General features: G+C 38.0%; 49 protein-coding genes, 3 tRNA genes, 1 rRNA gene and 4 pseudogenes (1 of these 57 running past the window's edge). 24 read left to right on the forward strand and 33 right to left on the reverse strand.

Annotation, left to right across the window (positions count from 1 at the left end; genetic code table 11):
• Positions 1–131: 131 nt before the first annotated feature.
• From rrf to mltF, 15 genes and pseudogenes are all read left to right on the forward strand, one after another.
• A 5S ribosomal RNA gene (gene rrf, locus BMX01_RS00005) occupies positions 132–247 on the forward strand.
• A gap of 264 nt (positions 248–511) precedes the next feature.
• A complete protein-coding gene (gene hda / locus BMX01_RS00010) occupies positions 512–1,222 on the forward strand; it encodes a DnaA regulatory inactivator Hda (protein ID WP_064082110.1) in 711 nt (236 codons plus the stop codon).
• Between the two features lie 138 nt (positions 1,223–1,360).
• Positions 1,361–1,993 carry a cytochrome c biogenesis heme-transporting ATPase CcmA gene (gene ccmA, locus BMX01_RS00015; protein ID WP_064082109.1) on the forward strand — a complete coding sequence of 211 codons (633 nt, stop codon included), beginning with the start codon at positions 1,361–1,363 and terminating at the stop codon, positions 1,991–1,993.
• A 61-nt stretch (positions 1,994–2,054) separates the two neighbouring features.
• Entirely contained in the window at positions 2,055–2,717 is a 663-nt protein-coding gene (gene ccmB / locus BMX01_RS00020) for a heme exporter protein CcmB (RefSeq protein WP_064082108.1), read from the forward strand.
• A gap of 62 nt (positions 2,718–2,779) precedes the next feature.
• A complete protein-coding gene (locus tag BMX01_RS00025) occupies positions 2,780–3,517 on the forward strand; it encodes a heme ABC transporter permease (protein ID WP_064082107.1) in 738 nt (245 codons plus the stop codon).
• 22 nt (positions 3,518–3,539) lie between these two features.
• Positions 3,540–3,737 carry a heme exporter protein CcmD gene (ccmD, locus tag BMX01_RS00030; RefSeq protein ID WP_064082106.1) on the forward strand — a complete coding sequence of 66 codons (198 nt, stop codon included), beginning with the start codon at positions 3,540–3,542 and terminating at the stop codon, positions 3,735–3,737.
• Positions 3,738–3,943: 206 nt separating this feature from the next.
• A complete protein-coding gene (ccmE, locus tag BMX01_RS00035; protein ID WP_010944743.1) occupies positions 3,944–4,489 on the forward strand; it encodes a cytochrome c maturation protein CcmE in 546 nt (181 codons plus the stop codon).
• Positions 4,489–6,447 carry a heme lyase CcmF/NrfE family subunit gene (locus BMX01_RS00040; RefSeq protein ID WP_064082105.1) on the forward strand — a complete coding sequence of 653 codons (1,959 nt, stop codon included), beginning with the start codon at positions 4,489–4,491 and terminating at the stop codon, positions 6,445–6,447. Before ccmE ends, BMX01_RS00040 begins: the two co-directional genes overlap by 1 nt.
• 146 nt (positions 6,448–6,593) lie before the next feature.
• The gene (locus tag BMX01_RS00045) at positions 6,594–7,610 is read left to right on the forward strand and encodes a YeeE/YedE family protein (protein WP_064082104.1); all 1,017 of its coding nucleotides are present in this window, start codon (positions 6,594–6,596) and stop codon (positions 7,608–7,610) included.
• A gap of 22 nt (positions 7,611–7,632) precedes the next feature.
• A pseudogene (locus BMX01_RS00050) lies at positions 7,633–9,012 on the forward strand (sulfurtransferase).
• Positions 9,013–9,307: 295 nt separating this feature from the next.
• Positions 9,308–9,401: transfer RNA gene (locus tag BMX01_RS00055), tRNA-Ser, on the forward strand.
• Positions 9,402–9,411: 10 nt separating this feature from the next.
• A tRNA-Arg gene (locus BMX01_RS00060) sits at positions 9,412–9,488 on the forward strand.
• Between the two features lie 67 nt (positions 9,489–9,555).
• Positions 9,556–9,632, forward strand: a tRNA-Arg gene (locus tag BMX01_RS00065).
• A gap of 88 nt (positions 9,633–9,720) precedes the next feature.
• Positions 9,721–11,018: pseudogene (locus BMX01_RS00070) on the forward strand (NAD(P)/FAD-dependent oxidoreductase).
• Positions 11,019–11,146: 128 nt separating this feature from the next.
• Positions 11,147–12,565 (forward strand): membrane-bound lytic murein transglycosylase MltF, encoded by a 1,419-nt coding sequence (mltF, locus tag BMX01_RS00075; RefSeq protein ID WP_064082103.1) that lies wholly within the window; start codon positions 11,147–11,149, stop codon positions 12,563–12,565.
• A 271-nt stretch (positions 12,566–12,836) separates the two neighbouring features.
• Here mltF and dolP read toward each other — a convergent pair whose 3' ends face one another.
• From dolP to BMX01_RS00095, 4 genes are read right to left on the reverse strand one after another with little or no spacing between them, the layout of a single operon-like run.
• Positions 12,837–13,427, reverse strand: a complete 591-nt coding sequence (dolP, locus tag BMX01_RS00080; protein ID WP_064082102.1) for a division/outer membrane stress-associated lipid-binding lipoprotein — start codon at positions 13,425–13,427, stop codon at positions 12,837–12,839.
• An 18-nt stretch (positions 13,428–13,445) separates the two neighbouring features.
• On the reverse strand, positions 13,446–14,027 hold the full coding sequence (locus tag BMX01_RS00085; RefSeq protein ID WP_064082101.1) for a D-sedoheptulose-7-phosphate isomerase: 582 nt from the start codon (positions 14,025–14,027) through the stop codon (positions 13,446–13,448).
• 10 nt (positions 14,028–14,037) lie between these two features.
• A complete protein-coding gene (locus BMX01_RS00090; RefSeq protein ID WP_064082100.1) occupies positions 14,038–14,418 on the reverse strand; it encodes a YraN family protein in 381 nt (126 codons plus the stop codon).
• Positions 14,393–16,144, reverse strand: coding sequence for a penicillin-binding protein activator (locus tag BMX01_RS00095; protein ID WP_064082099.1), 1,752 nt, complete (start codon positions 16,142–16,144; stop codon positions 14,393–14,395). The genes BMX01_RS00090 and BMX01_RS00095 overlap by 26 nt, the downstream gene beginning before the upstream one ends.
• Positions 16,145–16,216: 72 nt before the next feature.
• On the opposite strand from BMX01_RS00095, the gene rsmI reads away from it, so the two are divergent.
• The gene (gene rsmI, locus BMX01_RS00100; RefSeq protein WP_064082098.1) at positions 16,217–17,071 is read left to right on the forward strand and encodes a 16S rRNA (cytidine(1402)-2'-O)-methyltransferase; all 855 of its coding nucleotides are present in this window, start codon (positions 16,217–16,219) and stop codon (positions 17,069–17,071) included.
• 51 nt (positions 17,072–17,122) lie between these two features.
• Here rsmI and BMX01_RS00105 read toward each other — a convergent pair whose 3' ends face one another.
• The 4 genes from BMX01_RS00105 to BMX01_RS00120 form a co-directional block, all read right to left on the reverse strand.
• Entirely contained in the window at positions 17,123–17,929 is an 807-nt protein-coding gene (locus tag BMX01_RS00105; protein ID WP_074647559.1) for an outer membrane beta-barrel protein, read from the reverse strand.
• A gap of 135 nt (positions 17,930–18,064) precedes the next feature.
• A complete protein-coding gene (locus BMX01_RS00110) occupies positions 18,065–18,634 on the reverse strand; it encodes an elongation factor P hydroxylase (protein WP_064082096.1) in 570 nt (189 codons plus the stop codon).
• A 47-nt stretch (positions 18,635–18,681) separates the two neighbouring features.
• A complete protein-coding gene (locus BMX01_RS00115) occupies positions 18,682–20,403 on the reverse strand; it encodes a protein-disulfide reductase DsbD (protein ID WP_064082095.1) in 1,722 nt (573 codons plus the stop codon).
• A gap of 162 nt (positions 20,404–20,565) precedes the next feature.
• Positions 20,566–21,528, reverse strand: a complete 963-nt coding sequence (locus BMX01_RS00120) for a calcium/sodium antiporter (RefSeq protein WP_064082094.1) — start codon at positions 21,526–21,528, stop codon at positions 20,566–20,568.
• A 168-nt stretch (positions 21,529–21,696) separates the two neighbouring features.
• Here BMX01_RS00120 and artP point away from each other — a divergent pair, with 168 nt between their 5' ends.
• From artP to artM, 4 genes are read left to right on the forward strand one after another with little or no spacing between them, the layout of a single operon-like run.
• Positions 21,697–22,440: an arginine ABC transporter ATP-binding protein ArtP gene (gene artP, locus BMX01_RS00125; RefSeq protein WP_064082093.1), complete on the forward strand. Its 744-nt coding sequence runs from the start codon at positions 21,697–21,699 to the stop codon at positions 22,438–22,440.
• Positions 22,441–22,466: 26 nt separating this feature from the next.
• Positions 22,467–23,186 (forward strand): transporter substrate-binding domain-containing protein, encoded by a 720-nt coding sequence (locus BMX01_RS00130; protein WP_064082092.1) that lies wholly within the window; start codon positions 22,467–22,469, stop codon positions 23,184–23,186.
• A 4-nt stretch (positions 23,187–23,190) separates the two neighbouring features.
• Complete coding sequence (gene artQ / locus BMX01_RS00135) at positions 23,191–23,862, forward strand: arginine ABC transporter permease ArtQ (protein ID WP_064082091.1); 672 nt, start codon at positions 23,191–23,193, stop codon at positions 23,860–23,862.
• Entirely contained in the window at positions 23,862–24,545 is a 684-nt protein-coding gene (gene artM / locus BMX01_RS00140) for an arginine ABC transporter permease ArtM (RefSeq protein ID WP_064082090.1), read from the forward strand. The genes artQ and artM overlap by 1 nt, the downstream gene beginning before the upstream one ends.
• Before the next feature lie 51 nt (positions 24,546–24,596).
• On the opposite strand, the gene recN is transcribed toward artM, so the two are convergent.
• The 13 genes from recN to zipA form a co-directional block, all read right to left on the reverse strand.
• On the reverse strand, positions 24,597–26,276 hold the full coding sequence (gene recN / locus BMX01_RS00145; RefSeq protein ID WP_074647562.1) for a DNA repair protein RecN: 1,680 nt from the start codon (positions 26,274–26,276) through the stop codon (positions 24,597–24,599).
• A gap of 155 nt (positions 26,277–26,431) precedes the next feature.
• Positions 26,432–27,352 (reverse strand): UDP-3-O-acyl-N-acetylglucosamine deacetylase, encoded by a 921-nt coding sequence (gene lpxC / locus BMX01_RS00150; protein WP_064082088.1) that lies wholly within the window; start codon positions 27,350–27,352, stop codon positions 26,432–26,434.
• A 30-nt stretch (positions 27,353–27,382) separates the two neighbouring features.
• A complete protein-coding gene (gene ftsZ, locus BMX01_RS00155; RefSeq protein WP_064083344.1) occupies positions 27,383–28,591 on the reverse strand; it encodes a cell division protein FtsZ in 1,209 nt (402 codons plus the stop codon).
• A 37-nt stretch (positions 28,592–28,628) separates the two neighbouring features.
• Positions 28,629–29,909 carry a cell division protein FtsA gene (gene ftsA, locus BMX01_RS00160; RefSeq protein ID WP_064082086.1) on the reverse strand — a complete coding sequence of 427 codons (1,281 nt, stop codon included), beginning with the start codon at positions 29,907–29,909 and terminating at the stop codon, positions 28,629–28,631.
• A gap of 30 nt (positions 29,910–29,939) precedes the next feature.
• Positions 29,940–30,731: a cell division protein FtsQ/DivIB gene (locus tag BMX01_RS00165; RefSeq protein WP_064082085.1), complete on the reverse strand. Its 792-nt coding sequence runs from the start codon at positions 30,729–30,731 to the stop codon at positions 29,940–29,942.
• Positions 30,731–31,642, reverse strand: coding sequence for a D-alanine--D-alanine ligase (locus BMX01_RS00170; RefSeq protein WP_064082084.1), 912 nt, complete (start codon positions 31,640–31,642; stop codon positions 30,731–30,733). The genes BMX01_RS00165 and BMX01_RS00170 overlap by 1 nt, the downstream gene beginning before the upstream one ends.
• Before the next feature lie 19 nt (positions 31,643–31,661).
• Positions 31,662–33,089, reverse strand: a complete 1,428-nt coding sequence (gene murC / locus BMX01_RS00175; RefSeq protein ID WP_064082083.1) for a UDP-N-acetylmuramate--L-alanine ligase — start codon at positions 33,087–33,089, stop codon at positions 31,662–31,664.
• 34 nt (positions 33,090–33,123) lie between these two features.
• Positions 33,124–34,191 carry an undecaprenyldiphospho-muramoylpentapeptide beta-N-acetylglucosaminyltransferase gene (gene murG / locus BMX01_RS00180; protein WP_064083343.1) on the reverse strand — a complete coding sequence of 356 codons (1,068 nt, stop codon included), beginning with the start codon at positions 34,189–34,191 and terminating at the stop codon, positions 33,124–33,126.
• A gap of 304 nt (positions 34,192–34,495) precedes the next feature.
• Positions 34,496–35,143, reverse strand: coding sequence for an adenylate kinase (gene adk / locus BMX01_RS00185; protein ID WP_064082081.1), 648 nt, complete (start codon positions 35,141–35,143; stop codon positions 34,496–34,498).
• 100 nt (positions 35,144–35,243) lie between these two features.
• Complete coding sequence (locus BMX01_RS00190) at positions 35,244–36,527, reverse strand: AmpG family muropeptide MFS transporter (RefSeq protein ID WP_064082080.1); 1,284 nt, start codon at positions 36,525–36,527, stop codon at positions 35,244–35,246.
• A gap of 60 nt (positions 36,528–36,587) precedes the next feature.
• Positions 36,588–37,604, reverse strand: a complete 1,017-nt coding sequence (gene galE / locus BMX01_RS00195; protein WP_074647565.1) for a UDP-glucose 4-epimerase GalE — start codon at positions 37,602–37,604, stop codon at positions 36,588–36,590.
• A 62-nt stretch (positions 37,605–37,666) separates the two neighbouring features.
• Positions 37,667–39,727: an NAD-dependent DNA ligase LigA gene (ligA, locus tag BMX01_RS00200; protein WP_064082078.1), complete on the reverse strand. Its 2,061-nt coding sequence runs from the start codon at positions 39,725–39,727 to the stop codon at positions 37,667–37,669.
• A 72-nt stretch (positions 39,728–39,799) separates the two neighbouring features.
• A complete protein-coding gene (gene zipA, locus BMX01_RS00205; RefSeq protein WP_064082077.1) occupies positions 39,800–40,798 on the reverse strand; it encodes a cell division protein ZipA in 999 nt (332 codons plus the stop codon).
• A 109-nt stretch (positions 40,799–40,907) separates the two neighbouring features.
• On the opposite strand from zipA, the gene cysZ reads away from it, so the two are divergent.
• A complete protein-coding gene (cysZ, locus tag BMX01_RS00210; RefSeq protein WP_064082076.1) occupies positions 40,908–41,795 on the forward strand; it encodes a sulfate transporter CysZ in 888 nt (295 codons plus the stop codon).
• Between the two features lie 72 nt (positions 41,796–41,867).
• On the opposite strand, the gene gnd is transcribed toward cysZ, so the two are convergent.
• The 6 genes and pseudogenes from gnd to nudE form a co-directional block, all read right to left on the reverse strand.
• Entirely contained in the window at positions 41,868–43,322 is a 1,455-nt protein-coding gene (gene gnd / locus BMX01_RS00215; protein WP_064082075.1) for a decarboxylating NADP(+)-dependent phosphogluconate dehydrogenase, read from the reverse strand.
• A 113-nt stretch (positions 43,323–43,435) separates the two neighbouring features.
• A pseudogene (locus BMX01_RS00220) lies at positions 43,436–44,759 on the reverse strand (MFS transporter).
• Between the two features lie 22 nt (positions 44,760–44,781).
• Positions 44,782–45,483, reverse strand: coding sequence for a 6-phosphogluconolactonase (pgl, locus tag BMX01_RS00225; RefSeq protein WP_064082074.1), 702 nt, complete (start codon positions 45,481–45,483; stop codon positions 44,782–44,784).
• A gap of 56 nt (positions 45,484–45,539) precedes the next feature.
• Positions 45,540–47,027, reverse strand: coding sequence for a glucose-6-phosphate dehydrogenase (zwf, locus tag BMX01_RS00230; protein ID WP_064082073.1), 1,488 nt, complete (start codon positions 47,025–47,027; stop codon positions 45,540–45,542).
• A gap of 68 nt (positions 47,028–47,095) precedes the next feature.
• Positions 47,096–47,913 (reverse strand): annotated as a pseudogene (gene cysQ / locus BMX01_RS00235) (3'(2'),5'-bisphosphate nucleotidase CysQ).
• Between the two features lie 13 nt (positions 47,914–47,926).
• On the reverse strand, positions 47,927–48,472 hold the full coding sequence (nudE, locus tag BMX01_RS00240) for an ADP compounds hydrolase NudE (RefSeq protein ID WP_064082072.1): 546 nt from the start codon (positions 48,470–48,472) through the stop codon (positions 47,927–47,929).
• A 120-nt stretch (positions 48,473–48,592) separates the two neighbouring features.
• On the opposite strand from nudE, the gene hslR reads away from it, so the two are divergent.
• Positions 48,593–49,012 carry a ribosome-associated heat shock protein Hsp15 gene (gene hslR, locus BMX01_RS00245; RefSeq protein ID WP_064082071.1) on the forward strand — a complete coding sequence of 140 codons (420 nt, stop codon included), beginning with the start codon at positions 48,593–48,595 and terminating at the stop codon, positions 49,010–49,012.
• A gap of 72 nt (positions 49,013–49,084) precedes the next feature.
• A complete protein-coding gene (gene hslO / locus BMX01_RS00250; protein ID WP_064082070.1) occupies positions 49,085–49,978 on the forward strand; it encodes an Hsp33 family molecular chaperone HslO in 894 nt (297 codons plus the stop codon).
• Positions 49,979–50,043: 65 nt separating this feature from the next.
• Here hslO and sohB read toward each other — a convergent pair whose 3' ends face one another.
• The 3 genes from sohB to asd form a co-directional block, all read right to left on the reverse strand.
• Complete coding sequence (sohB, locus tag BMX01_RS00255; RefSeq protein ID WP_064083009.1) at positions 50,044–51,096, reverse strand: protease SohB; 1,053 nt, start codon at positions 51,094–51,096, stop codon at positions 50,044–50,046.
• Between the two features lie 34 nt (positions 51,097–51,130).
• Entirely contained in the window at positions 51,131–52,303 is a 1,173-nt protein-coding gene (gene lpxB, locus BMX01_RS00260; RefSeq protein WP_064082069.1) for a lipid-A-disaccharide synthase, read from the reverse strand.
• 113 nt (positions 52,304–52,416) lie between these two features.
• Positions 52,417–53,535 (reverse strand): aspartate-semialdehyde dehydrogenase, encoded by a 1,119-nt coding sequence (gene asd, locus BMX01_RS00265; RefSeq protein ID WP_064082068.1) that lies wholly within the window; start codon positions 53,533–53,535, stop codon positions 52,417–52,419.
• Positions 53,536–53,726: 191 nt separating this feature from the next.
• On the opposite strand from asd, the gene sodC reads away from it, so the two are divergent.
• Positions 53,727–54,326, forward strand: coding sequence for a superoxide dismutase family protein (sodC, locus tag BMX01_RS00270; protein ID WP_064082067.1), 600 nt, complete (start codon positions 53,727–53,729; stop codon positions 54,324–54,326).
• A gap of 40 nt (positions 54,327–54,366) precedes the next feature.
• On the opposite strand, the gene recF is transcribed toward sodC, so the two are convergent.
• From recF to dnaA, 3 genes are all read right to left on the reverse strand, one after another.
• Positions 54,367–55,449, reverse strand: a complete 1,083-nt coding sequence (gene recF / locus BMX01_RS00275; protein ID WP_064082066.1) for a DNA replication/repair protein RecF — start codon at positions 55,447–55,449, stop codon at positions 54,367–54,369.
• A 61-nt stretch (positions 55,450–55,510) separates the two neighbouring features.
• The gene (gene dnaN / locus BMX01_RS00280) at positions 55,511–56,614 is read right to left on the reverse strand and encodes a DNA polymerase III subunit beta (protein WP_010944791.1); all 1,104 of its coding nucleotides are present in this window, start codon (positions 56,612–56,614) and stop codon (positions 55,511–55,513) included.
• Positions 56,615–56,631: 17 nt separating this feature from the next.
• Positions 56,632–57,671: the 3' portion of a chromosomal replication initiator protein DnaA gene (dnaA, locus tag BMX01_RS00285; protein ID WP_196757908.1), read on the reverse strand. Its footprint extends 307 nt past the window's final position; only the last 1,040 of its 1,347 coding nucleotides appear in the window; its start codon lies beyond the right edge, outside the window — the gene reads right to left on this strand; it ends in the stop codon at positions 56,632–56,634.

Consider the following 57,671-nt stretch of genomic DNA (forward strand, 5'->3'; position numbering starts at 1 on the left):
GAAATACTCAGACAGCTTGTTTTTAGTTTTATGACACTATAAAAGAACAAAGAAATAACAATCAATAGATAACAATCAGTCAATCAATAAATAAACAGACAAACAAAGACAGAATATCATCACCAGAATATTCTGGCGACAACAGTGCAGTGGTCCCACCTGAATCCATCCCGAACTCAGAAGTGAAACGCTGTTACGCCGATGGTAGTGTGGGGCTTCCCCATGTGAGAGTAGGTCATCGCCAGAGATTAATTACGACCCCGTAGCGACTGCTATGGGGTTTTTTGTTGTTTAAGCGAATAAAAAAAGAACAAACAACAAATAACAAATAAGGTAATTGGGTACGATAGCTAAAAAAGTCGCGGGATAGACATAATTCTAGTTGTTTTTATAGGCGTGCAAAATGTAAACCCATTTTAGCGTACTTATCTTTTTTTCTTCTCAAATTGCCTATTTCTCGCTATGCTGATATGATTTTAGTATTAATTGGTCTATACGGTTTAAGAATTCTTTGCAATTACTATTACCTATTCATCAAATCGATGATGAAACGCTTGATAGTTTTTATTCTGAAAATAGCTTGCTGCTATTAGATTCATTACGTCAAAATTTTATTGATGTTCAACAACCCTTTTTTTATATTTGGGGCGCTAAAAGTTGTGGTAAAAGCCATCTTTTGAAAGCGGTAAGTAATCAATATCTTTTAAGTCAAAAAACGGCTAGTTATATTCCTTTAACTAAATCACATTATTTTTCACCTTTAGTATTAGATAATATTGAGAAAATGGATGTTATTTGTTTAGATGATTTACAAGCAATAGCAAATAATGAGGAATGGGAATTAGCTATTTTTGATTTATTCAATAAAATTCGTGAGCAACAAAGTTTATTTAATCAAGGGCATAAGACATTATTATTGATCAGTGCGGATTGTTCGCCTCATCAGTTAAAGATTAAATTACCTGATTTGAAATCTCGCTTAACTTGGGGGGAGGTCTATCAGTTATATGATTTAACAGATGATCAGAAGATTGTTATTTTGCAACGTAAGGCTTATCAGAAAGGTATAGAGTTATCTGAAGAAGTGGCTAATTTTTTGTTAAAACGCTTGGATCGTGATTTACCTGTGTTATTAGCGGAACTAGATAAATTAGATCGTGCATCCTTACAAGCAAAAAGAAAGTTAACGATGCCGTTTGTAAAAGAAATTCTTGGCTTGTAGCGATTTGATTCCTATCAATATTTACTATAAAAAAGGTAAATTTGCCCGCTTGTTACCTCTAAAGAAGTAGTTGTTTTACTATTTGAAAATCAAGGCTTATGGTAAACTTTGTCAATCAGTTTTTATATATTAATCGTTATGCATTTAAATCAACTTGTTATTTCTCATCTTGCCTGTGAGCGAGGTGAAAACCGTTTATTTGAAGATTGCCATTTTTCTGTCTCTAGTGGGGAGTGGGTTCAAATTGAGGGGCATAATGGTATTGGTAAAACGAGTTTATTACGTATTTTAGCTGGATTGGCATTGCCGGTAGCTGGTGAGGTGCTTTGGAATAATTTATCAATTCATAAGCAACGTGATGAATATTATGCTGAACTCTTTTATTTAGGGCATTATGCGGGGATAAAACCGGAATTATCTGCTTGGGAAAACTTGCGTTTTTACCAGAAAATGCAAGGTCTGTCGTTAGATGATGAGGCATTATGGTTTGCTTTAGATAAGGTTTCTTTAGTTGAAAGGGCTGATTTGCCTTGTTCATATTTATCGGCTGGGCAACAACGGCGGGTAGCATTAGCTAAATTATGGCTGACGCAACAAAAACTTTGGATTTTAGATGAGCCTTTTACGGCTATTGATAATCATGGTGTGGGCGATTTGATTATGCATATTGAGCGACATTGTTCTTTAGGCGGAATAGCTATTTTTACTAGCCATCAAACAGTAGAGAGTAATAAGGTCAGGACGTTATCATTGGATCAATTTAAGCTTTAATGGTTTATTTTAGCTTAAAAATATGCGCTTTTATTTTGTTATTTCAATTTTCAGTTAAAAAATGATTTTCTTCACTATTATTCAACGCGAATTAACGATTGCTTTTCGTAAGCCTGCAGAAATTTTAAATCCATTATGGTTTTTCTTGGTCGTTATTACGTTATTCCCGCTTCTAATGGGGCCGAATCCCGAATTGTTAAGCAAAATTGCTCCGGGTATTGCTTGGGTTGCGGCGTTGTTATCTGCATTATTATCTTTTGAGCGTTTATTTCGCGATGATTATTTAGATGGTTCATTAGAGCAATTAGTATTGTTACCCGTGGGATTACCACAAGTTGCGTTTGCCAAAGTTGTGGCGCATTGGTTGTTAACTGGTTTACCTCTTATTTTATTGTCGCCTGTTGCTGCGATTTTACTATCGTTAGAAATGCATGTTTGGTGGGCGTTAGTGTTAACGTTATTGCTTGGTACACCTATCCTCAGTTGTTTAGGGGCGATTGGTGTAGCATTAACTGTTGGATTGCGCAAAGGCGGTACGTTGTTAAGTTTATTAATTTTGCCGTTATTTTTACCGGTGCTTATTTTTGCGGCGGCGGTGTTGGAAGCCGCTACTTTGAATATGGCATACAGTGGGCAGCTAGCAATTATTGGCGCGATTCTAACCATTACTTTAACGTTTTCGCCTTTTGCTATTGCGAGCGCTTTAAGAATAAGTCTTCAATAATCGTTAATTTAATAGCATGCAATATTTTTTGATTATACATTATCAATCTATGGAGATTACTTATGTGGAAATGGCTTCATCCTTATGCCAAATCTGAGACTCAGTATTACTTTTTGGGTAGAGTTCAGCCATTTTTAGTTTGGCTAAGCTTTTTATTGTTAGCAGTTGCTTTTATATGGGGATTGGCATTTGCGCCGAAAGATTATCAGCAAGGTGATAGTTATCGTATAATTTTTATTCATGTTCCTGCGGCTATTTTTTCAATGTCAGTATATGCTTCGATGGCGGTCGCGGCGTTGGTGGCGTTAGTATGGCAAATTAGGCAGGCTAATTTAGCGATGATTTCAATGGCCCCCATTGGTTTAGTCTTTGCTTTTATTTCATTAGTTACGGGTGCTATTTGGGGTAAACCTATGTGGGGGACTTGGTGGGTGTGGGATGCGCGGTTAACGTCTGCATTAGTCCTTTTCTTTTTATATCTGGGGGTGATGGCACTTTATTCTGCTTTTCAAGATAAGCAAATGGGGGCGAAAGCAGCAGGTGTTTTATCGGTAGTGGGGGTGATTAATTTGCCTATTATCCATTTCTCAGTGGAGTGGTGGAACACTTTGCATCAAGGTGCAACTATTACTAAATTAGACAAGCCGTCAATGGCGACTGAAATGCTTATTCCTTTATTGTTATCTATTTTGGGATGCTTATTTTTAACTATTTGGCTGAGTGTTTGGCGTTATCGTATTGCATTATTAGGCGATGAATGTAAACGTCCTTGGGTAAAAGCATTAGTTGATAGTAAATAAGCGGTTTAGTTAGGAGAAAAATATGCAATTTCAATTTGAATCAATCGCAGATTTCTTTGCGATGGGAAATTATTACTTTTATGTGTGGTTATCTTATGGATTAGCTTTTTTGGCGGTTGGGGGGCTAATTTGGTTGTCTTACCGAGAACAAAAAACAGTATTACGTATTGTGAAAAAAACATTACAACGAGAAACGCAATTAAAGCAAAAATCGCAATAAAATAGTCAGTAAGCGGTCAGGTTTAAGCAACATTTTGTACTAATCTGATCGCTTACTTCTTTATAGGTAGAACTTTTGAGCAAAAGTAAGAACCTTTGCTATAAATTAAACTAATAGGCGAATGTTTTTGCTTTTTTTGTTATTCTACTAGCCATTATTTACTTAATTTTTTTGTGTGATTTACACAATTTTAGAAGGTGATTACTATGAACCCAAGACGTAAATCTCGATTGAAAGTGGTCGTTTTAATTATGTTTAGTGTGGCTGTTGCTGCGGGCCTAACGCTTTATGCGTTAAGTCAAAATATAGATTTATTTTATACGCCCTCTGAGATTGTGAAGGGAAAAAATAATGATCCTCAGTTAAAACCAGCAGTTGGGCAACGTATTCGAGTTGGTGGTATGGTAGTTGAGGGATCGGTTAAACGTGATGATAAAACATTAAAAGTTGAGTTTAATTTAAATGATATAGGCCCGGCTATTACGGTGGAATATGAAGGTATTTTGCCAGATTTATTCCGTGAAGGTCAGGGGATTGTGGCACAAGGTGTGTTAGTTGAGCCAACACGCTTGAAAGCCTCTGAAGTGTTGGCAAAACACGATGAAAATTATATGCCACCAGAATTAGGCGATAAAATGAAGCAACAACATAATGCAGTGGGGGTTGCTGAGGGTGATTTAAAAGGAGAATCAATTCGTGACAAAGCTGAGTTAGATCGGACTTTTAACACGCTACAAGGAGAAAGTAAATAATGATTGCAGAATTAGGCAATTATAGCCTTGCCCTTGCGCTAGGCTTGTCAATTTTCTTGTCAATTTTACCGCTTGTAGGTGCGCAGAGACAGCAAACTACACTGATTGGATTAGCAAGGCCACTAACTTGGGCGATGTTTTTAGCGCTCTCTTTATCATTTTTTGCGTTGTTTTATTTGTTTGCAGTGAATGATTTTAGTGTTCAGTATGTTGTGAATAATTCAAATTCAATGTTGCCTTTGCAGTATCGTTTATCGGCTGTTTGGGGATCGCATGAAGGGTCGATGCTATTGTGGGTATGGTTACTTTCGTTGTGGTCTGTTGCGGTGGCTGCGTTAACACGTCAAATGCCTGAAGATGCGGTAGCAAGAGTATTAAGTGTGATGGGCTTGATTAGCATTGGTTTCTTAATTTTTATTATTTTTAGTTCAAACCCATTTAATCGAACATTCCCTAATTTTCCTGCGGATGGCCGTGAATTAAATCCTATGTTACAAGATATTGGGTTGATTTTTCATCCACCTTTGTTATATATGGGCTATGTTGGTTTTTCGGTTGCGTTTGCATTTGCAATTGCTTCATTAATGACTGGTCGATTAGATACTGCTTGGGCAAGGTGGTCGCGACCTTGGACAATCGCCGCGTGGGTCTTTTTAACATTGGGTATCGTGCTAGGTTCTTGGTGGGCTTATTATGAATTAGGCTGGGGGGGCTGGTGGTTTTGGGATCCTGTTGAAAATGCATCTTTAATGCCGTGGTTGGCGGGCACCGCGTTAATGCATTCTTTAGCGGTAACGGAAAAACGCAGTGCTTTCAAAGCGTGGACGGTCTTATTAGCCATTTTAGCTTTTTCGCTCTGTTTATTAGGCACCTTCTTAGTTCGTTCAGGCATTTTGGTTTCAGTGCATGCGTTTGCTTCGGATCCAACACGTGGTCTATATATTTTGGCTTATTTAGTGTTGGTGATTGGTGGATCTTTGCTCCTTTATGCATTTCAAGGTTCGAAAATTAGAAGTTTGGATAATTATGAACGTTATTCACGAGAATCAATGTTATTGATTAATAATATTGTATTAATGGCATTTTTATCCGTGGTCTTTTTAGGTACTATTTTGCCTTTAATTCATAAGCAGATTGGTTTAGGCACGATTTCAATTGGTGCGCCGTTTTTTGATCAGATGTTTTTGATTTTAATGGTGCCATTTGCATTTATTTTAGGTATTGGGCCTTTAGTCAAATGGCGTAGAGATCAGGTTTCAGCTATTAGGCTACCGGTGATTATTTCATTTGTACTGATGTTGATTCTTGGTGTGGTATTGCCTTATTGGTTCATAGATCGAATAACGATAACCTTGATCCTTGGTGTCATGATGGCGGTTATTATCGTGTTATTGAGCCTGTATGAGTTGTATCAACGTGCTACACATCGACACAGCTTTTTCGTTGGTATATTTAAGCTTTCCCGTTCGCATTGGGGAATGGTTTTGGCGCATTTAGGTGTGGCAATGTTAGTCTTTGGCATTACGTTTAGCCAAAATTTCAGTATTGAAAAAAATGTACGGATGAAGGTTGGCGATACTGTTCAAATTAAAGATTATGATTTTACCTTTAAAGGGATAAAAATTACTGACGGTGCTAACTATCAAGGCGGTACTGCTGAAATTGAAGTTCGTCATAATGGTAAATTTGAAGCAACTTTGAATGCGGAAAAACGTTTCTATAATGTCAGTAAAATGGGAATGACTGAATCTGCGATTGATTGGGGTTTTAGTCGAGATTTATATGCGGCGTTAGGTGAAAAATTGGAAGATAACTCTTGGGGCGTGCGTTTATATTATAAACCATTTATTCGTTGGATTTGGTTAGGTGGTTTATTTATGGCACTAGGCGGGGTATTGTGTATGCTAGATAGACGTTATCGTTTAACATTAGTTAATAAGTCCACTGAGGATCATTAAATTAGTTTTATCATGAATAATATTATAGCGGTGACTTTTTAAGCAATTTTAGTACATTTTTCTTAAAAATAGCCGCTTTTTATTATGTTTAAAATATGGTGTAATAGCATCTCTTTTCAAAACACATTCGTATTAAGGTTTAATCGATGTATTCTGGTCTATTTATTGGTCTCTTGTTTGGGATCTTACTGCAACGTGGGCAATTCTGTTTTGTCGCGGGTTTCCGCAATTTATTTAAGCAAGCTGATCTTCGTTTTTTAACGGCATTATTGCTTGCCATTTCTATTCAAGCTATTGGTTTCTTTAGTTTAGCTAAATTTGGTTTAATCACTATTCCAACTACTTCATTACCTCTTCTTGCTACACTAAGCGGTGGTTTTCTGTTTGGTTTTGGTATGCAATTGGCTAATGCTTGTGTAAGTGGTGCCTGTCTTCGTGCGAGTGAAGGCGTTTTTGGTGGTTGGATTGTTTTATGTTGTTTTGCATTGACGATGGCTGCGGCAGAAACAGGCAGTCTTAAACATTGGCTTTATCCATTGTTAACGGAGACGACAGAGATCGATAATATTTATAACACTTTAGCTATTTCTCCTTGGTTATTAGTTGGCTTATTGCTGGTAGTAACCACTATTCTTCTTTATTACCAAATAAAAACTCCCCGCTATCGACCGGTGGATCCAGTATCAAAAGCGATTATTTTTCCGAAATTTTTTGCTCAGCATTGGCAAATTTATCTAGTGGCAATATTGCTTGGTATATTAAGTGTACTAGCTTGGTGGTTAAGCGCTAAGACGGGGCGTGATGCCGGCTTGAGTATTGCTGTGCCTGTAGCGAATTTGGTGCAATACCTAGTTACCGGGCAACAGCGCTATCTAAATTGGGGATCTTTATCTGTATTAGGTATGTTAATAGGGGCATTTATTTCAGCGAAATTAAGTGGTGAGTTTCGGGTCGTTATGCCACCGGTACAAGTTATTTTGCCACGTATAGTTGGTGGAATGTGTATGGGCGTGGGGGCCGCTTTAGCGGGCGGTTGTACGGTAACAAATGCATTAGTCGCGACAGCTTACTTTTCTTGGCAGGCTTGGCTTGCCACATTAATGATGGTAATCGGTTGTTGGGTTGCGACATATTTTGTTAACAATACACAATGTCGGCTTTAATATACATATAAAGGATAGAATGATGAAAATTAACACAAGTTTATTAGTGATTGCTATGAGTATGGTTTTAACCGCCTGTGATAATGTTGCAGTTAAGCCAATTGAAATAACAGAATTAGTGAATAATTTAGATAATCCCAACTACCTAGTTATTGATACGCGTCATGATAGTTTTTATAACGGTTTTAAAGAACAGAATGCCCAACGAGGAGGCACATATTAAAGGTGCGATTCAATTTACAGCAACGTGGCTAGATAATATTGCTGTGGATAAATTTGAATCTTTTGCCGCAGGTAAAGGCATCACTAAAGAAAAAAATTAGTATTTTATGATACTGATCCAGATAATTTAGAACGCGTTTCAACAGAGTTTGCCGCTAAGGGTTATCGGGTAAGCATTTTTAAAGATTTCATTGACTATGCGAATCATACGGATTATCCGCTTGACTCTTTTCCAAATTTTAAGTACAGCGTTTCGCCACAATGGTTGAACGCAGTAATACAAGGTGAACAGCCAGAAACTTATCAGAATAATCAATTTATGGTGTTTGAAGTTTCATGGGGCAGTTTGGAAAACGCAAAGAGTTATACACAACACATTGTCGGCGCTTATCACTTTAATACGGATTGGATCGAAAATGCACCCGTTTGGAATTTGTCTGATGCTAACGTGATTGAACAGCATCTATTGCAAAATGGCATTACTAAAGATAAAACGATAATTCTTTATTCTGATAATCAATTGGCAGCCTATCGAGTGTTTTGGGCATTGAAATGGGCTGGTGTAGAAGATGTACGCGTATTGAATGGCAATTTAGCGAGTTGGATTGATGCAAACTTTGCTACCGAAATAAAAGTTAATTTACCACAACCTGCCACAAGTTTTGGCGCAACGATTCCAGTGAATCCGCAGATTGATATTATTACGCCTCAACAAGTGATGGAGCGACAGCAACAAGGTTTGAAATTAATTAGTAATCGAGCTTGGAATGAATATATAGGTAAAGTGAGTGGTTATGATTATATTCACGGCAAGGGAGAGCCTCAAAATGCTATTTGGGGCTATGCGGGTACTGATTCAAGCAATATGGCGGATTACTACGATCCCGATAATACCTTACGCAATCCAAATGAAATGTTTAATTTATGGAAAAAGCAAGGGATCCAACAAGGTGATCAATTAGCCTTTTATTGTGGTACCGGCTGGCGAGCTGGCGTATCGTGGTTTATTACCCAATTAGCGGGTTGGCAGAATACTTTTATTTATGATGGTGGTTGGAATGCTTGGCAAATGGATTCAAAATTTCCGGTGCAAAAAGGCGCGCCACAAAAAATGAGTAAACCAGATGCCCATAATGATTTTGGTAAAATAATCAAAAAAGGACAATCATGTAAAAACTAACAGCAAGATAAGCGGTCTATTTACCCTAATTTTTATCAAAAATACGGTCAATGAATTGGCATTATTGATTGGAATTAGACCGCTTAATTAGTGGGTTAAAATAACGTTTTATCTCCATGTTGATAAAGTCTTAAATATTGCGTAACCCTATGAAATGGTTATGATTTCTCATTAAATAAACAAAAAAGAATAATTTTGTTTGCAAACTAAGCAAGCGCTTTGATTTTTCAAATTTTTAAGAAAAAGCGTTTGACATATTTTAAAAATCTAGTAATATACGCCGCACACAGTGAGTGGTGAGATGGCCGAGCAGGCTGAAGGCGCTCCCCTGCTAAGGGAGTATAGGGTTAAAAGCTCTATCGAGGGTTCGAATCCCTCTCTCACCGCCATTTTATTTATGCACCCGTAGCTCAGCTGGATAGAGTACTCGGCTACGAACCGAGCGGTCAGAGGTTCGAATCCTCTCGGGTGCGCCATTTTAGTTTATACTCTATATAACTTAAATGGCTTTAATAGATTAAATAAACTCACCATTCAATATACGCACCCGTAGCTCAGCTGGATAGAGTACTCGGCTACGAACCGAGCGGTCAGAGGTTCGAATCCTCTAAGGTGCGCCATTCTATAGTTAATAACTTCTTTCTATTTCATTAAATTATATCCTTAAATTCTAATACTGTCGTATTAGGCTTTACCATAGGTATTTTTATGCTTACGTTTGCATACCAAGAACATTTAAAATCATATTATTTTGATTCTCGTAATTTGATATTACAGTTTCCAACAATCACTGCTAATCAATCTGCCGATGTTTGTATTATAGGCGCAGGTTTTTTAGGGCTTTCTACTGCGTTAGAATTGGCAGAACAAGGCAAAAAAGTAATTGTGTTAGAAGGTGCACGTGTTGGATTTGGTGCTTCTGGACGTTCTGGTGGGCAAGCGATCAATGGTTTTGAAGAAGGAATTGATGAATATATTGCTCAAGTTGGTTTAGAAAAAGCGCAAAAATTATGGCAAATGTCTTTAGAAGCGATTGATATTATTGATCAGCGTGTTAATCAGCATGCTATTCAATGTGATTGGCGAAAAGGTTATGCTACTTTAGCGTTAAATGAACGCCGAATGAATGATTTGCTGATGATGGAAAATGCAAGCCGTGAGATATTTGACTATAGTTATATGCAAATATGGGATAAACAGCAATTGAAACAACACCTTGGCAGTGATATTTATGTTGGTGGATTATTTGATAGCCATTCAGGCCATTTACATCCGTTGAACTACTGTTTAGGGTTAGCAAAAGCTTGTGTTGAAGCGGGCGTAACGATCTATGAGCATTCTCCCGCAACAGAAGTTATGGTAAAGAGTGATACACAAGCGGTCGTTTTTGCTGAAAAAATGCAGATTTCTTGTCAACATGTAGTGCTAGCAACTAATGCTTATATTGATGCGCTTTCAAAAAAAATCACTTTTGGTATTGAGAAGAAAATTTTACCCGTGGAAAGTTTTATTATTGCTACAGAGCCACTTGATCAAAGTATGGCAGACAGTTTAATTAATAATGGTATGTCTGTTTGTGATAATAATTTATTATTGGATTATTATCGTTTATCAGCAGATAATCGCTTATTATTTGGCAGTGATTCTAGTAGTAATGTTGATATGGTTGCACAGATACGCGCGGAAATGTTGGCAGTATTTCCTCAATTAGCTGAGGCAAAAATTGATTATGGTTGGGCTGGTCCGATTGATATGACGCTGAATTCAACCCCTCATTTTGGCCGTGCTAAAAAAATGTTTATTTCGCGCAGGGATTTTCTGGGCATGGTGTTGCTTTAACAGGGCTCGCAGGGCGGATCATTGCTGAGGCGATTGGTGGTAATGATGAACGATTGGCTATTTTTGAAAGCTTAAAAGTGCCGAGTATTTATGGTGATAAATGGGTGAAACAGTTGGCATTAAAAATAGGTGTGCCATATTATCGTTTTCTTGATAAATATCGCTAAATTGCAAGACGTAAGTAGTTACTTACGTCTTTTGTTTTTTAGAGAGAAAATCGTATTACACTTATTTCGCAAAGTGTTAAATTCCACTAGACTTGTTGTTATGGTGAGAAAGACTGAGGAGGATTAGATTGAAAGGGTTACTGGCTAGGTTAATTATAGGTATCGCGTTGTTATTATGGGCTTGGGATATGATTTTTCCTTGGCAACGTTTAATGCGTGCGGAACAAAACCATTATAGCCAAGTATTGCAACGGCAAACTCTAAAGGTCGGTACTATTAATCATCCATTGTCTTACTTTGTGGGAGCAAATGGTAAATCAGGCATTGAATATGAGCTAGCAAAATCATTTGCAGATTATCTTGGTCTTAATTTAATGATTAAAACCTTTGATAATAGTGAGCAACTCTTTACAGCACTAGCGGATAATAAAATTGATATTGCTGCTGCAGGTCTATTATACCAGCCTGAACAAGCACAACAATTTCAGATTGGGGCAAGTTATTATTCAGCTTCTTGGCAAGTAGTATATAAAAAAGGCACGACTCGACCTTATAAATTAGCTGAACTGCAAAGTGATATTGTGGTGCCTTGTGGCTCTGCAGTCATTCCTATTTTACAACATTTAAAAACCAAAAATCCGATGTTGCGTTGGCATACTACCGATCAATTCACTCAAGAAGAACTGTTATTACAGGTGGCCGAAGGCAAAATCCCTTATACCGTGGCAGTGTCAGTAGATATTTCATCTGCGCAACATATTAGCCCGAATATTGCGGTTGGTTTTGATTTAACCGATGAAATGCCTGTAGTGTGGTATTTACCAAAAAGCTCTTATAGTGAATTACAAGCTTCAGTGCTTGACTTTATGCATAATGCGAATGATAGAGGGTTAATTTCCAAGATTGAAGAAAAGTATTTTAATCACTTAATACGTTTTGATTATGTTGCGGTACAAAGTTATTTAAATGCGATTAAAACGATTTTACCTAAATATCGCCCATTGTTTGAAAAGTATAAAGGCGAGCTAGACTGGCAAATGTTGGCGGCGATTGCTTATCAAGAATCGCATTGGGATCCAAATGCGACGTCGCCAACAGGTGTACGCGGTATTATGATGTTAACACGGGCAACGGCTGAACGAATGAAAATAACCGATCGGACGAATGCAGAGCAAAGTATTCGTGCGGGATCAGAATATTTACATTTATTAATCAATCAATTACCTGACACGATTGCCAAAGAAGATAAAATTTGGTTTGGATTAGCGGCGTATAATATGGGATGGGGGCATTTACTTGATGTGCGCCGGCTAACCAAACAGCTAGGCGGTGATCCAGATAATTGGTTAGATGTGAAGAAAAATTTACCGCTATTAGCAGAAAAACGGCATTATAGTGGTCTAAAATACGGTTACGCACGAGGCTTTGAGGCTTTCCAGTATGTTGAAAATATCCGACGTTATTATAATAGCATTGTCAATCACCAACGTATTGAAAAGCAAAAGTCTGAACAACGGTTAGATAATCAATCAACAGAAATGTATTAACCGGTTATTATAGAGACAACAACATAAGTGTTATTGCTTATAGTTAGATAGAGGAAGAATTTTATGAGAAATCGCAGAATTAAATTTAAACCCAAAACGCATCGAAATAATAAAAATCATCGTCTATTACACATTATAAAAAGAAGGCAGGCTATTGCTAAGCGTCGTAATGCGGCGTTTATTTTGTTACAAAATAATTGATAAGTGGGCTAACATTGCATATTTAAAAAAGTTGTCTAGCAAGACAGCTTTTTTTGGTAGAGAGATGAAGTTATTGTACATAACTGATTACTTTAATCACTTTTTTGACACCTTTCACATTACGCGCAATATTTGCTACGGCATTTGCTTGAGCTTGGCTTAATTTACCCATTAGGAAAACCTCACCATTTTCAGTAATCACTTTGACGTCCGTTGATTTAACTTTGGATTCAAGCAATAGTTTGGATTTAATGGTAGAGGTGATCCAACTATCCACTGAAATTTGGCTAAGACCAATTTTTTTACCACGGCGAATTTCATTATAAACGTCGCTGACATCTTCTACTCCCGCCGTGATATTTTTCGCATTCTCTATCACATCGGCATCAGGTGCTTGCCCAATCAGTAACACTTTACCATTATAAGAGACTACATTAATGCGTGCTTCTTGTCGTAATTGTGCGTCTTTATTTAGGTTAAAAGCCACCCGCTCTTCTAAAATTTCATCATCAATTTGTCTACCTGTTGAACGTGGATCAGTGGCTACTTTAGTGGCAACCGCTGCAGAGCTAATTAAAGCGGTCGCAATACAGCCTTGTAATGATAAAATGGTCACAGTAAACAGACCGGCTAAACTCATTTTTTTGACTAAAGTGAGCATAATGATATCCTTGTTAAGTTAAGAGAAAAGTAAATGGTCAACTAATTCACATAATACATTTACACAAAATAAATGGCCTTCAATCACGCGCAATTCATTGCTAGATGGCATTGAGATTTCTAAATCTTGCTCGTGGTCAAGTAACCCTTGAATATGGTCATTACGGCTACTGGTAAAGGCAAGAATATTTAATCCTTCATTTTTGGCAGCATTAATAGCATTTAACACCGCTTCTTCATTGCCATTTGGTGAGAAAACGATAAAGAGATCGCCCTCTTTAGCCACAGCTTGTAATTGTTTACGGTAAATATGTGTTAGTTCATTGTCTTGTGCAACCACACCGGCTAACACACTGTCAAATTGTAGTAATAATGCAGCAAAGCTAGGGCGTGCGAGTTCATATTTATGCAACAGATGGCTGACTAGTAATTGTGCATTTGTATATGAGCGACCAGTGCCACATACAATAATTTTATTACCTTGTAATAGGCACGCTACAATCTGATTGGCGGCATCACTGAGCGAAGAGGGTAATAATTCAGCGGCAGCAATCTGAATTTGAATGCTTTCAGTAAAGCGATCTTGGATTTTTTCTAGCATTAAATGATGATTATCCTAAAAAATTTTGGATCCATAATGGTGGCTGTTCCGCTTCAAAGGCCACCACATCAAAACGGCAATTAGCCGTATCTAAACTTTGATTATATTCAGTTAGCAACCACATATTTGCGGCATCTAGCCATTTTTGTTGTTTGCGGTAATCTATGCTTTCTAATGCGGAACCAAACCGATTATTTTTGCGTTGACGCACCTCAACAAAAACGATGGTATCGCCTTGTTGCATAACCAAATCCAGCTCACCACATTTAAAATTTTGATTTGCTTGAATAAATTTAAGACCTTGTTGTTCTAAAAACAAGCGCGCTTTTTGTTCAAAGCAGGCACCTTGCGAACGGTTGGTTCGGTTAGTTAGTCGTTTCCACAGCGCCATTATGATATTGCAACCAAGTCATATTACGTTCAATATTACAATTTGGACCGGCATTTAAATTACCGGTTAAGCCAGAAATGCTGTAACCAGGAATTTGGTGGAACTCATTGAATTTATTCGCTAATGCCCAAGTATCTGATCCCATTGCATATAAACGCATCATTGAGAAATCACTATCAGCTAAGCTATAGGCTTTTTGGTATTCATTCGAGTTATGATCCGCTAACAATGGAATTTCGCTGAATTTAACTCCTTCCATTGCAGTGCGGAATTCAATACCGTTATTGGGTGAATTACTGCGAGAAGCGGTATAAATTGCTAATTGTCCCGCTATTGTAGAATTATCCAAACCTTGTTTAATTTCTAGTAATTGTTCGGCATTGCCTAGAGCATATAAAGCGGTCTCTTGCAGATTATTCGCAGAATTTTGAATAGTAGTGATGACATCAAGCGGTTGATTATAATAACGGATATCCGCGTCAGTATTAGTTAATTGTCGCCAACGTTGTGCAAAGGCTTCGGCCGAACGTTGGCCAAATTCGTCTCTAGCCGCTACTACAATGGCTTTGTTATAACCATCACGTGATAAACGATCAGCACCCGATCTAGCTTCCGCTTCTGGTGATAGACCGTAATAGCATACGCCAACAATCGGTTGAACCTCTTGTGTAGCATTTAGCGCTAATACATTAATATCTCTAATTTGATCGCTAGCTAACATTTGGTTTACACGTGATTTCAACAATGGACCAATAATCATTTGAGCCCCTTGTTGTTTTGCTTGCATTAAAATGTTTTCTATTGAGTTGCTGTCGGTATCAAACACTTGCACAATAGTAGGATCTTGTTCTTTGGCATCGTCAAATCCTTTTTTGATAATTTCACCCAATATTTTGGCATCACCACTTAATGGCAATAATAGCGCTACGTTATTTAATAGCGTTTGTTGAAAATTAAACACTCGTTGTAATTCTGTTGGCATAACGGCTAGTGCACTATGATTTGGATAGAGTCGTTTCCAATAGTTAATATTTTGTGGCATCTGAGCCGGTGTCGAAACACTTTGATTATAAATTTCAATCAATGCTAACCAACCCGCCAATTCCATCTCACCAGCACCGGCTTGGGCAGAGGATAACATTCCACGATTAGCATTACGTAATAATGACCAAATTTTGTCATTATTTTCTTGGCGTAATTTATTGTCGACCAATTGAGTCGCAATTAATGATCGAATTCTGACCGCCTCAATCGTATTTTTGCTATTTTCAGCAATTTTGGCTTGAGTCTGATAAAAACGTAATAGTTGTGAATGGCTTAAATTAGCGGCCGAAATATGTTGTAATGTGACCTCTGCTTGGTAGTTGTTGCCTTTTAAAGCCGCTAATTGTGCCGTGACAAGTTGATATTCAAGTTGTTGTAATGGATTTTGTTCCATTATATTCAACCTCGTGGTTAAATCGTTTAACGTATTTTGTGCTTCAACCACTTTATTTTCATCAATTAACTTGCGAACGGCTAATAATTGATACGTTATTTTATCTTGTGAATTTAACGTTTGTTCTGCTTTATTGATGTAGAATTCTGAACTAGCATAAGCCTCTTGCTTAATTAAATGCGTGACGGAGTTTTCGAATAAACTAGTACTGTTACAAGCGGAAAGCAATAAGGCAATTGCTGTAGGTACAAAGAAAGTTTTGAGTTTCTGTTTTAAAATAGTCGCCATTGTATTGCTCCTAATAGAATATAATGGTCTGCATAATAGTAAAATCTTACTTATCAAATGAGTGAAAAGCAAATGAAAAAAGCACAAAATGGCATATTACATATTGTTGCCACGCCAATTGGCAATTTAGCAGATATTACACAGCGCGCATTAGATACTTTTGCCCAAGTTGATTTAATTGCTGCCGAAGATACACGGCATAGCGGTTTATTATTAAGCCATTATGGTATTAAAAAGCCATTTTTTGCTTTACACGATCATAATGAACAGCAAAAAGCGGCAATACTAATTGAGAAATTGCAACAAGGCATCAATATTGCGTTAATTTCTGATGCGGGTACACCGTTAATTAGTGATCCCGGTTTTCATTTAGTTCGCCATTGTCGGCAAATCGGCATAAAAGTTGTGCCTGTGCCAGGCGCTTGTGCGGCAGTTACTGCATTATGTGCCGCCGGTATTGCATCTGACCGCTTTTGTTTTGAAGGATTTTTACCAGTGAAAAGCAAAGCACGGATTGATAAGTTATCATCGTTAGTGAATGAAGAGCGAACCTTGATTTTCTACGAATCGACCCACCGTATTTTGGCTACTTTAATGGATATGCAAACCGTATTCGGTCAGGATCGTTATGTTGTAATGGCTCGAGAAATGACTAAAACGTGGGAAAGTATTTATGGCGATCGGCTTGCGGATTTAATTAGTTGGTTAAATCAAGATAAGCATCGGCTTAAAGGTGAAATTGTGTTAGTCGTGGGAGGGAAACTAAAAGTAGCCGAAGAAAGCTTTTCAGCACAAGCGATTAGCGTATTGAATTTACTCTGTGCTGAATTGCCTCTAAAAAAAGCCGCGGCCATTGTAGCAGAAGCCTTTGGTTATAAGAAAAATGCACTTTATCAATACGGACTAGCAAATATAGTAGAAAAATAATCAATAAAAAGCGGGCTTATTGAGCCCGCTTAAGTTAATTAAACTTCAATACTAGAATCTAAAACCAACAGAAAGACGAATTGCATCATTTTTGTATGATGTTTTTTTCTGCTGTAATGTTGGTAATAATTCTAAAGTTTGAGTGAGAAGAGATAGCTTGTTGAGATTGTATGCAATTTTGGCATCAGTACGATAATAACCGACTTCAGCTAATAAATTCTTATATTGTGCACCCAATGCAATACCATAATAGAGCCCGTGGTTTAATTTGGTTTTTACAAGTGCATCAAAACGCTCTTTTCCATTGGGAGATTGGATGTCTTTGCCAATTAATGTGCTTAAGAAATGATATGCGGTATCTTTTGATTTATTGAAAGCGAAGCCTACATCACCTTTGAGATAAAGTTGAACGCCGTGGATTAACGGGAAATTCTGTTTTAAGGTGACATAAAGCGGAATAGAAGAATAACGGTTCACTTTGTATTCTTCTTTTACTATAACTTTATCTATCTTATGTATATCTGCACCATTAGACTGATCTCTGTTCAAAACCTCCCAAGCATTACGCAAAAACTCTTGTTGTCCAACGTAATTTTGACCTTTACGATTAACATAGCCAATACCTAATCCCACTTCTGTTGTATCAGTTAAGCTATAAGTGGGTTCTAAAAATAAGTTAAGAGAAGGCTTGCCGCGATTTGTTGGCAGCGCACTTTTAGCTAAATGACTGATTTTAAATGCTTCGAAACGAGAGCTTATATCTGTTCCCACTTTAGTATAGAGATTGATATCACCAACACTTGCTGTGGCTAAAACAGGCATAGCCGAGAGTGCTAATACAAGAGATCCAATTTTCATTAAGTTTTCCTTACTTTTTGTCAAAAAATTAATGCTATTGTAAGCAATTTTTGCTTTCTTGACAATGCTGTTGTGTTTTTGTCAGTTTTTAAGTAAGTATTATGTAAATAAATGTTGATTTTAGGCTGTTTTGATTTAAATTTTTGTTATTTCAAAATGCGCTAAGTTAATTTGAGCTGTCGTGCCATAGAATCCGCCTAATGCTTGGCGGAGCTTTTCTGCTCGTTTGGGTAAGTAACCACGATTAGCATATATTTTCACTTGCTGATAAACTGCTTTTTTAAAGGCACTATTATCGCCAGCGTTGCCAGATAAATTATCGGCACTGGCAAAATAGCGAAAACCTGCGGCAGTGGCTAATATCCATTCAATGGCTTGTGGTTTAACTTCAACGGCTTCAAATTCTCGTTGTTGTTCAGCTGATCTGCCGTCAGGCTCATACCAATAGCCAAAATCTTCTAATTGCCGGCGAGCGGTTCCTGCTACCAGCCAATGCGCAATTTCGTGTAAAGCACTGCTGTAATAGCCATGCGCAAATAAAATAACATGATATGGACGATCGGATGGGGCGTTATTTTCTGCGCGATAGGCCGGTAAATAGATCGGATAATCGCCGCCTTTGGCTAAACGGGTGTTGTATTCTTGGCTAAAGCAATCGTTAAAAATTCGGATAATATCTTCGATTTTATGCAGTTCTTCTGTCATTTATTATTCCGTGTTGTATATACATAAAAAAGTGGTATTCCAATTTATTATAAGCCATTTAACCAAGCCAAAAACTGATTGGCGGTTAGAAAGCCGGTAATCCTTGCGTTGGTCATTTCGTGGCCATTTTCATCAAAAAATAAAATGGTGGGTAAGCCTAAAACATTGAAACGTTTCATTAAAGCGGTATTTTCTGCGGAGTTTTTGGTCATATCAATTTGTAATACTGCCATAGTGGCTAATTGTTGTTGTACTTGTGGGTCAGTAAAAGTGTATTTTTCAAACTCTTTACAAGCAACACACCAATCGGCATATAAATCTAGCATGACTTTTTTACCTTGATAAGCGGTCAGTTTTTGCTCTAATTCGGTCAAAGAGGTAATTTTTTCCATTGCTAAGTGCGGTGTAGTTGGTTGAGCCGTGTTAGAGGTGGTTTGCCAAACGAGATTTGCCCAAGGATAAGCAGTTAATCCAAAAGCGATAAATAATAAGATTCTGACCGCTTGTTTGAGTATGGTTGAATAGTTTAGGCTACTAATTAACCAACCTAAAAATGCTAGCGCTAGCGTTGACCATAAAAAGGGTTCGTAATGGCTTGGTAAAATGCGACTGATTAAAAAGATGGGTAGTGCGAGCATAACAAAACCAAAGGCGGTTTTGACTTTGAATAGCCATTCGCCTGATTTTGGTAGAGTTTGGTTACCAAATACGGTAATTAAAATGAGTGGTAGCCCCATTCCTAATGCGAGCAAATAAAGTGCTAAACCGCCGATAAGTAAATTGCCACTTTGTGCAACATAAAGTAGTGCTCCAGACAGTGGCGCGGAAGTACAAGGCGAAGCAACTAAGCTAGCAATAATACCCATGATAAAGACATTGCCAACTGCACCACCTTGTTGTTGTTGGCTTAACGCGTTTAACTTTTGTTGCCAAGTATTTGGTAAGCGAATTTCAAATAGGCCAAACATAGAAGCCGCTAAAAGAGTAAATAAAACCGCTAAGCTAATTAATACGGCTGGACTTTGTAATGCCACTTGAAAAGGTAAACCAATGGCTACAACAGTCAAACCAAGTAAGGTATAGGTTAATGCCATTCCTTGTACATAAGTAAAACTGAGTAACAATGCCCTGCTAGTATTAGGCCGATTTTTATGGCCGATGACGATTGCAGAAAGTAAGGGTAGCATTGGTAACACGCAAGGGGTAAAGGCTAAGCCAATGCCTAGCAAAAGAAATCCAAAAATTGACAAATAATTGTTGGATAAATTTTCCGCTAATTCCGTTTGCGGTGCATTTGGCGTGGCGATAGTAGAAGGTAAAGCGGCTGAATTAGCACTATTATTGACCTGTAAAGATGGATTAAGAGGGATAACCCTTGTTTCTGGTGGATAGCAAAAACCTTTGGTACAACCTTGATAACGTATTTTAAGACTTGGGTTTTCTTTTAGATCAGTCAATTTAACCGGTAATTTTAGTTGATCACGAAAAATAGCCACTTCTCCAAAAAATTCATCTTGATATTTCTCAGCCGTCGGAAAAGTAACGTCATCAAGCGTCGCATTTTGTGCACTAAGCTGAATTTCTTTTTGGTATAAATAATAACCATCAGCAATTTGCCAATGCAGTTGTAGTTGGCCATCTTGTTGGCTGGAGCTGAAGATAAATGCTTCAGCAGCAGTTAAATATTGTGGTTTGTTGTTAAATAAGCCTGCTTGTACATTGCACACTAACAGTAAGCTACTCAACAATAGAAAAAAACGTTTTAACATAGATCACTCAATCAAGGAAAAAGAGTTCGAATTGTAATACAAACTGCTAGTCGCAAGCAAAAAAGGATTGATCGTTGATGTGTGTTTTAGCGTATTAAACAGTAATAATGTGTTAATTGCGGCAAATCTTTATGGAAAAATTGCCGCTTATGTTGAGGAGTTTTAAATTGCAGTGTTAAGTAAATAAAGGGTATAGGCCAAATAACAGCTAAAGAGAATAGCCCCTTCTAAGCGGGTGATTTTGCCCGGTTTTTTGTTTAGGCTAAGAGAAAATAAAAACAGCAATAATGTTAAGGCTAACATCACTAACATATCACGAGAAAAGACAGCGTCTTCAACTTGCATTGGCTCAACCGCACCGGCAGTACCAACGACCGCAAGCGTGTTGAATAAGTTTGAGCCCACAATATTACCTAATGCCAAGTCAGATTGACCTTTGCGAGCAGCAATAATCGAAGAGGCTAATTCAGGTAGTGAAGTACCTACGGCAATAATCGTTAATCCAATAACTAAATCGCTTACTTGAAACTGATGAGCGATTTCTACCGCTCCCCAAACCAATAAACGTGAACTCGCCATTAGTGTTAGTAAGCCAACAACGATCCAAAACAGTGATTTTTTCAGTGGCATATTTTCTGTCTCTAATGGCGCGATTGTGGCTAAACGGTCTTGTTTATTGACCACACCTATCCAAATCGTCCAACCAATATAAAATACAAAAATAATCAATAAAATGATCGCTTCTAGTTGGGTAACTTTTGCATCAATTAAGAAATAAGCAGAAATAAGTGTAATAGCAATGAGAATCGGCAATTCTTTTTTGATAACTTCAGACGCCACAATAATGGGTTTAATGAGCACTGTAATGCCTAAAATTAAGGCGATATTAGTGATATTTGAGCCGTAAGCATTGCCTAATGCAATGCCAGATACACCATTTAATGCCGAAGAAGCGGAAACAATCATTTCTGGCGAAGATGTTCCTAAACCAACAATTAAAATACCAATCAAAAGAGGCGACATTCCAAAATGACGTGCAGAAGAGGCAGCGCCTTCAACAAATTTATCAGCACTCCAAACAAGTAATATTAAGCCAATCAAGATCGCAAGTGAAGCAGAGAGCATAGTTTTTCCTGTCAAATTTAAAGCGCTATAGTATAGGCTAAATTTTAATAAACGCTAATGATTGATTATTTATGCAACATTTTTTACAGATTTTATCAAAAAATAACTTGCATAATTATGCATTAAAATTTAATATAAATTCATTTTAAAAATAGGGAATTTATTCAAATGGCTATTCGTATTCAGCATGTTAATTTTTTTTATGGTATTAACCAAGCGCTATTTGATATTAATGTAGAAATTGAAAAAGGGGATACCGCGGTGCTGTTAGGGCCTTCTGGCGCAGGTAAAAGCACCTTAATACGAACACTTAATCTAATGGAATTACCCGCTTCCGGCAAATTAGAAATTGCACAACATAAATTCAATTTATCGGCTAAAACAGATGCCAAGGAAATTGCATTATTACGCAAAGAAGTGGGTATGGTGTTTCAGCAATATCATTTATGGCCACATTTGACAGTTATGCAAAATTTGATTGAAGCGCCAATCAAGGTATTAGGGCTTTCTAAGCAAGAAGCGATCACGCGAGCAAAACAGCATTTGCTTCGTTTACGGTTAAATGAATTTGCCGATCGTTTTCCATTACAGCTTTCGGGAGGGCAACAACAGCGTGTGGCAATTGCACGTGCGTTAATCATGCAACCAAAAGTATTGTTATTTGATGAACCAACCGCGGCATTAGATCCTGAAATTACGACTCAAGTCGTGGATATTATTAAAGAATTACAAAATACCGGCATTACTCAAGTGGTCGTTACCCATGAAGTAGGTGTGGCGAGAAAGATAGCAACTAAAGTGGTTTATATGGAGAAAGGTAGCGTTATTGAACAAGGCGATGCAACTTGTTTTGAACAACCAAAAACAGTTCAATTTGCTCATTATCTTTCCCATTCGTGTAGCAGTATATAAATTTAACGATGATAAAGGACCGTATTATGAAAAAATTATTATTAGCTTCTGTGTTAAGTGTCAGTACATTGTCATTAACCGCAAAAGAATTAACGTTTGCGATGGAGCCAACGTATCCGCCTTTTGAAGTAACCAATCAACAAGGCAAAATTTTGGGATTTGATGTTGATATTGCGAATGCAATTTGCCATGAAATTCAAGCTACATGTCATTTTAAAGGGCAAGCATTTGATGCTTTGATTCAAGCGGTCAAACAAAAGCGGATTGATGCAGCCATTTCTGCGATTGATATTACAAATGCACGAATGAAGCAAGTCGCATTTACTCATACATATTATGATAGTTCAGCTAGTTTTATTGCTATAAAAGGAAAGGCGGATTTAGCCAAGGCTAAAAATATAGGTGTGCAGAATGGCACTACTTTTCAGCAGTATGTCGTGGCGGAAGCTAAGCAATATGTAGCTAAATCTTATAATTCTTTGCAAGATGCGGTGTTAGATTTAAAAAATGGTCGAATTGATATGATTTTTGGGGATAGTGCAGTGTTAGCAGATATGTTATCAAAAGATCAAGATCTTAATTTTGTTGGCGATAAAGTGACTAATGAAAAATATTTTGGTAATGGTGTCGCTATTGCGGTTAATAAAGCCAATATGACATTAGTCGATGAATTAAATCGAGGTTTAGCCACAATTAAAGCGAATGGCACTTACCAAAAAATCTATGACAAATGGATGACTAAATAAGCTTATGTTTACAGAATATTTTCCGCTTCTTTATAGTGCTACTTTGGTAACATTAGGTTTAGCGGTCTGTTCACTGCTAGTTGGTTTATGTTTATCGATTTTGTTTGTTGCATTAGAAATGAATAAACAAGCATTTATTCGCCAACCGACTACGGTGTTTCTTACATTATTACGCGGGCTACCTGAAATTTTAGTGGTATTACTTATTTTCTTTGGTTCGACAGAATTAGTGGAAAAAATAACCGGTGAGTATGTCGAATTTAGTGCATTTGGCTGTGGGGTGTTGGCATTGTCACTTATTTTTGCGGCCTATGCTTCACAATCATTACGTGGTGCTATTCAAGCGGTGCTGAATGGTCAATGGCAAAGTGGTGCCGCTTTAGGGCTGAGTCGTGGCTATACTTTTTGGCATATTGTGATGCCACAAGTTTGGCGCCACGCGTTACCGGGGTTAAGTAACCAATGGCTAGTTTTGCTAAAAGATACCGCATTGATCTCTTTAATTGGTGTAAATGATTTAATGCGTCAGACGGATTTAATTAATACCAATGAACATCAGCCTTTTACTTGGTATGGTTTTTCAGCCTTAATTTATTTAGCTATCACGCTGATAAGTCAAGTGATCATCGCTAAATTAGCACAGCATTTTACGCGTTTTGAGAGAGGGGAAAATTGATGTTTCAAGATTATTTTTTGATCATTGCACAAGGTATTCCAACGAGTCTTATGCTGACAGCAGCCGCCTTAATGACCGCTTTTATTTTAGCGGTGTTTTTTACTTTTTTGCTTGCAATGGGAAATCAGTGGCTGAAAATGCTTATAAATAGTTATTTAATGCTTTTCACTGGCACGCCGTTATTAATCCAGTTTTTTTTAATTTATTATGGGCCTGGTCAGTTTAAATGGATCACTGAAAGTGTGGCTTGGCAATTTTTATCAGATGCTTGGTTCTGTGCGGTATTGGCATTAGCGCTAAATAGTGCTGCGTATTCTACACAGCTATTTTATGGAGCGCTAAAAGCGGTGCCAAAAGGGCAATGGCAAGCTTGTTCAGCTTTAGGGTTAAGTCGTTTAGATACCTTGAAAATTATGATTCCATATGCATTACGCCGAGCATTACCTTCGTATAGTAATGAAATTATCTTGGTTTTTAAAGGCACCTCATTAGCTTCCACGATCACCTTATTAGATATAATGGGTTATGCTCGCCAGCTGTATGGGATAGAGTATGATGCTTTAGCTATTTATGGTATAGCGGGACTAATTTATTTAATAATTACCGGTATTATGACGTTTATTTTACGTAAAGTTGAAACTAGGGTCTTGGCTTTTGAAACGTTTTCGACCGCAAAATCGTAGTCTATGAATTTGGTGAATCTTCAAACTAACCAAGCGCTTGGTTATTTTTTGTTATGGCAATGTAGCTAAATCTAGCATTTCTTGGGCATTGGCTAATGCTGTATCGGTAATCTGACTACTACCTAATAGCCTTGCCAAAGATTGCACACGTTCGGCTTGGGTTAATAGCGTCATCTTAGTTTCAGTTTGATTATTTTCTACCACTTTTTGCACATTAAAATGGTGATTGCCATAACTTGCCACTTGCGGTAAGTGGGTTACACATAATACTTGGCATTTTTGGCCTAGTTGGCGTAATAATTTACCCACAGTTGTTGCAGTCGGCCCACTAATGCCTACATCGACTTCATCGAAAATAATAGTTGGGGTAGAGAGTTTATTAGCGGTTAATACTTGCACTGCTAGTGAAATACGTGACAGTTCACCACCAGATGCAATTTTTGCAAGTGGTTGAGGCGGTTGGCCTAAATTACTTTGTAAATTAAACGTGACAAAATCTGCACCATTTGCTGAGAGTTTTTGTGGATCGTGTTGGATATTAATAAAGAATTGACCATTTTCCATGGAAAGATGTTTTAATTGCTTGGTAACTTGTTCCGCTAGCTTTTCGGCGGATGCTAACCGTTGTTGATAAATGGTATCTGCTAATGTTAGGCATTGTTGGTAAGCATTTTCTTCCGCTAAAATAAGTCGCGCTTCATTTTCTTCAACATTGATTAGTTTTTTGAGTTCTGTTTGCAACGTGTTATGCTGTCGCCATAAGTTTTCTGGCGTGACGTAATGTTTTCTAGCTAATTGAATCGTTTTACTAATACGTTCATCTAAGATACTTAAACGCTCTGGATCTTGCTCGATCTTATTTGCCAATACGCTTACCTCTGAATTGGCTTCTTGTACTTGAATGAGGGCCTCATTCAACATCATTAAAGCGGATTGATATTGTGTATCCATTTCAACTAAATTTTCTAAGTGACGAACCGCTTTATATAACATTTGTTCTACATTGGGTTCATTTTCATTCAATAACGCGGTGACCGTTTGCGATAAATTTGTTAGCTGTTCTGCATTTGATAAACGGTTATGTGTTTCTTCCATTTCTTCAAATTCGCCTTGTTTAATGGCAAATTCATTTAATTCATCCACTTGATATTGGAGCAATTGCTTACGTGATTCATTTTCTTGGCATTGTTGATGAAATGTGTTCACTTGTTTATGCAATTTTTTCCAAGCAAGATATTGTGTACTCATTTGATTTAGCAATGAATGCAAACCAGTATAATTATCTAATACTTCTAATTGGTATTCATTTTTCAGTAATAATTGCGGGGCATGTTGTCCATTTAAATGGATTAAATATTGCCCTAATTCTCTTAATTGGGAGATCGGCAATGGTCGGTTATTAACGAATGCTTTTGAGCGGCCTTCTTGATTAATCATTCGCCTTAAAATACATTCTTGCGGATTATCGTCATCAAGTAATTCGTGTTGCTTCAGCCATAAATAAGCAGGGCTAGCAGGTTGCATTGAGAAAGTCGCAATAATATCAGCCTTATTGGCACCATTACGAATCATACTGCTTTCCGAGCGATAACCTAAACATAAACTTAACGCATCAATAGCAATAGACTTGCCCGCTCCGGTTTCTCCTGTAATTACAGACATTCCTTCATTTAAGTCGAGGGTAAGGTGATGGACTATCGCAAAATTATTTATAGTGAGTTGGTTAAGCATAAAAAATACCTGTAACAATATATTCTGTATAGATATATAGTACTACTGTTTTTTTAAACAGTAAAGACATTTGCTAAAATATTTATTATTTAGACCGCTTGGATATAAAAAATCCTCATTGATTGCTCAATGAGGATCTGTATGTTTAGATTCGATTAAATAAATACTTGTTCACCAATCTGGTAACCTTGAGGTGCTTGTTGCGTACCATTAAATGTTACAAATTCCCAAGCATTTTTATTCGCTAATACAGCACGTAATAATTTATTATTCAAGCCATGACCAGATTTATAAGCGGTAAATTCACCGAGAATATTATAACCACACATAAATAGATCACCAATTGAATCAAGCATTTTATGTTTTACCAACTCATCTTTATAGCGTAAACCTTCTTCATTTAAGATTCGATATTCATCTAATACAATCGCATTATCTAGGCTACCACCTAATGCTAGCCCCATAGATTGCAAATATTCAACATCTTTCATAAATGTAAATGTTCTAGCACGGCTAATATTATGGATAAAATTTTCAGCAGATAATTCCATATTGAAATGGCGGACATCTTTGCTGATCATTGGGTGATTAAACTCAATGGTAAAATCTAATTTTAAGCCATTATTGTAAGGTTTTAATTCTGCCCATTTATCACCATCTTCTATTCGAACGGTTTGCTTAATGCGGATAAATTTTTTCGGTGATTCTTGTTCTTCAATACCCGCATCTAATAAGAGATAAATAAATGGACTTGAACTACCATCCATAATAGGAACTTCTGGGGCATTGACTTCAATAATTAAATTATCAAGGCCTAATGCTGAAACAGCTGCATTTAAATGTTCTACTGTTGAAATGCGTACTCCATTATCGTTGATCATACAAGTACATAAAGTCGTATCCCCGACTAAGTTCGCATCTGCAGTAAAATAGACCGCTGGCGTTAAATCTGTGCGAGCGTAAATAATGCCGGTATTAGCAGGAGCAGGCCGTAAGGTTAACTTGACTTTTTGACCACTATGTAAGCCGATACCTGTAACAGTAGTTGCTTGTTTTAGTGTTCTTTGTTTAATCATAATTTGTCCTTATTTCCGCTTGAATAGCTGTTATTGCCCATTTCGCATAAAACCTGGAATACAATTTGGTGACCAAACTTGAGAAGAATCAACTTGTTGCGGTTTGGATGCTGTTTGTTGTGAATGACCAAATTGCGTTGGTTGTTGAGTATAATTTTGTTGATGTGGCTGTGTGAATGCAGGTTGTGTTGGTTGTGCTTGATATTTTTGTTGTGTTTGCGGTTGTGCTGATGGTTGCACAATAGATGTTCTTGGTAATGTGAGCTCTTCTGGTTGGCCAATACCTGTTGCAACTAAAGTCACACGTAATTTTCCTTCAGCCTCAGGATAAATAGATGTACCGAACACGATAGTAGCATCTGCAGCTGCAAAACTGTGGATATAGTCCATAATGATATCAACTTCATTTAATTCAAGATTATCGTCAGAAGAGATACTCACTAAAATACCTTTAGCGCCTGATAAATCGACATCTTCTAATAATGGACTCGCAACAGCATCGTGTACTGCTCGTTCTGCGCGATCTTCACCTTCGGCAATACCTGTTCCCATCATTGCACGACCCATTTCAGACATAACAGTTTTAACATCAGCGAAGTCTACGTTGACTAAGCCGGGAGACGTAATCATATCAGTGATGCCTAAAACCGCATTACGTAAAATATCGTTGGCAGCATTGAACGCATCAATCATTTTAGTATTTTTGGGTAATACTTTTAATAATTTGTCATTAGGAATGATAATTAATGAATCGACGTGTTTTGAAAGTTCTTGAATGCCTTGTTCTGCGTAGTTCATTCGTTTATTGCCTTCAAAACGGAAAGGTTTTGTGACAATCGCAACGGTTAATGAACCTTGTGATTTAGCAATATCTGCGATAACGGGTGCGGCACCTGTTCCTGTGCCACCGCCCATGCCCGCGGAAATAAAGACCATATCTGCACCAGCAAGCATATTTGAAAGTGCTTCGCGATCTTCTTCAGCCGCTTGACGACCTACATTTGGATTTGCGCCTGCTCCTAGCCCTTTGGTAATGTTTGCACCAATTTGGATAGTTTGACGTACTGAACTAGTACGTAATACTTGTGCATCTGTATTGACAGAGAAAAATTCAACACCACCAACACCTTCGTTAAGGTGAGAATCAACCATATGGTTAAGTGCGTTACCGCCGCCACCGCCAACGCCGACCACTTTGATGACGGCATCTTGCGTAACTTCATAAACAGGTTCAAACATTTTCTATCTCCCTTCGTACCAGCTTTTGCTCGTACCATTAAAAACTTGATTTTGTCCAATTGACAACTTTTTTGACACTGTTGCTTAATATGTCAAGTAAAGAATCTACTTTTTCTCCAATTTCACCATTATTACTTTCTTTTTGAGAATTGTAGTGGCTGTACTGTAAAAGCCCTAGGGCTGTTGCATATAGTGGTTTATTTACATAATCCGTTAATCCAGAAATATTTAACGGTGATCCTACTCTTACTTGAGAGCCGAAGATATTTTTTGCACATTCTACAATATCTTCGATTTGTGAGCCACCACCTGTAAGGACAAAACCTGCAATTAATTCTTGTTTTATGCCTTTTTGGAATAATTCGTCCCGTAATTTGATTAATTGATCTTGTACTAAAGTAAGTAAATCGTTATAACATTTTGATGTAACAGTTGCAACGTCTGCTTTAGTGAAGGTTCTTGGCATGCGTCCACCGAGCCCTGCAATTTCTATTTTTTGGTCAGGGCTGTGGTTAGGTGAGCTGACTGCGTTGCCATACTTGGTTTTTATCGCTTCTGCTTCTGATCTTGAAGTGGTAAAAACATTAGCAATATAATCAGTAACGTTATTTCCGGCATATGGAATCACTTTACTAAAACGTAAGGCATTATCCGTATAAACTAAGATATCCATTGTACCACCACCAATATCAATTAAGCATACGCCTAGTTCTTTTTCATCTTCAGTTAATACGGAATAACTTGATGCTAAGCCAGAAAAAACGACGGTGTCTACTTTTAGCTTAGCTCTTTCTGCGGCGTTTTTAAGATTACGTAACCAATCTTGGTGACATGCAATAATATGTGCTTGTGCTCGTAAGCGCATTCCAGATAATCCGATAGGATTTTTTGTAGCAGGTAATTGGTCAACATTATATTCTTGAGGAATAATGTGCAAGTTTTCTAAACCATTTGGTAATTTAATCGAATGTGCAATATGTATAGCCGCATCAATATCTTCCTTGCGGACGACTGTTCCTGATAATGGTACAACGCCAGATTCATTTAAAGCGGTAATATGTTCACCTGAAATAGCTAAGGTTACGCCCATAATCTGACAATTAGATACAGATTCAGCTTGTTCAATTGCACGTTGAATAGAATTGACTGCCGCATCTAAATCAATAACGCCACCACGATCGACGCCCTTAGAAGGGCAATTACTTGCGCCGAGTACATTGATTACACCATCAGGTAGAACCTCACCCACAACAACGGCTATTTTTGACGTGCCGATATCTAAACCGACGATAATTTTGGATTCTGCTATTTTTGTCATATCTTTTAGTTATTTATGCTTACAAAAAAGTTATTTGTTAATCGGAATAAATCCCACTGCGGCACCATGTTCATAGCGCAGATCGACGTAAGCTAATTTTTGTCCTTCAGGGATATCAATTTCAGGGAAAATGGTTACAAAGCGGTCGATTTTGGGAGACCATTTACCTCGACCTAGTCGCAATTCAATATTATTTGATAATTTAATTGTCCAAGAACCCCGCTTATCAACCATTACTGAATATAAGTCAAGATTTCGTGCTTTTAAGTCCGCTTTAATTTTATTCCATGCATCAAGTACTATTTTTCCTTCTGTATCAGGCCCATATAGGATAGGCAAGTCATTTTTATCTATCCGTCCTTTAGGAACACTAAATACTATGCCTTGATCAGATAATAACTGACTATTATTCCATAACGCAACAGGATTATGTTCTAATAAAGTAATACTGAGACGATCAGGATATAGCTTATGAACAATCGTATCTTTTACCCAAGGCATTTCTAGCAATTTTTGTTTTATTAGTTGGATATCTTGACCAAAGTATCCTTTCAAAGCCGGTTCAATTGATAATTTTTCTCGAATATCTGCATTGTGAGTAAAACGAGTTTTATGTGTGAGTGCAAAACTCCGAATCGGTGTTTTATCTAAACTTTCTAGCCAACTTTGCCAAGGAGTATAAATGAAAAACCCACTTATCATTAATAGTAGCATAATCAATGGGTTAATGAATACTAATCTATTAAATGAAGCGGTTGATTTTGTATATGATGGCTTAAAACGTACCGAAGATGTCGTTTTCTTGCGTGAGCTTGATACCATTAGATGCTTAACTCCAATACTCGTTCAACTAGTTTTTCAAATGAAATACCCATTGTAGCAGCAGATTTAGGAAAAATGCTATGGCTAGTCATTCCAGGATTAGTGTTGACTTCTACTAAACGAAAATTTTGGTTTTGATCTTCCATCACGTCAACTCGACTCCAACCACGACAACCAACAACATCATAAGCGGCTTTGACTATTTTGGCGACTTCTGCTTGCCGTTCATTAGTTAATGCGGGCACAATATATTGGGTTTTGTCGGAAAGGTATTTAGCGTGATAATCGTAAAATTCACCATCAGGAATGATTTGCACCGCAGGTAAAACTTCGCCATCTAAAACAGGGACTGAATATTCAGCACCGGTCAAAAATTCTTCTACTAATACGATAGTATCAAATTCCAGTGCTGCGGTAATCGCGGGCAGTAATTCTTCTTTTGTTTTGACTTTGAAAACGCCAACACTTGAACCTTCACTTGATGGTTTGACAAAAACAGGTAAACCTAATTTTGCAATAATTTGATTAATATCGAACGCTTGTCCTCGTTGCACTACTACCATATCTGCTGTGGGTAAACCAACAGCATTCCATAATAATTTGGTACGGAATTTATCTAATGTGATAGCTGAAGCCATTACACCACAACCAGTGTATGGAATCCCCATTTGTTCTAAAGCGCCTTGTAATACACCATTTTCACCTATTCCGCCATGTAGGATGTTGAAGACTCGCTGAATGCCTTTTTCCTTTAATTTCTCGATAGCGATATCTTTTGTATCAATACCTTCTACATTGTAACCTAGGCTTTTTAATGCTTCTGTGACTGCTGCACCTGAGTGTAGAGACACTTCACGTTCTTGTGAAGTACCGCCATATAACACCGCAATTTTTTCGTTCTTAATATTCATGTATGATGAGTTCCTTTGATTATGCTTGCCAATCTTCAGCCAATTTGCGGGTAAGTTTACTGATGTTACCGGCACCTTGTGCTAGGATTAAATCATTATCTTGAATAATTTGATCTAAAACTTCACCTAACTGGCTTGTATCCGAAACTAAAATAGGATCGACTTTACCTAAATTTCGAATAGAACGGCATAATGCTTTGCTATCTGCTTTAACAATTGCGGTTTCACCTGCTGCATATACATCTAGCATAATTAAGACATCTACTTTGGATAGCACATTAACAAAATCGTCAAATAAATCACGTGTACGTGAATAGCGGTGAGGTTGGAAAATCATCACAATTCGTTTGCCTTTCCAACCTTGTCGAGCCGCTTTAATAGTGACTGCGATTTCTGTAGGGTGATGGCCATAATCATCTATCAGCATCACAGTTCCATTTGGTCGTTTAAATGTTCCTAGCGGATCAAAACGACGTCCTGCTCCTTGGAAATCGGCTAATGCTGCTAAAATAGCTTCATTTGCGATACCCTCTTCTTTAGCGACGGCTAATGCCGCGGTTGCATTTAAGGCATTATGATGGCCCGGTACATTTAATACTACATCCAAGCGCTCATTATTTGGGCAGATAACGGTGTAGTGACCTTTAAAACCGGTTTGTTGATAGTTTTCAATACGATAATCAGCATTAGCATTAAAACCGTAGCTAATCACTTGGCGACCAACTTGATGTGCAATTTCCATAACCACATCATCGTCAGCACACATCACGGCTAATCCATAGAACGGCAAATTACGTAAAAATTTTACGTAAATGGTTTTCATTTGTTCAAAATCGCCACCATAAGTATCCATATGATCCGGTTCAATATTCGTCACAACGGATAACATTGGTTGTAGATGTAAAAAGGAAGCATCACTTTCATCTGCTTCTGCAATGAGATAACGGCTTGCACCTAAATGTGCATTTTTACCCGCTGATTTAACTAAGCCGCCGTTAACAAATGTTGGATCTAAACCGGTTTCAGTATAAATCATGGATAACATTGCAGTAGTGGTCGTTTTACCGTGTGTACCAGCCACTGCGATACTATGACGAAAACGCATAATTTCAGCTAACATTTGCGCGCGTTGGATAACCGGAATACGAGCAGATTTTGCAGCGGTGATTTCAGGGTTATTTTCCTCAATAGCGCTAGACACGACTACCACGCTAGCGCCGGCAATATTCTCAGCTTGATGGCCAATAAAGATCTTTGCGCCAGCGTCAGCCAAATGTTTAGTGACAATACTTTCGACAATATCCGATCCTGAAATTTGATAGCCTTCATTTAATAACACTTCGGCAATGCCACTCATACCCGCACCGCCGATGCCAACAAAGTGAATTTGCTTAACACGGCGCATCTCTGGAACTAATTTTTTAATATTATCTTGATAGCTTTTCATTTCTTATTTTTCTATGTTTTGCTGAAAGGATATATTATTTGCTGACTTCTATAATAACTTCCGCAACTCGTTGAGCCGCTTTGGGCGTTGCTTTGGTATGTGCTTTAATCGCCATTTCAGTTAGTTTTTGGCGATCCTTTATTAAAGGCTGTAATATATTTAATAAATTTTGAGCAGTAAAATCAGGTTGTTCAACAATAATAGCTGCGCCTACATTGGCTAAATAGGTTGCATTTAAATATTGTTGGCGATCTTTATGCTGGTAAGGTACAAAAATAGCCGGAAGCCCCGCAGCGGCTATTTCACAAACAGTTAATGCACCGGAACGGCAGATAACTAAATCAGCCCAATTATATGCTTCTGCCATATCATCAATAAATTCGGTTACGCTCACATTATCGGCTTGTTTATACACATCTGAAATGGTTCGTAAATTCCCTTTGCCGGCTTGATGGCGGATAAAAATAGCATTGCCGAGTGCTTTTGCGACTTCTGGTATTGTTTGATTGATAATCCTAGCACCTTGGCTGCCGCCCATAACTAAAATATTAAGCGGGTAAGGTTCAGCTGTGGCACGTGCTTTAAAACGTTGTGCCGGATCTAATAATTCAGATAAGTCTTTTCTAACGGGGTTACCAACGGTTTCTGCTTTAGCAAAAGCTGTTGGGAATGCTTGTAAGACACGTTTTGCAATTTTGGCTAGCCATACATTTGTTAAGCCCGCGATTGCATTCTGTTCGTGTAAAACGATGGGCACATTGCATAGCCTTGCTGCAATTCCACCTGATCCGGAAACATAGCCTCCCATACCTAATACAGCATCAGGGCGGTATTTTTTTATAATCTTAAGTGCTTGTAATACCGCTTTTAGAATACTAAAAGGGGCTTTGATTAATGCTAGAACACCTTTGCCCTTGAGCCCTGAAATTTGGATAAATTCAATGGGGATATTGTATTGGGGTACAAGCTCTGCTTCCATTCGAGCTTTGGTACCTAACCAACAGATTTGCCAGCCTTGTTTTTGTAGTTCTTGTGCAACGGCGATTGCAGGGAATACATGGCCTCCAGTACCGCCTGCCATAATTAAAAGTTTTTTGCTCATTTATGATCTCATGTTATGGCTAAGGATCAAAGAGTTCTTTTTACAAGATCCATACTTTGATTTTCAATCGAAAATTTTGCTTATTCTACAGTAAATTAATAGTTTACGGAAAAATAAAGCGGTCGTTTTTTGCAATGTTTTGCAAAATTTGTTGAATTTTCTGTCATAGATCAAGCAAGTTAGGTGGTAGTGACGTGTAATGGAAATCTTTTTTAGCAAAAATATTGAGTAAGTTTCTAATCAGAAGGGAGATTGAGCTTGATATATTTAACAGCTCAATCTACTTTATAGATAAAAACGGGGTTTATTGGTTGAAAATATTAGCTAATTCAGCGCTGACTTGCTCAACCGGTTTAGTGCCATCTAAACGCTCATAGCGCGTATTGCCTTTTTCGGCTTCAGTAATATAGTAAGCAATAAGCGGTTTTGTTTGTTGATGATATACGGCTAAACGTTCTAATACCGTTTCAGCTTTATCGTCAGCACGGGTGATTAATTCTTCGCCAGTAATATCATCTTGACCTGCTACTTTAGGTGGATTGTATATGATATGGTATGTTCGCCCTGAAGGTTGATGAACACGGCGGCCACTCATCCGTTCTACAATGACTTCATCAGCAACATCAAATTCTAGAACTAAATCAATTTTTACACCGGCATCTTTTAATGCATCGGCTTGTGGAATAGTACGTGGGAAACCATCTAATAAAAAGCCATGGGCGCAATCTGGTTGAGCGATACGATCTTTTACTAATGCAACCGTTAAATCATCAGGCACTAATTTTCCTTGATCCATTAATGCTTTTGCTTGTTTACCTAATTCTGTTCCTTCTTTAATTGCTGCACAGAACATATCACCCGTTGAAATTTGTGGGATACCAAATTTATGCATAATGAATTGTGCTTGTGTGCCTTTACCTGCGCCGGGTGCACCTAATAGGATAACTTTCATGGAAAAACCTCTTTAAAAATGAAAATAAAATAAGGGGATAACCTTACCGATTACCGCCCTAAATTGCAAATTTTTTGTACGTATGTCAGTTAAGGTGTTTTTATTTGCTGATAGAACTTGTTTCATTCCAAGCTGCCACTTTAAATAACATTAACATACCAGGGATAGCAACAAAAAAACAAATCCAAAAGAATTGGTAATAACCGAATGCTTCTACTAAATGGCCTGTATAAGCGCCTAGAAATTTACTTGGCAAAGCAGCAAGGCTAGTAAAAATCGCCAATTGCGTCGCGGTATAAGTGGGATTGGTTTCCTTTGCAATAAATGCTACAAAAGCCGCCGTGCCTAACCCGACTCCTAAATATTCTCCTGCCATCACAAGTGCAAGTTTCAATAGTTCTGTAGTGCCGATCGAAGCGGTTGGGAATGCGCCAAAACTTGCCAAATAAGCAAAGCCTAAAATCGTGATCATTTGCACAAACCCAAATAGCCAAAGTGCTCGATTAATACCTAGTCTTAGCATTGCGATACCACCAAGAATACCGCCAGTTATGCTACACCATAATGATGTTGTTTTTACTACGGCTGCGATATGTGATTTTGTGAAGCCCATATCTAAAATAAACTTGGTTTGTAATGAAGTTGCTAATGAATCACCTAATTTATATAAGAAAATAAATAGAATTAGCCCCAATGCACCGGCTACTCCTTTGCGTTGGAAAAATTCTTTAAATGGATTCATAAAGGCCATATAAAAAGGTTGACTGCGATCAATCGGCGTATGTTTTGGCTCCGTGGTGACGAGCGTGATAATTAAACACGGCAACATAAAAGTAGCCGTAATTAAGAAAACGGTATCCCATGCATAATGATCAGCAAGGAAAAGTGATAAACCACCCGGTATTAAACCGGCGACTCTGTAAGCATTGACGTGAATGGAATTACCTAAGCCAAGTTCATTGTCGGATAAAATTTCTCGGCGGAAAGCGTCAACCACAATATCTTGTGTTGCAGAAAGAAAGGCTAAAATAATCGCTAGTATAGTAATTAATTGAATATCTGCCACCGGATCGAAAAAGCCAAGGCTAGCTAAAATGATGAATAAACCTATTTGAGCAAGGAAAATCCAGCTACGGCGACGTCCTAAAAAAGGTGGAGCATAGCGATCTAATAAAGCAGCCCATAGAAATTTCCAAGTATATGGTAATGATGTGAGGGTAAACGCCGCGATGGTTTTGATATCTAAGTGAGCAGATGTGAGCCAAGCGGGCATTAATTGAATTAGCACAAATAATGGTAAGCCAGAACAGAAGCCGGTATAAATACAAAGCAACATATTTTTAGTCAGTAATTGTTGCCAAATTGATGGTTTAGATGCGGTCATATTTCCTCTTTATTGTGAAAAAGATGGTGAAAATAGATTATTTATCCTGATTTTTAATGCTTAATCATGATAACCGTTTGGATTATTTTTTTGCCAGTGCCACGTGTCTTTCATCATTTGTTCAAGATTACGTTCCGTTTTCCAACTGAGCATTTGCCGGGCTTTACGTGGTTCAGAATAACAAACGGCAATATCGCCAGGGCGGCGATCAACCACTTGATAAGGTATTTGAAGATGGTTAGCCGTTTCAAACGCCTTGACCATATCTAATACAGAATAACCGGTGCCCGTGCCAAGGTTATACACGTGAAAGCCACTTTCTAAATGATGTTTGTCTAATGCTTTTAAATGGCCAATCGCGACATCAACAACGTGAATATAATCGCGAATACCGGTGCCATCTGCTGTATCGTAATCGTTGCCAAATATGGATAATTGCGGTAGTTTGCCAATGGCAACTTGACTAATATAAGGCAATAAATTATTTGGAATGCCATTTGGATCTTCACCAATCAAACCGCTTGGATGTGCGCCTATCGGGTTAAAATAGCGTAACACAACCGCACTGAATTGTGGATTTGCTTTTACGGTATCTTCTAAAATACGTTCCACCATATATTTTGATGTGCCGTAAGGATTAGTGGTTTGCCCCACGGGGCAAGATTCAACAATAGGGATTGTTTTGGGATCGCCATAAACGGTTGCAGAAGAACTAAATACAATGGTATTAATACCCGCGGTTAACATTTCTTCAAGTAAAATAATCGAACCGGTTACATTATTTTGGTAATAGCGTAATGGCTCAGACACGCTTTCGCCAACGGCTTTCAAACCCGCAAAATGAATGACCGCATCAATTTGATGTTCGGCAAAAATCTTGCGTAAAATAGCTCGATCGAGGATATCGCCTAAGTAAAATTTAGCGTGTTTGCCAGTAATGGTGTGTATGCGTTCAAGGGCAATTTGATTGGAATTAGACAGATTATCTAATATAACAATTTCCTTATTTGCATTTAATAATTCTACTACGGTATGGGTGCCAATATAACCTGCCCCGCCTGTTACTAAAATAGCCATATGTGTTCCTCTTTTAGGCAGATGTTAGCGAAATCAACCGCTTGTATTCTATGCGTTTTTATCTAGTCGTATTCAAGTTGCTTAATTAAATCTGAAAATTCTCGTTCGTCTAAGATACGAATGCCAAGTTGTTCTGCTTTAGTCAACTTAGTGCCCGCTTTTTCACCGGCAATCAAAAAATCAGTTTTGGTTGATACTGCACTAGATACTTTGCATCCTAACTGTTGTAGCAATTTTTTGGCTTGATCACGACTAAATTGTGTGAGTGTACCCGTTAATACTACATTTTTATCTTTCAGTGGATTATCGGCAATTTCAAGTTGTACAATATTATCCCAATGTACGCCTTGTGCAATTAATTCTTCGACTACTGCAACATTATGTTGTTCTTGCCAAAAACAAACTAGGTGATTAGCCACTACTTCACCGACATCTTGCACTTCTTTTAACTGTTCAACGTTAGCGGTTCGGATATTTTCCAAGCTCCCAAAATGATTAGCTAAGTTTAGCGCGGTTGTTTTGCCCACGTCGCGAATACCTAATGAAAATAAAAATCGAGCAAGGGTGGTATGCTTCGCTTTTTCGATACTGTTTAATGCATTTTGAGCAGATTTTTCTCCCATCCGTTCCAAACGCATTAGGCTGAGTGGATCGAGTTTGAATAGATCGGCGGGAGTATGGATGAGTTCACGTGCCATTAATTGCTCAATTAATTTTTCACCTACGCCATCAATATTCATTGCTTTACGTGATACAAAATGTTTAAGTGCTTCTTTGCGTTGTGCTGGGCAAAATAATCCGCCTGTACAACGTGCAACGGCTTCGCCAGCTATTCGAATAACGGCAGAATGACAGACTGGACACGCGGTTGGAAAAACGATTTTTTTTGCATTAGCCGGGCGACGATCAGCCACAATACCAATAATTTGTGGAATAACATCGCCTGCACGGCGAATGATCACGGTATCGCCAATCGCTACGCCTAAACGTTCAATTTCATCGCCGTTATGTAAGGTAGCATTACTGACGGTCACGCCTGCTACAAGAGTTGGCTCAAGCTTTGCTACCGGGGTAATGGCACCTGTTCTACCCACTTGGAATTCTACATCTTTTAAAATGGTCATTTCTTCTTGTGCTGGAAATTTATAGGCAATTGCCCAGCGAGGGGAACGAGAAATAAAACCAAGTGTTTCTTGAATAGTAATATCGTTCACTTTTAAGACAGTACCGTCAATATCATAACCGAGATTTGCTCTTTTAGCTTGAATATCAGCATAGAACGCCAATAATTGAGGATAACCTCGTGCAAGCCGAATCTCAGCATTGACCGGTATGCCAATCGATTTTAACCATTCTAGCCGTGCATAATGGCTAGTAGGTAATCGTTGATCGTTAGACTCATATACGCCAATGCCATAGGCATTCAACATCAATGGTCGTTGACGAGTAATCTGTGGATCAAGTTGGCGTAATGAGCCTGCTGCTGCATTTCGCGGATTGGCGAAGCTTTTTTCGCCTTTGGCTAAGGCGCGTTGATTTAACGCATTAAAGCCTTTTAGTGGCATAAATATTTCCCCGCGTATTTCTAAACGATGGGGCGGATTAGCCATTTTAAGTTTTAATGGAATATTGCGAATGGTGCGAACATTAGCGGTAATATCTTCACCGGTTGTGCCATCACCACGTGTGGCGGCTAGTTGTAATACGCCATCAATATATAAAATACTGACCGCTAAGCCATCTAATTTGGGTTCACAACAGAAAGTGAGCTGATTGGCATCTAGAGAGAGATAATTTTCTATACGGCGTAGAAAACTGTCTAAATCAGTTTCAGAAAAAGCATTATCTAGTGAGAGCATCGGCACTTCGTGCGTGACTTGTGCAAACCCTGCTAAGGGTTTTGCTCCTACCCGTTGTGTGGGGGAATCCGGCGTGATTAATTGAGGATATTGTTGCTCAATATTTTTTAATTGGTTGATCAAGCGGTCATATTCTGCATCTGGCACGAGTGGATTGTCTAAAACGTGGTAGTGATATTCATATTCACGTAATTGATCACGTAGTGCTTCAAGCTGTGTTGGAGTAATGTTATTGCTAAGCTCAAATTGTGAAAATAGTGGCATAGTTGAGTTCTCTATGAAAAAGACAGCTTATTGAAGCGGTCCTTTAAGCGCAAAAATAGGCTAAATAGTAGACTAGCTTACACGAGCGAAATAGGCTTGGTGATCTGTTTCATTAAATAGTTCACGTTGTTCATTTAAAATAAAGCCACCTAATGCTTCAGCTAGATTTTCGGTCGCTTTAAGCATTAGTTTTAGGTTAACTAAATCACTACCTTCTGACGGTAAATGCATAAATAAAACTAATCCCACTGTTGCATAGCTATCAAGGTTATTTAAATCAAAAATACCCGGTTGCATCATATTGGCTACACTAAAGATTACAGGAGTATCATTATTCCCTAAATGTTGATGGCGATGATAGATTTGATATTCACCAAATTGGAAGCCAAGTGCTTCAAGGCTTTGCACTACATAATGGCCATCAAATTGTTGCCCTTCTGGCGCAACGACATACAGGGTAATAATATTATTTTGCGTAATAACCGTGGAATCAGGTTGGGCAACTTCTTCTATAGGCGTTTGTATAGAATTTTTGGCTAGCTCAATGCGCACAGAAGCATCGGAATAAATATCTAATTCTCTTTCTGACGCTTGGCGTTCTAATTCTTCTAATGATTGTTCTAACACAGAAGTGGTTTCGGGTTGAATTGGCTCGACGGTTGGAATAGTAAGCGGCTCAATCGGTGGAGTGGTTTGTAGAAAAGTAGGTTGTGCAGGTTGATTATGATAAATAGGCGTATTGAGTGGCGTTTGTGTATATTCTGCCGTTTCTTGAACCGGTAAATTAATTTTAATTTCACGCAGTGAATTTTCCACTTCTTGTTGGATTTGTACCGAATGGCCTGTTTCTGATTCATTTTCAGTCGGAACTGGATTTTGTCCATATTGGAGTGGATCTAACGTAGCTGGCACATCGGTCACGATATTTTTAATTGGCGTAGCTGGCTGGCGAGTAGTAAAGGTATTAGAAAAAATACGTGATTTTTCACGGCGAGCCGAGTAAATGCTAAAGCCTGCAAGTAAGACGATGAGTAATCCACCTAAAATTAAGAAAATAATATGCAGTTCCATAAGGTCCTCTTAGATAACCGACAACATTTAAATTTGATTATTTGCGAAAATTAGGTGTCTAGCTTAACATATTTATTAAAGAATTTTGAGCAAAAAAGGTAGATTATCTATGTCAATTGAATTTTATAAATCACATAATCAGTTAGGATTAGGTTTTCACTATTTTATTTATGGTTGGAAACTGATCTTACAGCGGCAGTTATTACCATTTGTAATTATTCCTGTGGCAATTAATAGTGTCTTAATGATCGCGTTGTTTTGGTTTTTTTTGAATAACATCGTGGCTTGGACAGATCAATTAGTTAGCTTTATGCCAAGTTGGCTTGGTTGGTTAACTTTTGTATTAGTACCGATGGCAGTATTATCACTGCTTATGGTCTTTTATTTCACGTTTACTACGATAACTAATTTTATTTCTGCGCCTTTCAATGCATTATTAGCTGAAAAAGTAGAGCTACAACTAACGGGCGAAGCACTTAGTGAAATGAGTGCAATGGCTTTATTAAAAGATGTTCCGCGCATGTTAAAACGTGAATGGCAGAAAATGATGTATAGTTTGCCTCGTTTATTGGCTTTGTTTTTATTGAGTTTTGTGCCGGTGTTAGGGCAAACAATTGTGCCTGTTTTGGCTTTTTTATTTGGTATATGGATGTTGGCCATTCAGTATTGTGATTATCCATTTGATAACCATAAAATCAGTTTTAAACGTATGCGTAATGCATTGGCACAACATAAAATGATCAATTTTACCTTTGGCGGTTTAGTTAGCCTTTTTATTGCCTTACCTATTTTAAATTTGGTTGTGATGCCTGTTGCTGTTTGTGGTGCTACCGCATTATGGGTTGAACAATATCGTCAATTTTTTTTGGGGAAAAGGCGCAGTGAATTTGCCAATGCAGATTATACTTGCCAGCCATTAACAACGACTAAACTTGAACAAAAAACGGCAAAAGTGAATGGGGATAAGTCAGATAAAACGTTGCTAAACGAGCAATAGCGGATAAATTTGGTTTATTTTATGCAAGTAAAAGCCTCTCAATTGAGAGGCTTTCTTATGCATTAATATTGACTAAACATCATAAGTCGTTGAAGCTGTATTACCGCCACGGCCTGTCCAATTTGTATGGAAGAATGAACAACGTGGTTTATCCGTTCGCTCATAAGTATGCGCGCCAAAGTAGTCACGTTGTGCTTGTAATAAATTAGCAGGCAGATGCTCTGAGCTGTAACCATCTAAGAATGTGATTGCAGCGGTCATACATGGCATTGGAATACCTATTTCAATGGATTTAGCCACTACTTTACGCCAATCTGCCATTGCGGATTGTAAAATATTTTGGAAATAAGGATCTGAACCTAAGAACACTAAACCTGGGCTCGCTTCATAGGCATCACGGATATTACCTAAAAAGGCAGAACGAATAATACAACCTTCACGCCATAATAACGCAGTGGCACCATAGTTAATATTCCATTCAAAGTTTTCTGATGCTTCACGAATCAGCATAAAACCTTGTGCATAAGAAATAATTTTCGAAGCTAACAATGCTTTTCGGACTGCTTCAATCCATTCTTTTTTATCGCCTGATATAGGAGTAATGGTTTTGTTGAATAATTGTGATACGGCAACACGTTGATCCTTAAAGGCAGAAATACAACGCGCAAAGACCGCTTCAGTAATTAACGTCAATGGAATACCAAAGTCTAATGCATTGATGCCCGTCCATTTACCTGTTCCTTTTTGACCGGCTGTATCTAAAATTTTCTCAACGAGTGGCTCACCATCTGCATCTTTATATGCAAGAATATCTGCGGTGATATCGATTAAGTAGCTATCTAACTCGGTATTTTTCCAATCTGCAAAGATCGCGTGCATTTCTTCATAGTTTAAACCTAAGCCATCTTTTAAGAATTGATAAGCTTCACAAATTAATTGCATATCGCCATATTCTATACCGTTGTGCACCATCTTAACAAAATGACCCGCACCTTCTTTACCAACCCAATCACAACAAGGTTCATCTTTATCTGTTTTGGCGGAGATTGCTTGTAAAATAGGTTTGACGAATGGCCAAGCTTCTTCATTACCGCCCGGCATAATAGACGGACCGTGGCGGGCACCTTCTTCACCGCCTGACACGCCTGTCCCTATAAAACGAATGCCTTTTTCGGCTAACGTTATAGTACGGCGGTTGGTATCAGGGTAGTTAGAGTTACCACCATCAATAATAATATCGCCTGCTTCTAAATGTGGTAGTAAAGCATCGATAAATTGATCAACGACTTCGCCTGCACGTACCATTAACATTATTTTGCGTGGTTTTTCTAATTTAGCGGCTAAATCTTCTAAAGAATAAGCGCCAATTATGTTGGTATCTTTTGCTTCGCCCGCTAAAAATTCATCTACTTTTGATGTAGTACGATTATATGCAACAACTTTGAAGCCGTTGTCATTCATATTTAAAATTAAGTTTTGTCCCATTACGGCTAAGCCAATAACGCCGATATCACCTTTGATTGACATTGTTTTCTCCTGTTGGTTAATAGCTTTAAGCGGTTTAATTTGTATTATTTTGCGCAAATTTCATCGCTTATTTAGCATTCGCATATTATGCAGAATGCGGTGGTTCCGATCAATTAAGCCACTGCATCGATATGTGGTTTTTTAAATACTAGAATAAAAGTGGCAACTAACATAATCGCCGCAACGCAAAGATATAAATCTTGTTTTGCTAAACCGCCATCTAATAAAATACCGGCAATAGTTGGTGCTAAAATAGAGCCAATACGTCCAGCGCTTATTGCACAGCCTACTCCTGTGCTACGAATATTAGCAGCATAAGTCATGGGCGTGATAGCATATAAACCACTAACACAGCCATTGACGAATACGCCAACAATAATACCGATGATCATTGCGATTGATAAATGATTTGCATAATATGTGAAAAGAATAATAGCAATAGCAGATAGTACACTAAATAACATTAAGACGCTTTTAGCCGCCGAACGGCTAGCAATTAAACCGTATAATAATGATCCAAAAGCACCGCCTAAAGAAATCATAAGTCCAATATTAACGCTTGCTTGCATAGACATACCCGCTTCTTTTAATAGTGCTGGTGTCCAAGAATTGATAAAATAAAAGCTGAACATAATTGCAAAAAAAGCACTCCATAATACTAATGTTGCGCGTAAATATTGCTTGCTAAATAATAAAGAAATCGGCAATTTAGCGGGCGGATTATTGTTTTTATCGGTTAATTGCCATACACCAACCAAACCTAATTTATTAGTGATTTGATTTAAACGATGTAATGCATTAGCCGGTTGTTTTGCGGTTAAATAGCCGATCGATTCAGGCAAATAAAAGAATAACATTAATCCACTTAACACGGCTAGAATTGCACCAATAGCATAAATAGACTGCCAACCATATTCTATTTGTAACGTTGCCGCTAAAATACCGCCACTCATTGCACCAATACCAAAGCCTGCTGAACAAATACTAATCGCTAATACGCCATTTAGCGGAGGAATACTCACTTGTCATCACATTGGTGCCGACTAAAATCTCCCCCACACCTAAGCCAGTAATAACTCGTGAAAAACCAAGCATTTCATAACTCTGTGAAATGGCAGAAATCGCCATTCCGATCGCTGAAAATGTTACAGCAATTAATAGCATCAAGCGATAACCTATTTTGTCTGCCAAAGGGGCTAACACTAATGAACCCATTGTCATTCCCATCAGCCCAACACTGACAAGCACCCCAAACTCAGTTTTGGTTAATGCAAAATCTTGTGAAATCGCACTGGCAGTGAAAGCAATTGCCAGTACATCAAAACCATCTAAGAAATTCATAATGGTGGCCATTAGTACAATTGCCCATTGATATTTGCTCATTGGGCTAATATCAATGGTATGCCTTAAGTTTTTGCGCAATTTTTCATCTTTCATACTAGGTTTATTTAAATGCAAATTAACGGAATAATTCAGCCGCTTTTTGATCTAAGTACCACTCGGTTATCCCGTTTTTTGCGCGGATATGCGCCGCAGGATAAGCTAATTGTGTTGCCGGTAAGTCATGGATCTCTTTCAATATAGTGGCTTTGGATTGACCAGTAACTAAATAAGTAATACGCGCCGCTTGTTCAATTAGCTTGGCTGTTTTTGAAATACGTAATTGTCCGGTTACGGGGTGTTTTGCGATAATTGCAAGATGCTGATCAGCAAACTCTGTTTGATAGGGGAATAGCGAAGCGGTATGGCCATCATTTCCCATACCTAAGATGATCCAATCAAAAGTTAAATTAGGCAGGCATTCATTTAATTCTTGACTAAATCTTGCCAGTTCAGTTTCAGGAGGTTGTTCACCTCGAATACGATGAATATTGGTTGGTGGAATTTGAATATGATCAAATAGTAATTTTTGTACTTCGCCATAATTACTCTCAGGATCGGTTGCCGGCACCATTCGATCATCACCCCACCAAAAATGCAAGTTTTGCCAGTTAATTTGGTTGATATAAGGTATTTGAGCCAAGGTTTTGAAGAGTAACTTTGGTGTGCTGCCGCCCGATAATGAAATATGTACAGGGCGATTTAATTGACTATATAAAATAAACTCTTGCGCTATTTTTTCAACGGCACATTGTGCCGTTGGGAAAATAAGGTAATGCATAATATTCCTTAATTAGACAGAAAATAGTGATTATTGCAGCTATCTTCTTGTGTTAACTATATTTTTTTCTTCATCATTCCAGACGGTTTACGCCATACTTTGCCATTGCGTGCAATCAGTTTATCGGCTTCTTTAGGCCCCCAACTGCCAGCTTCATATTCATACACTCTGCCACGTTCTGCCTTATAGTCTAGAATCGGCTGTACGAAATGCCAACAGGCATGTACGGCATCGGTTCGGGCAAATAGTGTCGCATCTCCTTTTAATGCATCTAATAGTAACCGTTCATAAGCGGTTAATAAACTTGAAGCAGAGCTTAAATCAGAATAGCGAAAATCCATAGAGACTTCCTTCGCCTCAAAACCAGCACCGGGTTTTTTCAAACCAAATCGCATAGAAATACCTTCATCAGGTTGTACCCGAATAATTAATTTATTTTCAGGCGCATTTTGGCTAAAGACTGGATGTGGAGTCGTTTTGAAGTGGATTACGATTTCAGTTACCCGAGTAGGCAAACGCTTACCTGTTCGCACATAAAATGGCACGCCTGCCCAACGCCAGTTATCAATTTCGCATTTTACGGCTAAATAAGTTTCTGTATTTGAATCGTTGGGAACGCCATTTTCTTCAGTATAACCCGGTACAACTAAGTCATCAATTTCACCGGTGGTATATTGACCAAGTACCACATTATTTTTGACGTCTTCAGTGCTTAATGGACGTAAGCTATATAAGACTTTTGCTACTTCGTTACGCATTGAGTTGGCATTAATAATGGCCGGTGGCTCCATGGCAACCATTGCTAATACTTGTAGTAAATGGTTTTGGAACATATCACGCATTGCACCGGAGCCATCATAATAACCACCACGATCTTCAACACCTAATGATTCTGCACCGGTAATTTCTACATATTCAATAAAATTACGATTCCAAAGTGGTTCAAATAAACCGTTTGAGAAACGGAGTACTAATAAATTTTGCACGGTTTCTTTACCAAGATAATGATCGATTCGGTAAATTTGATGTTCTTCGAAATAGTGATGTATTTTCTCATCGAGTTGTTTGGCTGTTTTAATATCGTAACCAAATGGTTTTTCGATGATAATCCGTTTCCAACCATATTCTTCAGTGGTTAAGCCGTGAGCCGCCAAGCATTCAGGGATAATGCCGTATAAACTAGGCGGTGTTGAAAGGTAATATAAAGTGTTACCACAGCTACCGTATTTATTGTGTAATTCATCTAAACAAGGTAACAGTTTGGCATAATCGTCCGGATCAGCGGTGTTGATTGCTTGATAATATAAGTGATTGCAAAAATCATCTAAAAACTGCCCACTTGCTTGTTCATATTTGATTAATGCTTCACGCATTTTTTGTCTAAAAGAATCGTGAGTTAAGTCTGAGCGTGAAACACCTAAAACAGAAAAATGTTCGCCTAACCGACCTACTTTAAAAAGATTATATAGTGCTGGGATAAGTTTACGGAATGTTAAATCCCCTGATGCACCAAAAATTACGATACAACTATTTTCTATATTCATTTTGATTCTCGATTGGAATGAAAATTTTAACTAATATGCAACATTTTAATAGCGGTTGCATATAGATGTCACTCATTGAATTGAAAGATTTTTTGCCAGTCAGCCTGTTTGTCTGCCACCATTACAAAATGCAGGTTAATAAAATGTTGTCGCTGATTATAGCTGAGCGGTTGAAAATTAAGATCAAAAATCTTGCCACCGATTTCATTTAATAGCACTTCAGCGGCGGCAGTATCCCATTCACCAGTATCGCCTAATCTAATGTAACAGTCGGCTTTGCCTTCTGCGACTAAACCGGCTTTTAAGCTACTCGAGCCATATTGAAAAATATCTGCTTGTAAAGGTTGTTGTAGGCATTGGGCTACTGTTGTCCTATTGGTTGCTCCCATTGCGATGCGTAAGCGCTCATTATTGGCCATAATTTTGTGAGGAGTAAGCGGGCGAATTATGCCATTTTCTTGCAAAAAAGCACCGCTTGTTCGCATTGCAAAATAAGTTTTAGCTAATATGGGCGCATAAATAATGCCGATTACAGGCTGATTATGTTGTACTAAGCTAATCGCAATGGAAAATTGATCGGTTCGATTCGATTGATAAATTGTTGGGTACCATCAAGTGGGTCAATAATCCAATATTCTTGCCAATTTGCCCGTTCTGTTAATGGAATGACACAATTTTCTTCCGATAACACAGGAATCGTGGGCGTTAATTGTTGAAGTTGCTGGATAATAAATTGACTGAGAAAAAGATCCGCTTCCGTTACAGGTGTGTTATTTGCTTTAATTTTTATTTCAACGGAATGTGCATAAAACCGTTTAAGGTGTTCACCTGCCTGATGAGCAATATCTTTTACTGCATTCAGTAGAGAAGAATTGAGTATAAGCATAATGTATTCGTTTTTATTGATTTAAAAATTCACGCAACATAAATAATGCGGCTAAATTACGGGCTTCAGCAAAATTAGAATCTGCTAATAGCGTATCAATTTCAGTTAAAGGATAGCGTACGATACTAAGTGGTTCAGGCTCATCTCCGATTAATTTTGATTCGTATAAGTCTTGCGCAACGAATACGTGCATTAAGCTAAACATATGGCTAGGCCCGCTATAAAGTGAACGGAGAAAATCAAGCCGATTGGCGGCTAAACCTATTTCTTCTTGCAATTCACGATTTGCACTTTCGATCGGTTGTTCATTTGCGTCAACGATCCCCTTAGGAAAACTCAATTCATAGCGTTCGCTTGCTACTGCATATTCTTTAATAAAAATTAATTGATTATCTTGAATAGGAATGACTAATATAGAAGCTCGGCGATTAGGGGTTAAACGCTCATAAACACGCTCTTCACCATTTGAGAAGCGTAAATCGACAGATTGAACCTCAAAAATGCGTGTTTTTGCAATAGTTTTAACGTCAAGAATGTGTGGTAATGTTGGTTTAGACATAGAAATTTTCTGTATGACAACAAGATAGCATATTTTATGCTAAAATTTGTTCAAATTATGATGAATATTAGCTGAAAGTGTGACAAATGCAACGTTAACTATTATAAAATGAGTGAAAAGATGAAGGACAATACAGCACAAACATTGGCAGACACTATTCGGCTAGATAAATGGCTTTGGGCTGCGCGCTTTTATAAAACACGTTCGCTTGCGAAAAGTATGATTGATGGCGGTAAAGTGCATTATAATGGCCAGCGGGCAAAAACCAGTAAGATAGTGCAAGTCGGTGCACGGATCAAATTACGTCAAGCTGATGAAGAAAAAGAGGTTGTCGTGTTGGCACTGAGTGATCAGCGACGATCGGCTTTAGAAGCACAAGCGTTATATCAAGAAACAGACAAGAGTATACAACAACGACAAGCACTTGCGATCGCTCGCCGTGCTAATGCATTATCAATGCCACACCCAGACCGCCGGCCTAATAAGAAAGAACGGCGCGCATTAGTTAAATTTAAACAAGATATTTTAGTAAGCGAATAGACATAAGCGGTCAAATTAACCTAAAAAGTGATAAATAAGCCCGCTGTTCGCGATTTATGATTAGGAACAATTATGCAACATATCCAAGATAACGATAAATTATACCGCTATTTATTCCAACATAGAGCAGTACGAGGTGAATGGGTCAGGCTGAATGAAACATTTAGTCAAACATTAAATACCCATCAATATCCTAAAGCTGTACAACATTTATTGGGTGAAATGCTGGTCGCAACCAGTTTATTGACCGCTATTATGAAATTTGAAGGGAATATTACCGTTCAAATTCAAGGTGATGGACCATTGAAACTAGCGGTAGTAAATGGCAACGAAAAACAACAGTTACGTGCTTTAGCCCGTGTTCAAGCAGAGATTGACGACCAAGCTAGCTTAGCTGAAATGGTAGGGAATGGTGTACTCGTGATCTCAATTATACCGACGGAAGGCGAACGTTATCAAGGTGTAATCCAATTAGATAAACCAACCATTCGTGAATGTTTAGAAGATTATTTTATTCGTTCTGAACAACTACAAACACATCTAATTATTCGAGTGGGCGAATATGCTGGCCAAGCGGTTGCGGCGGGTATGCTATTACAAATAATGCCCGATGGTACAGGTACTCCCGCAGATTTTGAACATCTGATGACACTAGCAGAAACGGTGAAAGACGAAGAATTATTTGGCTTAACCGCAGAAGCATTGCTCTATCGTTTATTCCATCAAGAACAAGTTGAAGTTTATCCTGCACAAACGACCGCATTCAAATGTGGCTGTTCACGAGAACGTTCTGGTCAGGCAATGTTATTATTGCCAATGGCAGAAATTGAGGAAATGTTAGCAGAGAAAAAGGGAGTAATTGATATGCAATGCGAATGTTGCGGTACACAATATTTCTTTGATAAACCAGCCATTATGTTATTAAAAGAAGAGGTAGCTAAATTAGCTGATTTAGGGTTAGCATAAGCGCAAAATAGCGGTGGTATTAACCTTAAAAAAGGCGGTTAATTACCGCCTTTGTTTTTCGCATACTAAAGCATATTGGATCGGTTTTTATGTAATAGCTTAGCAATGAGGTTTTCGAGTGATTGTTCCATTTGTGAGCCTAAACGTTGTGCTAACTTTTTCTTTTGTTTAAAGGCTAGTTTAATGACTTCTTTGTCTTTGACGGCATTTAAGATTAAATCATCACTGGTTGCAATTTCATCGATCAGATTTAACGTTAATGCTTGTTGGCCAAACCAATGTTCGCCTGTGGCTACTTTTTCAATTTCAAGCTGAGGACGGTTATTTGCCACAAATTGTTTAAATAATTGATGTGTTTCTTCTAACTCTTGTTGGAATTTTTGTTTACCTTTTTCAGTATTTTCACCGGCTAAGGTTACTGTCCGTTTATATTCGCCTGCGGTCATCACATCTACATCAATCTCGTGTTTTTTGAGGAAGCGATGGATATTGGGCACTTGAGCAACTACACCAACAGAACCTAGAATAGCAAAAGGCGCGGCGACAATTTTATTTGCAACACATGCCATCATATAACCACCGCTTGCCGCGACTTTATCGACGGTTACTGTTAATGGAATATGGTGATCGCGTAATCGTTGTAGTTGTGACGCGGCTAAACCATAACCATGCACAACACCGCCGGGGCTTTCTAATTGTAACAATACTTCATCTTGTGGTCTTGCTACACTAATAATTGCACTTACTTCTTTATGTAACGACTGTACGGCGCTTGCATGTAGATCACCATTAAATTTCAAGACAAATAAGCGCGCTTTTTCTGCATCGGCAAGTTTTTCTTCACCAGCTTTTAAGCGCCTTTTTTCTTCTTTCACTTTTTGTTTAGCTAATTTCTTAGCTTTTCGCTCACTCTGTTTTTGTGCTTCTTCGCTTAATAAAAAATTAGCTAGCGCTTCTTGTTGTTCTTTATATTTTTCCGTTAAGTTGGTAATAGCGATGGCGCCTGAGGCGGCGTTTTTACGATCGGCTAGCATTATAATCACCATTGCAATAATGCCAAATATAGTGAGTAACTCCAATAAAAAAATACCGTAATTAAGTAATATTTCTTTCCACATTGATTCATTTTCCTTATTAAATAGATTGGTTACGTTATTGCTCATCGCTGTTTGCTAATAGATCAATAACCGCTTGAGCTGCTTTTGAATCTGCATCACATTGAATCATTTTATGTAAATCGGTGAAGCGTTGTTTTAATTCATTTTGTTGCTTTTTATTGTCGATATCATCTGCTAAATAATTACCCAGATACCAAGCTAAATTTTCAGGGTTACATTCATCTTGGATCAATTCAGGCACTAACATATCATCAGCTAATAAATTGGGTAATGAAATATATTTTGTTTTGATCAAACGTTTTGCTAACCAATAGCTCGTTGGTTTTAGCTTATAACCGACGACCATCGGAGATTTACATAACATCGCTTCCAGTGCAGCTGTGCCAGAAGCTAATAACGTAGCATCTGCCGCAATCATCGCTTGGCGAGCATTACCCTTTAGGATTTTGACCGGTAAGGAAGGCGCTACTCTCGCTTTGATTTGCTCAAATTGTTGGATACGTTGTTGATTGACTAATGGTACTAAGCATTGTAGATCAGGATATTTCTGTTTTAGTAGGAGCGCCGCTTTTAAGAATGGTTCAGCTAAAAAGTCTACTTCACTAGCACGACTGCCGGCTAGAATCGCTAAGTAACGTTGGTTTTCATCAATATTTAATATTTGGCACGCCTCAGTACGGTTAGGTTTCAGAGCAATTGCATCTGCCATAGTATGACCAATAAAACGACAAGCAAAATTAAAACGATCGTAAAAGGCTTTTTCGAATGGCAAAAAGGCCAGGACTAAATTTGTGGCACGTTTAATTTTATGTATGCGATTATGACGCCATGCCCATACTGAAGGGCTCACATAGTGAATTGTTGTGATGCCCTTTGCTTTCAATTTTTGTTCAATTGTTAAATTGAAGTCAGGTGAGTCAATGCCAATAAATATATCAGGTTGTTGCTGAAGCATTGTTTGAATCACTTGTTTACGGCGTTTGAGTAAACGCGGTAAATGTTTGACCACTTCAGCCAACCCCATCACCGCCAGCTCTTCCATATCAAACAATGTTTGACAGCCCGCTTGAATCATTTGAGGACCGGCTACGCCAATAAAACGTGCATTTGGGTAATGAATTTTTAGCGCGTTGATCAGCCCAGCGCCTAAAATATCACCAGAAATTTCACCAGCAACAAGTGCGATAAGCGGAGAGTCTTTTGACATAGGTAACCTCATTCAGAAAGTTATAAGCATTATAGCGAATTATCAATCAACAAAGCGGTCGATTTTTATTAAAATATGCTAAATGTATTAAAAAATCGATCGCTTAAATAATATTAATTATTGGTTAATTGTACTAACATCCGGCGAATAGGTTCTGCTGCTCCCCACAATAATTGATCGCCAACCGTAAATGCGGATAAATATTCAGGCCCCATTGCTAATTTACGTAGCCGCCCTACAGGAATAGCTAATGTGCCTGTCACTTTGGTTGGCGTTAATTCACGTAGTGTGGCTTCTTTATCATTTGGAATCACTTTTACCCATTCATTATGTTGAGCAATGATTTGCTCAATTTCAGCTAATGGTAAATCTTTTTTGAGTTTGATGGTAAATGCTTGGCTGTGACAACGTAAAGCACCAATTCGTACACATAAGCCATCTACTGCAATAGGTTTATTCGTTAAGCCAAGAATTTTATTTGTTTCGGCGTAGCCTTTCCATTCTTCTCTAGTTTGCCCCGTTTCTGGTAATAATTTATCAATCCAAGGAATTAGACTGCCTGCTAATGGTGCTCCAAAATGCTCAATAGGAAAGCTATCATCACGCATTATGTCTGTTACTTTCCGTTCAATTGCTAAAATACACGTGGCGGGATCTGCTAACGTCGTTTGAACAGTTTTTTCTAGAATCCCCATTTGTGTTAGTAATTCACGCATATTCCGTGCACCGGCCCCTGAGGCTGCTTGATAGGTTGCAACAGAGACCCATTCCACTAAGCCTTTTTCGAATAAACCGCCAATTGCCATTAGCATTAAGCTAACAGTACAGTTACCACCAACAAAAGTTTTTATTCCTTTTTTTAGATTTTCTGTAATAACTTGTTGGTTAACAGGGTCTAATACAATAACTGCATCATCTTGCATACGTAGTGTTGATGCGGCATCAATCCAATAGCCATTCCAACCCGTTGCACGTAATTTAGGGTAAACTTCAGTGGTGTAATCACCACCTTGGCACGTGACGATAATGTCTAACTTTTTAAGTTCTTCAATATCAAACGCATTTTTTAAGTCGCCTGTTTCTTTATCAGCTAAATAAGGCGCTTTTTGACCGACTTGTGAGGTCGTGAAAAAAATGGGATTAATGTTTGCAAAGTCGTTTTCTTGGACCATACGATCCATTAAAACTGAGCCTACCATACCACGCCAACCAATAAAACCAACATTTTGCATTTGTGTTGCTCCTAATATGAAGATGAATAGATTACGTTCTAATTTTCGCTGTTGCAAATAGGGCTGATAAATACAGGATTTTATATGAAAATGCAAATACATTTCTGGTCGAAAGTAAATCTTTGCATAAATCGATCGTTATCAGTAAAATAATGCTAGCTAATCATGGCTTTATTTAATAAGGAGATAAAATGAAATTAACGAACGTCGCGTTATTCTCACTTGGCTTATTTAGTTTTTCATCAGTGGCTTTAGCACATGGCGATCATATGCATAATCATGATACCAAGATGGATACAATGTCTAAAGATATGATGTCAATGGAAAAAATTGTAGTGCCAGTGCAGCAATTAGATCCACAAAATGGTAATAAAGATGTTGGTACAGTAGAAATTACTGAATCTGCATATGGTTTAGTATTTACACCAAAATTACACGATTTAGCCCACGGATTACATGGCTTCCATATTCACGAAAAACCAAGCTGTGAACCAAAAGAAAAAGACGGTAAATTAGTAGCAGGTTTAGGTTCTGGTGGCCATTGGGATCCAAAGCAGACTAAGAAACATGGCTATCCTTGGTCAGATGATGCACACATGGGCGATTTACCGGCATTATTTGTGATGCATGATGGTTCAGCAACAACGCCTGTATTGGCACCACGCCTTAAAAAATTAGCAGAAGTTAAAGGCCACTCTTTAATGATTCACGCAGGTGGTGATAACCACTTAGATCACCCAGCACCACTTGGCGGTGGGGGTCCTCGTATGGCATGCGGTGTAATTAAATAATTGATTTGCCATAACGAAAAAGGGGCGTTGAGCGTCCCTTTTATGTTTTTAATTTACCCTCTTTAAGGTGAAATAATTTGTCTTGCGCATATTCTTGCCAATGCATTTGATTAAGTTGTTTAGCAGTGATTGCAGTCACAAATACTTGTGAACCGGTTTCACGTAAACGATGTGCAAGTAATTCGCGCTTCGTTGGATCAAGCTCTGAGGCGAAATCATCAATTAAGAATAAACATTGACGTTTTTTTTGGGTAACTAAGTATTCTCCTTGTGCTAAACGTAAAGCACACATTAATAATTTTAATTGCCCTCGTGATAATACATCTTCAACCGGTAAGCCATTTGCTTTAAAACGGAAATCAGCTTTTTGTGGGCCTACCATAGTATAGCCAATATTCTGATCACGCTCAAAACCTTGCCTTAACACATCAGCATAATCAGCCCCATTTTCCCAACCTTGATGAAAACTTACACGAATTGGTAGTTCAGGTAAGAAAAAGTGGCAAGTTTTCTCGATTTCTGGACGTAATGCTTCAGCATATTCGGTTCGCATTTTTGTTACTAAATGAGCTAAACGCACTAATTCAATATCCCAGGCCTTTAATTCTGAGTAAAATTTCACCTGTGGTAATGCGGCATTACGTTGTTTCAGTATTCGTTTTAAATTTGCCCAATAGCTATAAAATTCAAGATGTTGGTGAAATAGCCCCCAATCTAAAAATGCTCTGCGATAGCTAGGCCCACCATTTAATAAGGTTAATCCTTCAGGTGTAATAACTTGCATAGGTAACAAATGCGCTAAATCAGCTATTTTCTTGCCATCTTCACCATTAATTTTTAGTAATGTATCGCCGGCACGATTTTTTTGTAAGCCAACAGACCATTGATGTTGCGTTTCATCAATTTTACTGTGTAAGACAAAATTTTCCGCATGATGATGGATAATTCTATTGCTGATATGGCTTTTAAAAGAACGGCCGTGGCCTAGGTAAAAAATAGCTTCTAATAAGCTAGTCTTGCCACTTCCATTGTGGCCGACAATAAAATTAAAATCGGGGCTTAGCTCAAGATCAATGGCTTGTAGATTGCGGAAATTATTGATGAGTAAACGAGATAAGGGCATATAATATTTAAAGGATTTTTGTTTGTGGCTTTCAGTCGTTTAAAGAAAGCCACTATAAAAATTATAAGCGCATTGGCATAATGACATATTCTGCTGTACTGTTCTCACAATCTTCAATTAAACAGCTTGAGCTTGCATCGACTAAGTTAAAACGTACGCGTTCACATTTCAGCGTATTTAATACGTCTAATAAATAGCTTACATTAAAGCCTATTTCCATTGCGGTATTCTGGTATGCCACGTCAATAATTTCTTCTGCTTCTTCTTGTTCTGGATTGTTAGCCGTAATTTTCAACATATTTTCACTTAAGGCTAAACGTACACCGTGGAATTTTTCATTAGAAAGAATAGCCGCTCGCATTAATGCACGTTTTAACATTTCGGTTTCGGCCTCTAAAATACGATCTGCATTACGTGGTAATACTCTGCGGTAATCAGGGAAACGACCATCAATTAATTTTGAGGTAAAGACAACGCCATTCATTGATATTCGTAAATTATTCGTGCCTATTTCTAAGCGGACAGGATCAGCCGTCATAGATAATATCCGTGATAATTCTAATACGGCTTTGCGGGGGACAATCACTGAATGGGTTGTCAGTTCTTGGCTGAGGGCCATAGTACATACGGCTAAACGGTGGCCATCAGTTGCTACAGTACGTAATAAATTACCTTCTGTTTCAAATTTCATACCGTTTAAGAAATAGCGAGCGTCTTGATTTGCCATTGAGAATTGTGTGGCATCAATTAAACGAGAAAGTGTTGATTGTTCCATACTAAAATCAACTTCAGGTTTCCAATCCATTAAATTTGGATAATCGCTAGCGGGTAAAGTCGCTAAGTTAAATTTGCTACGATCAGCTCGGATTAATGCACGATCTTGTTCAAACTGAATAGAAATGAGGCTGTTTTCAGGTAAACTGCGACAAATATCAAGCCATTTTTTGGCTGGAAGAGTAAATTTGCCACTAAAATCAACCGCTTGTTCAAGTTCGGCTTGAGTTGTTAATTCTACTTCCAGGTCTGTGCCCGTTAATGACAAGCGAGATCCGTTAATGTCGAGTAAAATATTATTAATGACAGGCAAGGTAGGGCGGCTGCTTAATACGCCACAGACTTGTTGTAAAGGTTTAAGTAACTGTTCTCTGGTAATCGTAAGTTGCATAATAATCCCTTTATCATCTAAGACGATAATTTGCGAGTTAAATTAGTATAGTCTTCTTGAATACTGTTGTCAGTATCACGTAATTCATTGATGGTTTTGCAAGCGTGCATCACCGTTGTATGATCACGACCGCCAAATTCTCGCCCAATTTCAGGCAAACTATGACTAGTTAATTCTTTGGCTAATGCCATCGCCATTTGGCGCGGTCTTGCGATAGAGCGTGTACGGCTTTTGGATTTTAAATCTGCCATTTTGATATTGTAATATTCTGCTACAATTTTCTGAATATTTTCAATCGTCACTAAGTGATCATAAGAGGCGATTAAATCTTTTAACGTTTCTCGTACCGCGTCAATGGTAATTTGTCGTTTAGTAAAGTTACACCAAGCGGTGACACGATTAATTGCACCTTCTAATTCACGTACGTTAGTTCTTAATTTTTGACCAAGATAAAAGGCGACTTCTTCAGGCAGTTCTACATTTCGCTCTTCGGCTTTTTTCATCAAAATTGCCACACGTGTTTCTAACTCAGGTGGCTCAATGGCGGTACTAACGCCCCAATTTAAGCGTGATTTAATTCGTTCTTCAATATTTTCGATGTTTTTAGGGAAATGATCCGAAGCGAGGATAATTTGTTTATTTCGTTCAAATAAGGAATTAAATGTATGGAAAAATTCTTCTTGCGAAGCCTCTTTTTTGGCAAAAAATTGGATATCATCAATCATTAATACATCTAACGAACGATAGAATTTTTTAAAATTTTCGATGGTGTTGCTTTTAAGTGCTTTTACCATATCTTGCACAAAGCGTTCAGAATGAATGTACACGACGCGTGCTTGTGGATTACGTTTTAGAATTTCATTACCGACCGCATGTAGTAAATGTGTTTTACCTAAACCGGTGCCACCATAAAGTGAAAATGGATTGCAATGGCTTTCCCCCGGATTATCTGCAACTTGTTGTGCAACTGCTTTGGCAAGTTGGTTTGACTTACCTTGTACAAAATTATCAAATGTTAGGCGGCCATTTAATCCAGTTTTAAACTTATGAATGGTAT

This window comes from [Haemophilus] ducreyi (assembly GCF_900109315.1).
Lineage (GTDB): Bacteria > Pseudomonadota > Gammaproteobacteria > Enterobacterales > Pasteurellaceae > Haemophilus_B > Haemophilus_B ducreyi.

What these genes read in the sequence shown, in the direction of transcription:
- BMX01_RS00085 (WP_064082101.1), bottom strand. Translation starts at nt 14,027, where the DNA reads ATGCTAGAAAAAATCCAAGATCGCTTTACTGAAAGCATTCAAATTCAG.
- zipA (WP_064082077.1), bottom strand. Translation starts at nt 40,798, where the DNA reads ATGGAACTGCATATTATTTTCTTAATTTTAGGTGGATTACTCATCGTC.
- hslO (WP_064082070.1), top strand. Translation starts at nt 49,085, where the DNA reads ATGCAACATATCCAAGATAACGATAAATTATACCGCTATTTATTCCAA.
- artM (WP_064082090.1), top strand. Translation starts at nt 23,862, where the DNA reads ATGTTTCAAGATTATTTTTTGATCATTGCACAAGGTATTCCAACGAGT.
- rsmI (WP_064082098.1), top strand. Translation starts at nt 16,217, where the DNA reads ATGAAAAAAGCACAAAATGGCATATTACATATTGTTGCCACGCCAATT.
- artP (WP_064082093.1), top strand. Translation starts at nt 21,697, where the DNA reads ATGGCTATTCGTATTCAGCATGTTAATTTTTTTTATGGTATTAACCAA.
- BMX01_RS00025 (WP_064082107.1), top strand. Translation starts at nt 2,780, where the DNA reads ATGTGGAAATGGCTTCATCCTTATGCCAAATCTGAGACTCAGTATTAC.
- BMX01_RS00120 (WP_064082094.1), bottom strand. Translation starts at nt 21,528, where the DNA reads ATGCTCTCTGCTTCACTTGCGATCTTGATTGGCTTAATATTACTTGTT.
- galE (WP_074647565.1), bottom strand. Translation starts at nt 37,604, where the DNA reads ATGGCTATTTTAGTAACAGGCGGGGCAGGTTATATTGGCACCCATACC.
- BMX01_RS00165 (WP_064082085.1), bottom strand. Translation starts at nt 30,731, where the DNA reads ATGGTATCAAGCTCACGCAAGAAAACGACATCTTCGGTACGTTTTAAG.
- BMX01_RS00170 (WP_064082084.1), bottom strand. Translation starts at nt 31,642, where the DNA reads ATGAATATTAAGAACGAAAAAATTGCGGTGTTATATGGCGGTACTTCA.
- dnaN (WP_010944791.1), bottom strand. Translation starts at nt 56,614, where the DNA reads ATGCAACTTACGATTACCAGAGAACAGTTACTTAAACCTTTACAACAA.
- ligA (WP_064082078.1), bottom strand. Translation starts at nt 39,727, where the DNA reads ATGCCACTATTTTCACAATTTGAGCTTAGCAATAACATTACTCCAACA.
- ccmE (WP_010944743.1), top strand. Translation starts at nt 3,944, where the DNA reads ATGAACCCAAGACGTAAATCTCGATTGAAAGTGGTCGTTTTAATTATG.
- recF (WP_064082066.1), bottom strand. Translation starts at nt 55,449, where the DNA reads ATGCCCTTATCTCGTTTACTCATCAATAATTTCCGCAATCTACAAGCC.
- nudE (WP_064082072.1), bottom strand. Translation starts at nt 48,472, where the DNA reads ATGTCTAAACCAACATTACCACACATTCTTGACGTTAAAACTATTGCA.
- ccmD (WP_064082106.1), top strand. Translation starts at nt 3,540, where the DNA reads ATGCAATTTCAATTTGAATCAATCGCAGATTTCTTTGCGATGGGAAAT.
- sodC (WP_064082067.1), top strand. Translation starts at nt 53,727, where the DNA reads ATGAAATTAACGAACGTCGCGTTATTCTCACTTGGCTTATTTAGTTTT.
- cysZ (WP_064082076.1), top strand. Translation starts at nt 40,908, where the DNA reads ATGTCAATTGAATTTTATAAATCACATAATCAGTTAGGATTAGGTTTT.
- asd (WP_064082068.1), bottom strand. Translation starts at nt 53,535, where the DNA reads ATGCAAAATGTTGGTTTTATTGGTTGGCGTGGTATGGTAGGCTCAGTT.
- BMX01_RS00045 (WP_064082104.1), top strand. Translation starts at nt 6,594, where the DNA reads ATGTATTCTGGTCTATTTATTGGTCTCTTGTTTGGGATCTTACTGCAA.
- BMX01_RS00105 (WP_074647559.1), bottom strand. Translation starts at nt 17,929, where the DNA reads ATGAAAATTGGATCTCTTGTATTAGCACTCTCGGCTATGCCTGTTTTA.
- ftsZ (WP_064083344.1), bottom strand. Translation starts at nt 28,591, where the DNA reads ATGTTTGAACCTGTTTATGAAGTTACGCAAGATGCCGTCATCAAAGTG.
- murG (WP_064083343.1), bottom strand. Translation starts at nt 34,191, where the DNA reads ATGAGCAAAAAACTTTTAATTATGGCAGGCGGTACTGGAGGCCATGTA.
- ccmA (WP_064082109.1), top strand. Translation starts at nt 1,361, where the DNA reads ATGCATTTAAATCAACTTGTTATTTCTCATCTTGCCTGTGAGCGAGGT.
- BMX01_RS00190 (WP_064082080.1), bottom strand. Translation starts at nt 36,527, where the DNA reads ATGACCGCATCTAAACCATCAATTTGGCAACAATTACTGACTAAAAAT.
- pgl (WP_064082074.1), bottom strand. Translation starts at nt 45,483, where the DNA reads ATGCATTACCTTATTTTCCCAACGGCACAATGTGCCGTTGAAAAAATA.
- lpxC (WP_064082088.1), bottom strand. Translation starts at nt 27,352, where the DNA reads ATGATTAAACAAAGAACACTAAAACAAGCAACTACTGTTACAGGTATC.
- gnd (WP_064082075.1), bottom strand. Translation starts at nt 43,322, where the DNA reads ATGTCAATCAAAGGTGATATCGGCGTTATTGGCTTAGCCGTAATGGGA.
- ccmB (WP_064082108.1), top strand. Translation starts at nt 2,055, where the DNA reads ATGATTTTCTTCACTATTATTCAACGCGAATTAACGATTGCTTTTCGT.
- zwf (WP_064082073.1), bottom strand. Translation starts at nt 47,027, where the DNA reads ATGAATATAGAAAATAGTTGTATCGTAATTTTTGGTGCATCAGGGGAT.
- BMX01_RS00095 (WP_064082099.1), bottom strand. Translation starts at nt 16,144, where the DNA reads ATGGCGACTATTTTAAAACAGAAACTCAAAACTTTCTTTGTACCTACA.
- BMX01_RS00130 (WP_064082092.1), top strand. Translation starts at nt 22,467, where the DNA reads ATGAAAAAATTATTATTAGCTTCTGTGTTAAGTGTCAGTACATTGTCA.
- BMX01_RS00110 (WP_064082096.1), bottom strand. Translation starts at nt 18,634, where the DNA reads ATGACAGAAGAACTGCATAAAATCGAAGATATTATCCGAATTTTTAAC.
- murC (WP_064082083.1), bottom strand. Translation starts at nt 33,089, where the DNA reads ATGAAAAGCTATCAAGATAATATTAAAAAATTAGTTCCAGAGATGCGC.
- adk (WP_064082081.1), bottom strand. Translation starts at nt 35,143, where the DNA reads ATGAAAGTTATCCTATTAGGTGCACCCGGCGCAGGTAAAGGCACACAA.
- hslR (WP_064082071.1), top strand. Translation starts at nt 48,593, where the DNA reads ATGAAGGACAATACAGCACAAACATTGGCAGACACTATTCGGCTAGAT.
- sohB (WP_064083009.1), bottom strand. Translation starts at nt 51,096, where the DNA reads ATGTGGAAAGAAATATTACTTAATTACGGTATTTTTTTATTGGAGTTA.
- recN (WP_074647562.1), bottom strand. Translation starts at nt 26,276, where the DNA reads ATGCTTAACCAACTCACTATAAATAATTTTGCGATAGTCCATCACCTT.
- artQ (WP_064082091.1), top strand. Translation starts at nt 23,191, where the DNA reads ATGTTTACAGAATATTTTCCGCTTCTTTATAGTGCTACTTTGGTAACA.
- ftsA (WP_064082086.1), bottom strand. Translation starts at nt 29,909, where the DNA reads ATGACAAAAATAGCAGAATCCAAAATTATCGTCGGTTTAGATATCGGC.
- BMX01_RS00115 (WP_064082095.1), bottom strand. Translation starts at nt 20,403, where the DNA reads ATGTTAAAACGTTTTTTTCTATTGTTGAGTAGCTTACTGTTAGTGTGC.
- BMX01_RS00090 (WP_064082100.1), bottom strand. Translation starts at nt 14,418, where the DNA reads ATGGCGCTGTGGAAACGACTAACTAACCGAACCAACCGTTCGCAAGGT.
- BMX01_RS00040 (WP_064082105.1), top strand. Translation starts at nt 4,489, where the DNA reads ATGATTGCAGAATTAGGCAATTATAGCCTTGCCCTTGCGCTAGGCTTG.
- dolP (WP_064082102.1), bottom strand. Translation starts at nt 13,427, where the DNA reads ATGCTCACTTTAGTCAAAAAAATGAGTTTAGCCGGTCTGTTTACTGTG.
- lpxB (WP_064082069.1), bottom strand. Translation starts at nt 52,303, where the DNA reads ATGTCAAAAGACTCTCCGCTTATCGCACTTGTTGCTGGTGAAATTTCT.